Below are 57,671 nucleotides of genomic sequence, written 5' to 3' on the forward strand. Positions count from 1 at the left end.
TAGATGCGGTCGGTCAATTTTTCGTATTCGGCGCGAAACTGGGCCGCCGATTTGACGAGCACGAGATCGGCGTCCGCCGGCTCCAGTCCGACGCTCCGATACATGGCCGGATCGCCGGTAAACGTCGGGCGCTCCATCAGCAGCAGCGACACGGCGCCGATTCGCACGACGGCGCAGCGGCCCATGTTCGCTTCGAGTCCGGCGACCGTGCCGCCGCCGAACCGGAACTTGCCGTCGCCGACGCGGGCGACCGTGCCTTCGATCGCGAGCGGCTCTCCGTACGCGCGGCTGATCGAGTGGCCGACGCGCAGCTTGACGGCGCTCCCTTCGCCTGCGGCCGCTGCCGCCATCGCCGCTTCGGGGTCGACCATCGAAAGCAGGCAGCTCCATTTCCGGTCGGCGCCGAGCCGAAGCAGCTCGCGCAGCACGTAGTTGCTGTCGCCGGGCGAGCCCGCTCCCGGACTGTCCGCGGAGTCGGAGACGACGATCGGGGCGGCGGCGCGGCCCGGGCTTGCGCCGGCTTCCAGCAGGGCGGCGACTTCGTCCACGCGGCGCAGCCCGATGCGGAACCGGTCGCGCTTGCTCCACATCAGCGCGGCGAGCCGCTCCGCCTCCGCCTCGGCTTTGCCCGGATCGTCGTCCATGACGACGACGGAGCAGCCCATTTCGGCGACGTCGAGCCACGGCTGCACGAGAAAGAGCGACGCAAGGCCGGAGCGGCCGTCCCTTTCGCCGGCGAGCGCCTCGGCCCACAGCTCGGCCATCGGCCCGCGCGACGTTTCGTGACGCTCCGCCGGAACGATCATCGGCACTTTTTTCATCCGCAAATGCGGCTTCGTTTCGCCGCGGACGATCCGAAACAGCAGACGGGCGGCGCGGCGTCCCGTTTCCGCGTAATCGGTATGCGGAAACGTCCGGTAGCCGACGATGCCGTCGACGAGCCGGACGATGCCGCGGGTGACGTTGGCGTGGGAATCGAGCGTCGCGACGATCGGCACGTCCGGCCCGACCCGGCTGCGGATCAGCCGCACTATTTCTTCGTCGGCGTCGTCGTTGTCTTCGGCGACCCATGCGCCGTGCAGCGAAAACAAAACGCCGTCGCACCCGCCGATCGCATCGAGCCGTTCGCTCAGCAGCCGCTTCAGGTCGTCCAGCGTCCGGCGCGGAACCGGCCCCGACGACACGGCCTGCGTGAACAGCGTCGGCGCCAGCTCGACGTCCGGCCCTTCCGCGGCGGCCGCCTGCAGGAAGCCGGCCAGCTCGTTGTCCGCCTGCTGCGGCTCCAGCAGCTCGCCGCCGAGCTTAAAATAGTAGTTCCGGAAATCGCTCAGCTCGCTGCGCGATTCGCTGAACGTATTGCTTTCTTGAATGAGTCCGCCGATCGCGATTTTCATTCCGCGTTTCCCCTTTCGCGCCGATCCGCCGAAACGTCCGGCCGGTTTGTCGTTCTCGCGCTTACGGCTGCGCGGAGGCGCCTTCGAGCGCCGGCCGGGCGAGCCGCGTATATTGGCCGAGCGCGCCTTTATGCTTCTTGACGGGGCGCTTCCATTCCGATCTACGTTTCTCCAGCAGGGCGGCGATTTCCTGCCCGTCCGCCGCATCTTCGCCGTGCAAACCGACGATATCGAGCCGACGGTTCGGAATGTCGATGCGGATCGTGTCGCCGCTTTGAAGCAGCGCGATCGGTCCGCCGTCGAGCGCCTCCGGTCCCAAATAGCCGATGCACGGCCCGCGGGTCGCGCCGGAAAACCGGCCGTCGGTGACGAGCGCCGTCGTTTTCGATAAAACCGGGTCGGAGGCGATCAGCTCCGACATGAAAAACATTTCCGGCATGCCGGTCGCCCGCGGCCCCTGATACCGGATGACGATGACGTCCCCCGGCTGCAGCTCGCGGTTCATATACGCCTGCACGGCATCGCTTTCGCTGTCGAACACTTTCGCCGGCCCTTCGTGCTCCATCATTTCCGGCACGACGGCGTTTTGCTTGACCGTCGCCCCGCCCGGGGCCAGATTGCCCTTCAGCAGCGCCATCGAGCCTTCCGTTTTCAACGGCTTCGAGAGCGGATAAATGACGTCCCGCCGGTTCAGCTTGTAGTTGGCCAAAAACATTTCCGCGTAGTTCGGCATCTCGCTTCGCCCGAATTGCTCCACGTTTTCGCCGACCGTGCGGCCCGTAACCGTCAAGCAGTCCAAATGCAGGTGCGCTTTCAGCTCCTTCATGACCGCCGGCACGCCGCCCGCATACCAGAACAGCTCCGTCGGGTATTTGCCCGCCGTCTTCGTATCGACGAGCACCGGAATGCGGCGGTGAATGTCGTCGAACCGTTCCGCCGTCAGCTCGATGCCCGTTTCGCGGGCGATCGCGATCAAATGCATGACCGCGTTCAGCGAGCCGCCGATCGCCGAATGGATCATGATGGCGTTTTCAAACGCTTCCTTCGTCAATATGCGCGACGGCGTGATCCCCTTCTTGTGCAGCTCCATGACTTGCTGGCCCGCCGCGCGCGCCATTCGGCGGATTTCGGCGTTCGTCGCCGGAATGAGCGCCGACCAGGGCAGCGCGAGGCCGAGCGCCTCGGCCATCGCCTGCATCGTCGCCGCGGTGCCCATATATTGGCAGGCGCCGCATGTCGGACAGCAAGCCCGCTGGAACGCCAAAAACTGCTCCTTCGTCATTTTATTTTGCTTCACGTCGACGCTCATGTGCCACAGCTCTTCGTTCGATTTCATGCACGGCCCGGCCCCCATCGCTCCGCCGGGTACGTGAATCGCCGGAATGTCCAGACGGGCGATCGCCATCAGATGGGCGGGCACCGCCTTGTCGCCGGCCGAGCTGAGCACCATCGCGTCGAACGGCGTCGCCATCGCGTGAATTTCGACCATCGAGGCGATAAAGTCGCGGGATGCCAGCGAAAAGTTCATCCCTTCGTGCGCCTGCGCGATGCCGTCGCAAATGTCGGTCGTCGTATAAACGGCCGACTTGCCTCCGGCCTGCAGCACTCCTTTTTCCGCTTCCGCGACGAGCTCGTGCAAATGGTAGGAGCTCGGATGGCTCGAACCGGCCGTGCTTTCGACCAGCACCTGCACTTTATCCAAATCGGCGACGGTCCAATCCATCGACATGCGGAGCGCGTCGCCCTCGAAACTTATTTTGCGTACCGCCTGACTGCGTACTTCCCCTTGTGCGCTCACTGCGTATTCCCCTCTCGATTCATCTCCAAACGATGCTGTCACATCCAGTATAAAGGATGGTGTATGATTGTCAACAATATTACCGAAAAAGATGAGCCTGGCTGGCGGCGGCAGTGCGGCCGCTCGGCCGCGGCTCCGCCGGCGCAGCGGGCGTAGTGCTCCTTCGCGCTCTATCCGCGCCCTTTCGACACGTTCGCCAGGCGGTTAATGCTCTTCCGCACACTAGCTCGTCCTCGCGGTTCGGCCGCGGCTTCGCCGACGCGGGCTTAGTGCTCCTTCGCGCTCTATCCGCGCCCTTTCGTCCCGCTCGCCGGGCGAATAGCGCTCTTTTGCGCACTAGCTCGCCCTCGCCGCTCGGCTGCCGCTCCGCCAACGCGGGCTTAGTGCTCCTTCGCGCTCTATCCGCGCCCTTTCGTCCCGCTCGCCGGGCGAATAGCGCTCTTTTGCGCACTAGCTCGCCCTCGCCGCTCGGCTGCCGCTCCGCCGACGCGGGCTTAGTGCTCCTTCGCGCTCTATCCGCGCCCTTTCGACACGTTCGCCGGGCGAATAGCGCTCTTTTGCGCACGATCCCCACTCCCCGCCCCGGCCAGGCTGCCGCATAACTCCCGCATAACTGTCCGAATGTTTACAATCGCCGCATTTTCCAGTAAACTGAAGGAATGTGAACCTATCGAAACAAAGGAAGTGCGCAACCTTATGTCCCCATTTCGTTTCGACGAACAAAAAGCGACGTCGCTCAGGCATAAAATAACGGATGACATCCGCAAAGCGATTTTTCAAGGCAAATTGAATCCCGGCGATCGTCTGCGCGAGGTCGAAATATCCAAGCAGATGGGCGTCAGCCGCGGTCCGGTCCGCGAAGCGATCCGCATGCTCGAGCAGGAAGGGCTGCTCGTCTCGCTGCCGTATAAAGAGACGACGGTCGCGGAAATATCCGGCGAAGAAGTGCGCGACGTGCTGAATCCGATCCGGCTCATCATCGAAACGTACGCGATCCGCAAAGCGCTGCCGAATATCGGGGAGCGCGAGCTCGAGAAGCTGGCGTCGTTCGTCGCGGATATGAAGGAAGGAGCGGCGCAGCGCAACTTGGACAAAATCGTCGATAGCGACCTGGCCTTCCACGAATACGTCATTTCGCTCGCCGGCATGCCGGGGCTGCTCGGCACATGGACGTCGATCTATAACCGGATTCACCTGCACTTTACGATTCAAGGACAAGCTTACGAAGACTTGAACGACTTATGGAAAGAGCATGACAAGCTGCTGCAGGCGATTCGAAAAGGCGACCCGGAGCACATATCGGCCGCCTGGGCCGAGCATGTCGGCACGTATCGCTCGACGGACGCCTAATAGCGGCCGCGTCAGCAAACCCGCACAACAATCCGGATGGAGGGATTCACCGTGTCTTTCGATTTCGACCGCCGCATCGACCGGCGCAACACGCGTTCCTATAAATGGGACCAGAACGAGAAGCTGTACGGCGACAAAGACCTGCTGCCGCTTTGGGTGGCGGATATGGACTTTCTCAGCCCGCCCGCCGTCCGCGAAGCGATCGCGAAAAGGGCCGCCTTGGGCATTTACGGCTATTCGTTCCGCGAGGACGGCTACCTCGACTCGATCGTGCAATGGTTCGCCCGCCGGCACGGCTGGACGATCGAGCCCGAATGGATTACCGACGTTCCGAGCGTCGTCACGTCGCTCAGCTTGTCCGTCGAGCAGTTCAGCGATCCGGGAAGCGACGTCGTGCTGCAGTCGCCGGTGTATTACCCGTTCTACGACGTGATCCGCAGCAACGGCCGCAATGTCGTCAAAAATCCGCTCATCGTCCGCGACGGAAAGCTCGAGATGGACTACGAGCAGCTCGAAACGCTGTTCCGCGGAGGAGCCAAGCTGCTGCTGCTGTGCAGCCCGCACAATCCGGGCGGGCGGGTATGGAGCCGCGACGAGCTGCTTCGGCTCGGCGAGCTGTGCCTGGCGTACGGCGTAACGGTCGTTTCCGATGAAATTCATTGCGACCTGACGCTGCCGGGCCACAAGCACGTTCCGTTCGCCTCGTTGTCCCCGGAGCTGGCGGACATTACGATAACCTGTCTGGCCGCGACCAAAACGTTCAACTTGCCGGGGCTCCATACGTCCTATACGGTCATCTCCAATCCGGCTCTGAAACGGAAGTTCGAGAACCGGATCAAAACGCTCAGCCTGCATATGGCAAGCCATTTCGCCCAGGACGCGGTCGAAGCGGCCTACCGGGAAGGCGACGAATGGCTCGACGCCATGCTCGCCTACGTGGCCGGCAACGTCGATTTCGCGATCGATTACTTGGCCGAGCATTTGCCGAAAGTGAAGCCGCTGCGGCCGGAAGGCACGTACCTGCTCTGGGTCGACTGCCGTGCGCTCGGCCTGGACGCCGCAGGTCTGAAGGAGCTGATGTACCGCAAGGCGAAAGTCGTCTTCAACGAAGGCTCGACGTTCGGCAGCGAAGGCGAAGGCTGGCTGCGCATCAACCTCGCATGTCCGCGCTCCATCGTGCGCGATGCGCTGGAGTCGTTTTGCCGGGCGGCCAACGATCTGTAAAAGAACCGGCGGCTCTGCGAGCGTAACCGGTATGCCGCGAAAACAAAGACGCGTTCGGCGCTCTTCGGAGCCGTGACGCGTCTTTTTTCATCGTTAATGAATATTTACTGGCGCGGGCGTATCGGACAACTCATTGGCGCGAACGTCAGCTTACGAACCCCTATATCGTTATGAGTGCCGTATGCGCAGATTTGAAAGTACTAACGAACTCCGGTATCGTTATTTCCTGCAAATCGAATCGTTTCCTTCCGCTTTCGGCTCGATAACGATATTCGGATTCGTTAGCCCGAAAAAACGTTCGTTTTTCCGCCCATAAGAACCACACGATTCGTAAGCGGCAGCAGACCCGGAATGGGCGAAAATCCGCCCGAATCGCATCGGGCGGACTTTAACGAGCCGCAGCGGCGGCCGCGCCGGCTCCTTTCATATACTCCTCCGGCGACTTGCCGACGATCGCCTTGAAATCTTTGATGAAATGCGCCTGATCGTAATAGCCCATATCTTGGGACAGCTTGGCCCAGTCGGGATCGTCGCCGCGCTCGACCTGCTCCGCGGCCTCGTGCAGCCGGTACCGCTGGATGACCCATTTCGGGCTGACGCCGACGTAGCGGCTGAACAGCCGCTGAATCGTCCGCTTGCCGATGCCGAACCGCCCGACAAGCTGATCGACTTTGGTGATATCCCGTTCGCGCGAAATCGTGCTCACGATTTCATCGACGAGGGCGACCTGCTCGTCCTTCGCCGGGGCGACGGAGCGAAAAAACCGGTCGGCGAGCTCGATCATCGCCGGTTCGTTCCGCTGCGCGAGCAGACGACTTTCCAGCGGGCCCGCTTCGATGCCGAACACGTCCCGGAACGCGACCGAACCTCCGGCCAGTCCGGATACCGGCTTTTGCCAGAACGGATAAAACCCGCCCGGCTTGAATTTGACGCCGAAGACGAAGCCGGCGCCTTCGATGATGCGCGTTTCGCTCGTTTTCGTAATGCCGTATATGCGCGTGCTGCCCTTTTCGAAGACGAGGTTGACGTTCGGGTGGGACAAGACGACCTGCGGATAAGCAGGCTGCCCGCGCAAATCCCACGCAACGATCCAATAATGCTTGATGAACCAAGCTAAATCCTCGGCCGGAGGGTAACGGACGAGCGAGTATTTCTCGGCGCTTTCCCGTTTTTGCAAAATGCCTCTTATTTCGAAGCCGGTTATCGGTTGCAAGGTCGCAGCTCCTTTCTGGCGCCGCCGGTCGACGGTTCGAGCGTTCCGCTCCCGGCTGTCGCGTTTTTACAATACGGCGCGGAAACGTTGTCCTATGATTATAGGGTAGCAGTCGGCAATCCCGATTGCAAACGAAACCGATCGGCAGGAGGCATAATCATGGACGATTTGACTTACGTATTTTACATCGGCGCGGAGCCCGAAAAGGTGTGGCAGGTTCTCGTATCGCCCGAAGGGACGAAGGCGACCATGTTCGGCTGCATTCTCCGTTCGACGTTCGAAATCGGCTCCTCCTACGAATACGTGGGACCGGGCAACGACGGCGACGAAACGGTTCACGTATACGGCACCGTGCTGCAATTCGAGCCGAACCGCCTGTTGAGCATGACCGAGCACCCCGGCCCGTCGTACCGGGAAAACCACGCCGAGCTGGAAACGAGATTGACGTTCACGCTCGAGCCTGCGGGCGCCTGCACGAAGCTTACGCTCGTTCAGGACCGTTGGCCGGAAAACCATCCGTCCCGCGCAAGCTCGGAGCAAAGCTGGCCGATGATGCTCAGCAACATCAAAACGTTCGCGGAAACCGGCAAAACGCTGGACTTCGGCTGGTAACGCCGGCGAGGAGCGCGATTCGTGAACTAACATTTTACAGAAGGACCGTCTCGCCGGTGAACCCCCCCCCCCCTTCAATTTCAATTTGAAGGGGTTTTCTCATTCAGACAAGGAGCGGCCGACTCGCCTTGTTTCAATAATGCGGCCCCTTGGCAGACGTGTTTCAAGAACTTGGCCGGATGACCCGCGACAATCGTATTGGCCGGTACGTACATCTTTCGTCACTGCCGAACCGGCCGCCACAATCGAATTGTCACCGAACGACACTCTCCCGGCAAAAAAAGAGCCACTTTTCAGCAAGTGACTCGGCAAAAGACTCTTTACCAATTAATTAGAACGCTCGCAATATGTTTTGAAATTGTCTAAAATCGCCTGCCAGCCTGCTTTTTGCATTTCGATCGCATTGGTTGCCTCGGCTTCCGATTTGCATGCCGAAACGGCGGCGGAGCGGGAAACGAGCTGGAAATGCTCCCGCTATTTTCGATCGTTTCCCGTTTCCGGGCAATAAAACGGGAAATCGTCCCGCTAAATTCCCGCATTCCGTGCTTTTCGCCGATTCCGCGCCATTTTAGCCGGAGCTTCTCCCGGTATTTTGAAACGACGCCACCAGGAGAGTGAATGAAATGGAGGTTTTCCCGTTCGTTCGACTCCAGCGGCCCGGCAGCATCAGGATACGCCGGACGTAGAAACGAAAGGCGCCACTCGCTTCATGCTCGGCGTTCTTTTCGTTTCAAAACTGCACGGTGACGCGATCGGTCTCTTTGTGCAACCACGAGATTATCAAATAGAAGCCCTTTAATTCCGAAAACGCCCGTTCGGCCGTACGGTTGTCTGCGCTGCGCCGGCGCCGGCGCCGGCCTTTTGCATGGCGCAGCGACCAGTGGCTTGTCCGTTCGCTCAAGGCCCGAAACCCCGCAAAACGGTAGCCCGTGGAAGCTCGTTCCAATCGTTTTGCGGGGTCCCGAAGCTCGCGCTCTCTTTAATGCCGAATTTGGCCGCGAATTTCCCCGTCCGGATGCCGAACGGTATGGACGTTGGCGTAAGCGTTGCCTCTCTCGATTTCGCGGATCAGGTCGCGCAGCGTCTTGCCCGCCAGCGGGCCGGTCAAGTCCCGGTTCCGCAGCGTGCCCGTTACGACGCCTCGTCTTACCGTAATGCCGAATTTGGACGGTCCGAACAAAAAGACGACGACCGGTCCGTTTTGTCCTCTGCGCCCAAGATGAATATGGGCTTGGGTAACTCGGGCGATATTGCGCACGACCAGTCGAAAATGAAGCCGGCTGCCGTCCCGGCTAAGCCGAAAAAGGGCGCTGCCGGTAGCGGCCGTTCGAACCGGGGGCACTTCCTGCCGCCCGTTTAATGTCGCTCTGAATGTACGGATAAGTCTTCACCCCTTCCTTTTGCATTGCTATACGGTATGACACTCCTGTCCGCAGGAACTGTTCGAGCACCTAAGCATTTCCGAAAAGGCGGATGCTGGAATCGACATTGCGGGCACGCCGAATAACCCCGTTTCGACCAAACGGGGCTTTCGATACGGCAATCTTTTCATACGAACCGCAGCTTGCCGGCTACGCCTCGGTCTTCGCCACCTTCGCCGTCTCCTTCTCCTCCTCGTCGTCCTCGTCGTCCTCGTCGACGTGATCGACCATCCGGCTCAACCGGGCCGTCTGGTGGCCATAATCGTAAATGGCCGAAGCGACGATCAGCAGCCGCAGAGAGCCGCCCTTCCGCTCGTTGAAGCTTTCCGCCGCCCGCTTCATGAACAGGTCGTTCGCTTCCTCGGCCGGCGCCGAATCCCAGCTTCCCGGCTTCAGCTTATCCTCGAATTTCAGCAGCACGTGCTCGTGAAACTTGATCATTTTCTCCAAATGCCTATCGTAGCTTTTATTCATCTCCGGCGTCCGTTCCGCCTGGAAAAAATGCTCCTGCACCGCCTCCAGCACTTCGTATCCTTTCTGCAGCGTAACGAGCATCTGCTTGTCCACGACAAGCTGCCGTTTTTCCCGGTATTTGACGCGCCGGATCTTTTTCTGCTCTTCCTCGAGCAGCTTGTATTTGGCCGCGAGCGACGTCAGCCGGTCGTACAGCGCCTGCTTCTGCTCGCGAAATATTTTTTCCTTCATCTCGTCGGAAACGGCCGTCCGCAGCAGCAGCGAAAGCTGGGTGAACACCGCGCGCGCCTGCTCGTGAAATTGCGCCTTCGGCTTCGGAGGCAAAAAGGCGATATTGATAACGAACGCGGAGGCGATCCCGATCAGGCTGAGCAGAAACCGGTTCAAGGCGAAATCCCATTGTCCCGACGCTTCCATGACGGCGACGACCGTGACGAGCGTGAGGCCGATCGATTCGTCCATTTTCAGCTTGATGCAAATCATAATGACAAGAACGCAGACGACGCCGACCGCGATCGGCTCGTTCGTAAAAAACGTGCCGGCGAGCATCGCGATCGCGGCTCCGAGCGTATTCGTCTGCACTTGTTCGAGAACGTAGCGCCAGGAACGGTAAATCGAAGGCTGCATCGCAAAAAGAGCCGCCACCGCGGCAATGACCGGAGAAGAAAAGTGGAGCCAAACGCTTATGTACAATGCCAAGGTGACCGCGATTCCGGTTTTGAGCATCCGGGGTCCGAATGTCATGGGGGCTCCTCCTTCTCGTTGTTCATAACAAGGAGAATTATACCGTTCGTTCGCCGTTCCAACAAGTCGGGCAGGTTGCGGCCGTTCGGCGCGCCGCCGGCGGCGCGGATCAGTCGTTCGATCGGTATAGAGGAGCGATCCGGTCGATCCGGTTCGTCCATATTCCCCCTGTGTAGCCGTTCGGGAGGCGCCGTACGTCATCCGCCGTATCGAATCCGCTTGAAAAATCGCTGCCGTCTCCGCCGACCGCGATGACGAGCGTATCCGCGCGGTCCATCCGATTCAAAAACCGGTTCGGCCATCCCCATAGCAAGGGCGCGATTTTCTCGGGAATATGCAGTTCCGTATGCTTGCAAGCCTGCGGCACATATCCCGTCCAGCCTATGGCCATGTACGGATATAAGCAGCTTTTCATCGTCGATTTGGACATCGCCCGGACGTCGGGCAAGCTCGCTTTCAAAGCCGCGATCGGCCGGTCTCCGCCATAAACGGCCAGCTGCCGTAAACGCTCTTTCGGCAAGGAGCCGAGATAATCGGCGAGCTGTTCGCCTTCTTTCGGATCGTTGCTTTTCATATGAAGTAAAAACGACCGTTCCGGAAAATAGGCAAACACCTCTTCGAGCGACGGCATGAGCCCGATCCCTTTGCCGCGAAACGGGAACGTTCGCCCTCCGTCGGCGGTGTACCCGTACCCGATATCGAGCTGCTTTAATTCCGACAACGTATAATCGCTCGTAACGCCCTGCCCGTTCGTCCGGCAGTCCAGCGTCCAGTCGTGAAAGACAGCGAACTTGCCGTCCTTGGTCGGTTTGACGTCGAGCTCGACGATATCGGCGCCTGCTTGAAACGCCGCTTCCATCGAAGGAATCGTATTTTCGAGAAACGGGTGTTCGGGTTCGTATATACGCTCGGCCGTGCACGTATCGTTCGCAATCCCTTCCATCGGAAACGTTTGCGCGAGTCCCCGGTGAGCGAGCAAGAGTGGGTCCCCGCCGCGATGCTTCGTCAGCGCGGAGCTGTTATTCAAATAGACGAAAACGACGAAGGCGGCAAAGAACAGAAAAAGCTTGCTTTGGACGATTCGCTTCAGTCTATTCATCCGCTATTCCTTCCCACGCCGCATCCAGCTGCCGCCGCAACGCTTCTGACATTTCCGCCGCATCGACGTTCGAAGCATAGGCGATGAGCGTATGGAGAAATAAACCGGTCAGGATCGATGCGCTGACGTTCGAGTCCCAGCGGCTTCGAATCGCGCCGCTTTGTTTGGCTTCCTCGATGACGGTCCGGATCGTTTCCTGCAGCACCCGGATGTTCGTCGAAGCATCGTCCGAACGGATCGCCGATTTGATCGTTTCGACGAGAGTGAGCCCGAGCAAATCGGAGTGTCGCGAATAGATCGCGATCAACTCTTGAAGCATGCGAAGCAGCCGTTCTTTCACATGGCCCTCCCGATGGGTTTCAACGATTCGATCCATGAGCGGCACGTAAGAATCGGCCATATGCAGCAGAAGGTGCTCTTTTTTCGGAAAATAGTTGAAAAAGGTTCCTTTGGCGATGCCGCATTTGGACGTTATTTCTTCTACCGTCACGTTTTCGTACCCTTTTTGCTTGAACAATTCGACGGCATGGCGAATAATCGTTTCTTTTATGCTTTTTTTGCGCGCTTCTCTTAGCATATCCAGCACCTCTCCACAAAAAATGACCACGGTCATAAATGACTGTGGTCATTATAGAACAATGATGCTAAAAGACGCAAGCGGAGTCGATACGCGAACGCAAAAAAACGCCCGGTCACAGGACCGGACGGATGCCGCGAACGCGTCACGCTTCGATATTGCCGAACCATTCGGCGCCTTTCGCCTTCAACAGCCGGTACAGCAGCAAATCCGCCAGCGCGAGCGCGCCGAACAGCAGCGCGGTGGCGCTCCACATCGTCAATCCGAGACTGTTCGCCGCCCAAAAAAGCAGGACCGCGGTCGCGATGCCGACAAGCAGGTTGAACAAGCCGTTCATGTTTTGCTTGACCGCCTTCTGCTCGTTTTCCCAGACGAGCTTCGGCATCCGCAGGTCGATCGCGATGCCGGTCATGCACGCGTACAGCGAAGCCGCGCAGGCGACCGGCACCATGGCGAGCGCGAACGGCAGCGGAAGCCCGAGCGCGAAGAAGGCGACCGCGAGCAGCAGCAGCGCTCCCGCCATCGTGATGATGAAGCCGGCGGCCACCTTGGCGGCGATCATGCTGCCGTACGGCACGGGCACATATTTCGAGACGAAGAAGCCGGCCCCTTCGCGCGATATCGAGGTGGACGTAATCGCGTTCGCCGCGGAGACGAACAAGATCAAAGCGGCGCCGATCGACGGGACGAGCGCCGAGCCGCCCGACGTCTCGAACAGCGTTCTCGCCGAGCCGAGTCTGTCCGCGAAGTCCGGCTGGGTCGCGAGCGGAATGAGCAGGAGCACCGGCCACAAAAACGTCATCAGCACGCAGTTGAGAAAATAAGCGGGCGTGCGCATGAGCAGGCGAAGCTCCTTCCGGGTGAGCGCCGCGACGGCGGACTGCTGCGACGTCCGCTTGTCGAGCTCGCTGCCGGTCAGACGAACGCGGCGCGCCGACGTTTCCGAAATGCCCGCGACGCCTTTGAAATAAAACCGGCCGGCGAGCCAGGCGAAAACGGCGTAAAACAATAGCGACAGCGCCGCGTACAAAACGAGCCACGCAAGACCGGCGAACCGGGCCTCGTTCAGCAGCGCGTTCGCGGCCAGCCTCACGCTCGGAACCGATCCGGTCGCCAGCCGGAGGAGCGAATTGTCGCCCCCGGCGAGCCACTCCTGCAGCCGCTCCGGATCCATCGCCCTGTTCATCGTTCGCTGGATGAACGTGTTCAAGCCGAACGACAGCAGCACCGCGGCGATTCCCCCGAACATCCGAAACCGGTCTTTGTTTTTGGCGACGCCGGCGAAGCTCATGATCGCCATCGCGATGATCGACGCGAGCACGAGCGGAACGATCGGCAGCGCCAAATAAACGACGACCGCGTACGCGTAATACAATACCCCGCTTCCGCTTTTCGCGCCGTATACGACAAACAGCGGAGCGAGCAGAACGAATTGCGTCAAATATTCGTACAGCAGCACCGTGATGAATTTCGCCGTCACGATTTGCTCCGGCCTCAGCGGCAGCGGAAGCAAATGCTCGACGTCCTGAGTGAAATAAAACACGGTGATGATGTAGAAAATGCCGAACATGAACACGACGACGCTGGCCAGCACGAGGCCGAGGCCGAGAACGACGCCCTCCTGTCCGACCGGCCGCAAGCCGTCGTACAGCGCGGATACGAGCCCCCCGACGGCGAACATGAGCGGCAGCAGCGCGACCAGCAGCAGCAGCGGGAGCAGCATGCGCATGAGGCCGCTGCGGGCTTTGCCCGATTTGGACAGGCCCCCCGTGCCGTTTTTCAGCAAAATGCGCGTCAGCGCCCACGTTTTATTCATCGCCGGTCAGCTCCAAAAACAGCTTCTCGAGCGACAAATCCGACTGGAACCGCTCCTGCATCTCTTTGAACGTCCCGCAAAACAAAATTTCCCCTTTGTTAATAATCGCCACGCGGTCGCACAGCTTTTCCGCCACCTCGAGCACGTGCGTGGAAAAAAACACCGTTTTCCCGCCGTCCGCATGCTCCCGCATCATTTCCTTCAGCGTATACGACGACTTCGGATCGAGTCCGGTCAGCGGCTCGTCCAAAATCCAAACCGCCGGATCGTGAATGAGCACGCCCATGATGACGATTTTTTGCCGCATCCCGTGCGAATAGCTTTGAATCGGGTCGGACAGCGCGTGCGACATGTCGAAGCGGGACGCCAGCGTCTCGATCCGCTCCTTGCGAAGCTGCCTCGGCACGTCGTACATGTCCGCCATAAAGTTCAAATATTCGAGCCCCTTCAGCCGCAAAAACAAGTCCGGGCTGTCCGGAACGTAGCCGAACCGCTTCTTGGCCTCGATCGGATCGTCCGCCATATTCGCGCCCGCGATGCGGATCGCGCCGCGGTCCGGCTTCGTAATGCCGGTCATCATTTTGATGGTCGTCGTCTTGCCCGCGCCGTTCGGCCCGAGGAAGCCGAATATTTCGCCTCCGTTTACGGTCAGCGACAAGTTGTCGACCGCCTTTGTTTTATTGTTGTAGCTTTTCGTGACGTTCGCTAGTTCGATCATGATTGTGCCCCACTCTCCTCCGACGACGTTTCGGCAACGCACTTTTTCCAGTAGTATACCATATTTTCCGTATGCAAAACGAACGGGCGGCTCCCGTCGCGCGATGGGGCGCCGCCGGACGCAAAAAAAAGAGCCGTTCGCGTCGCCCGCGAAGGCCCGTTGTCGCTTCGGGTGCTACGGCTGCGTCGCGGCCCCCTCGATATTTTTGAACTGATTGCTGAACATCCGGTAATACGTCCCGCGCCGGGCGATCAGCGCCTCGTGGCTGCCCTTCTCGACGATCGCCCCTCCGTCCACGACCATGATCGTGTCGGCGTCGCGAATCGTATTGAGCCGATGCGCGATGATGAAGCTCGTGCGCCCCTTCATCAGCTGAAGCAGCGCGTCCTGAATGTGCAGCTCGGTCCGCGTGTCGATGCTGCTCGTCGCCTCGTCGAGGATCAGGATCGACGGATTGGCGAGAATGACCCGCGCGATCGCCAGCAGCTGCCGTTGACCCTGGCTCAAATTGCCGCCGTTTTCCGTCAGCATCGTGTCGTACCGGTTCGGCAGCCGGCGAATGAACGCGTCCGCGTTCGCCATGGCGGCCGCCCGCCGCACCTCTTCGTCGGTCGCGTCCGGCTTGCCGTACATGATGTTTTCCTTGATCGTGCCCGAAAACAAGTACGTGTCCTGCAGCACGATGCCGAACGCCCGCCGCAGGCTGTCCCGCGTATAGTCGCGGATATCGCGGCCGTCCAAATAAATGGTCCCGTCGGTCACGTCGTAAAACCGGGTGACGAGATTGACGACGGTCGTCTTCCCCGCTCCCGTCGGCCCGACGAGCGCCGTGCTGCTGCCTTCCGGCGCCTCGAAGCCGATCCGCTTCAAAATCGGGACGTCCGGCCGGTAGCCGAAGCTGACGTTGTCGAACACGACATGTCCTTTCGGTTTTTCCAACACGACGGAGCCCGGCGGATCCTCCGGCTCCTCCTGCTCATCCAGCACCTCGAACGCCCGCTCGGCGCCGGCCACGCCGGATTGCAGCACGTTGTAAATGTTCGCGAGATCGTTGAGCGGCCGGACGAACTGCCGCGAATAGCTGATGAAGCTGGCGATGACGCCGACCGTAATGTTTCCTTTGACGGCCAATATGCCGCCGACGATCGCCACCGCGGCGAAGCCGATGTTGCTGATGACGCTGAGCAGCGGCATCATGAAGCCGGACCATATTTGCGCCTTCAGCCCGACTTCGTACAGGCGCCCGTTCACCTCGTCGAACTCTTCGACCGACTTTTGCTCGCGGTTGAACGCCTTGACGACCTGAATGCCGGATATCGTTTCTTCGATATGGCCGTTCAGCTGGCCGAGCCGGGCTTGCTGGTCCTTGAACAGAACGCTCGTCTTGCGCGTAATCGTCCGGGCGAGCAAATAGACGAGCGGCACCGTAATGAGGCTGGCGAGCGTCAGCAGCGGGCTGAGCACGATCATCATGACGAGCGAGCCGACGATGGCGATGACGCCGGACATGAGCTGCACCGTCGACTGCGAGATCGTCGTGCTGACGTTGTCGATGTCGTTCGACATCCGGCTCATCAGCTCGCCGTGCGGGCGCGCGTCGAAAAACGAAAGCGGCAGCTTCTGCAGCTTCGCGAACATCGTGCGGCGCAAGTTCATGACGACCCGCTGCGACACGCCGGCCATCAGCCAGCCCTGCAGCAGCGTGAGCGCGCCGTCGGCGACATAGGCCGCGGTCAAGGCGAACAGCGCCGCCTCGAGCAGCCGGAAATCGACTTTGCTGCCGGCCGCGGTCATCGCGTCGATCGCCACGCCGATCAAATACGGCCCGGCCAGCATAATGACCGCGTCGATCAGCAGGAAGGCGAAAATAAGCGACAGCAGCTTCCGCTCCTTGCCCAAGTAGCGCCACAGCTTCGCCATCGTCCCGCGGAAATTTTTCGGCTTGGCGTCGGGCCCTCTGCCGCGTGCGCCGAACCCTCCGGGTCCCGGTCTTCCGGGGCCGCCGGGACCGATCATCGGCGGCATGTCCGCCCCGCCCGGCTGCGCGCGGCCGTCCCGCTCATTCGGCTTTGGCATTCGCCTGCATCTCCTTTCCGACCTGCGACTGGTAAATTTCCCGGTATACCGTACAGCTGTGCAGCAGCGTCTCGTGCGTGCCGACGCCGACGATTTCGCCCTGATCGAGGACGACGATCCGTTCGGCGTCCATGACCGACGTAATGCGCTGGGCGATGAGCAGGCAGGTCAAGTTCCGCGCGTACGCCTTGAGCGACTGCTTGATTTTCGCTTCCGTCGCGACGTCGACCGCGCTCGTGCAGTCGTCGAGTATTAAAATGTCCGGCTTGCGGATAAGCGCCCGCGCGATCGACAGCCGCTGCTTTTGCCCGCCGGACAAGTTGACGCCGCGCTGGCCGAGCCGCGTTTCGTACCCTTCCGGAAAGGCGGCGACGAACTCGTGCGCCTGGGCGAGCCGCGCCGCCTCCTCGATTTCCTCGTCCGTGGCGTCGTCCTTGCCCCAGCGAATATTGGCCGCAATCGTGCCGGTGAACAAAACCGTCTTTTGCGGGACGATCGCGATGCGCTCCCGCAGCGTTTTCGGATCGAGGCGGCGCACGTCCTCGCCGTTCACCTTCACCGTGCCGGAATCGGCGTCGTAAAAGCGCGGAATCAAGCCGACGAGACTGCTTTTGCCCGAGCCGGTCGAGCCGATAATGCCGACCGTTTCGCCGGGCAGGCAGCTGAACGTAATATGCTTGATCGCAGGCTCGCCGGCCGGGCCTTCGTACGAGAACGTCACGTCCTCGAAGTCGATCCGCCCTATCGCGGAGGCTGTCCGGCCGGCCGCTTCGCCGCCGGTCCTGTCGTCGACCCGATCCGCTTCTTCGCCGGCCCGCCCGGCCGGCCGCCGTATCGGCCGATCCGCCGCCGGAACTCCCGGCACGACGCTCGGGACCGCCGCGTCGCGCTCCTCGAACACTTCTCCGATCCGCACCGCGGACGCTTTCGCGCGCACGAACATGTTGAACACCATCGAAATGGTCATGAGCGAAAACAAAATTTGCGTCATGTAGTTGATAAACGCGACGATATGGCCGACCTGCATCGAGCCGGCGTTCACGCGAATGCCGCCGAGCAGGATGACGGCGACGATGCCGAAGTTCACGGTCAGCATGATCGCCGGGTTGAACACCGACATCGTGCGCATCACGTTGACCGAACGCGCCTGGTATTCCGCGTTCGCCTTGGCGAATTTGTCCGTTTCGTAATCGAACCGGTTGAACGCCTTGACGACGCGGACGCCGGACAAATATTCGCGGACGACTCCGTTGACGCGGTCGAGCGCTTTCTGCACGAACATGAACCGCTTGAAGCCGATTTTCATATTGAGCGCGACGAGCAGGGCGACGACCGGCACGACGACCGCCAGCACGACGGCGAGCTGCGGGTTGAGCCGCGCCGCCATAATCAGGCTGCCGATGCACAGCAGCGGCGCTTTGACGAAAATGCGCATCAAGCCGTTCACGAAGTTTTGCACTTGGGACACGTCGTTCGTCAGCCGGGTCACCAAGGAAGCCCTTTCAAATTTATCCAGACTCGCGAACGACAACGACTGAATGCCGCGAAACAGATCGCCTCGCAGCTCCGTGCCGAATTTTTGCGAGACGCGGCTCGAAATGATGTTGCGCGAGCTGGCGCCGATCGCGCCGACCGCCGTGATGAGCAGCATCAGCCCGCCCATGCGCAGCACGTAGCCCATGTCCCGCTCCGCGATGCCGACGTCGATGATTTGGGCCATTATGGTCGGCTGCAGCAGGTCGCAGACCGCTTCGACCGTCAGAAACGAAACGGCGACGCAAAACAGCTTCCAATGGCGCCGAATGTAAGGAATCAAAAAGCGCATCCCGTTCTCTCCTTCGTATTGCGGCATACCGCTATTATACATCCGGGGGGCGGAAAACTGAACGGCCGCGGCGCACAATTCACACGATCTTCGCGCCGCCTCCGGCCGAATGGCAAAAACCGCGCCCGTTGCGGACGCGGCCTTTCGCCGACCTTATTCGATCGTTCATTTGACGCTTTTCTCGACTTCCTTCACCATCTCGGAGACGGAAATGAGACCGCCGCCCGACAAATACCAATAGTTCGGATCGAGGTAGACGATATGGCCTTCCTGGAACGCCTTCGTCTTTTTCACCAGCTCGTTCTCGATCGTCTTTTTCGCCGCCGGCTCCCCGCCTACGGCGGCACCGCGGTCGACGACGAACAAGTAGTCCGGGTTTTTCTCGGCGATATATTCGAACGAAACCGGCTTGCCGTGCGTCGACACTTCGATATTGGGGTCGACCGGCGCGAAGCCGAGCACGTCGTGGATGATGCCGAAGCGGGAGCCCGCCCCGTACGCGCTGATCGCGCCTTCGTTGGCGAGAACGACGAGCGCGTTTTTGCCGCTCGCCTTCACTTTCTCGTTTACCGATTTGACCGTCTCGTTCACTTTGCCGAGCTCGGTTTCGACCTGGGACTCCTTGCCGAAAATTTGGCCGAGCGTCTTCGCATTTTCTTTATACGAATCCATATATTTCGCGTTGTCGACGGCGAGGAAAATCGTCGGACCGATTTTGCTCAGCTCCTCGTACGCCGTTTGCAGCCGTCCGGAAATAATGATCAAATCCGGCTTGATCGCCGCCACTTTCTCGAAATCGGCCTCGACGAGGCTGCCGACGTTTTTGTACTTCGCGTCCTTGTACTTGGCGAGATACGGCGGAATGTTCGCCTGCGGCACGCCGGTCACTTCCACGCCGAGCTTATCCAGCGAGTCGAGCACCCCGTAGTCGAAAACGACGACCTTCTGCGGATTTGCTTTCACCTTCGTCTCGCCCAGCTTATGCTTGATCGTCAGCTCCGCAGGCTGCGTCTGGGCCGGCGCTTCGCCGCCCGAATTGCCGGACGCCGGCGCGGCGCTCCCGTTCGTGTTTGCGTCCGCTCCGCTTCCGCACGCCGAAGCGATCAGAACGAACAGAAGCAGCATGGCCGCCGTAAGCGAATGTTTTTTCATCGAAACCCTCTCCTTGTCATGTATGGTTAAGTAACGCTTGCCTACGTGAAATAAACGGCGATCTTGTTTCCGCCGATCGGCTCGATCGGAATATGCATGTCGTACACGTGCCGGAGCACCGGCGTTTGGATCATCTCGTCGGTCGGCCCTTCCTTCACCACTTTGCCGTCCTTCAGCGCGACGATGTAGTCGGAGTAGCACGACGCGAAGTTGATGTCGTGGAGCACGAGCACGATCGTTTTGCCCAGATCGGCGACCATCCGGCGCAGCACCTTCATAATTTGCACCGAATGCTTCATGTCCAAATTGTTCAGCGGCTCGTCGAGCAGCACGTATTCCGTATCCTGGGCGATGACCATCGAAATGAACGCGCGCTGCCGCTGCCCGCCGCTCAGCTCGTCCAAATACCGATGCTGCATGTCGCCGAGCTCCATATAATCGATCGCCTCGTCGACGATGCGGCGGTCCTCCTTCGTCAGCTTGCCCTGCGAATACGGAAAGCGGCCGAAGCCGACCAAATCTTTGACCGTCAGCCGGACGCCGACATGGTTCGATTGCTTCAAAATCGATATCGTTTTGGCCAATTCCTTATGGTTCCAGCTGCCGAGCTCCCGGCCTTCGATCCATATGTCCCCGCCGTCCTTGGAGGCGAGACGGCTGATCATCGACAGCAGCGTGCTTTTGCCGGCGCCGTTCGGGCCGATGAACGACGTGATTTGCCGCTTGGCGATCCGCAGGGAGACGTTATCGACGACGGGCTTGCCGCCGTACAGTTTGGAGACGTTTTTGACCTCTACCACGATTTACTCTCCTTTAACAGCAAATACAAGAAATAGACGCCGCCGAACAAATTGATGATGACGCTGATCGTCGTCGAGAACGTAAAGACGCGTTCCACGACGAGCTGGCCGCCGACGAGCGCGACGATGCCGATCAAAATCGAGCTCCAGATCAAGTAGCCGTGCCGGTGCGTTTTCATAAACTGGTACGCGATGTTCGCGACGAGCAGGCCGAGAAACGTAATCGGGCCGACGAGCGCGGTCGATATCGAGGTCAGGACGGCGACGACGACGAGCAGCCGTTTCACGACGGCGTTATAGCCGATCCCGAGATTGATCGCATGGTCCCTGCCGAGCGCCAGCACATCCAAATATTTCACGTAACGGATGCTGTAGGCGGCGGCTCCCGCCATCAAAACGACCGCCACGGCGAACACCTTCGTGTTCATCCGGTTGAAGCTGGCGAACATTTTGCCCTGCACGACCAAAAACTCGTCCGGATCGATCAGCACCTCCATAAACGTCGTCAGACTCCCGAACAGCGAACCGAGCACGATGCCGACGAGCAGCAGGAAGTAGATGTTGCGCCCTTCCCTCTTGAACATGAACCGGTACAGCGCCAGCGCGAAGCCGACCATCAGGCCGACGGACAGGACGAAGTTCAGGTTCGGATCGACGAGCGCGATATGGAGCGAGCCGAAAACGAATATGATGAACGTCTGCGTCAGCATGTACAGCGAATCGAGACCGATGATGCTGGGCGTCAAAATCCGGTTGTTCGTCACGGTTTGAAACACGACCGTCGAGAAGGCGATCGCCGCGGCGGTCAGGACGATGGCCGCGACCTTCAGCCCTCTTCGCTCGAGCACGTAGCCCCAATTTCCGCCGGCTTGGACCGTCAGAAACAGCGCGATGAGAACGGCCGACGCCAGCGCGAGAAGAGCGATCTTCGTTTTAGGATTCATATGCCTTTCTCCTCAGTAGCAAGTAAAGAAAAATGCCGCTCCCTATCACGCCGACGGTAAGGCCGATCGGAATTTCGTAAGGATAGATGATCACGCGGCCCAGGATGTCGCAGACGAGCACGAACACCGCCCCGAGCAGCGCCGTATGGGGCAAATTGTCCCTCATGTTGTCGCCCCTGTACATCGTCACGATATTCGGAACGACGAGGCCGAGAAACGGGATGACCCCGACGGTCAAAATGTTCGCGCTGGATGCCAGCGCCACGATGACGAGCCCGATGCGCACGACCTGCTTGTGCTTCAGCCCGAGATTGTGCGAAAACTCCTCCCCCATCCCGGCGATCGTAAACCGGTTCGCGTACACGTAGGCGACCGCGACAAGCGGAACGCTTATGTACAGCAGCTCGTAGCGGCCTTTCATGACGAGCGAGAAGTTGCCCTGCAGCCACGACGAGATGTTTTGGATCAAATCGTGCTTGTAGGCGAAAAACGTCGTCAGCGATCCGATGATGTTGCCGAACATGAGCCCGACGAGCGGGATGAAAATGGCGTCCTTGTACTTCACCCGGTCCAAAATGCTCATGAACAGCATCGTCCCCGCCAGGGCGAACGCGAAGGCGACCGCCATCTTGAGCAGCGGCGCGGCCGCGCCGAACGCGATCATCGCCACGAGCACGCCCAGCCTCGCCGAATCCATCGTGCCCGCGGTCGTCGGCGATACGAATTTGTTGCGGGTCAGCTGCTGCATGATCAGGCCGGCGATGCTCATGCTGACGCCGGCGATGACGATCGCGAGCAGACGCGGAATGCGGCTGATCCACATGACGTCCGCCTGGTCGGCGTTCAACCGGAACAGGTCGAGCGGCGAAATGGTTTTCACCCCGATAAAGAGCGACGCCAGCGACAACGCGATCAGGAGCAGCGTTAAGTGCCGTATGTTCATGACGAGCGTTCTTCCTTCATAATAAAGATAATCATTCTCAATTGATGGCAAAAAAAAGAAAGCGCCTGCCACTGATAATCGTTATCAACCCTACCTTATTTTACATAAATCGGCGCGTGCGTTAATGGAAAATCGTTTCTCCGCGCATGGATTTTTGTTTCCCGGCTTCATTTGGCGGTCAGCAGGCGAACCGTTTGGTCGATCAAACTATCGTACGTCTCGGCGTTGTACATGAGCGGCTCCTCGTACCGGACGATCAGGCAGCGGGCTTGCGCGGAGCCGCTTTTCAGCTTGCGCCACCGCCGCTCGCAGGCGGCGATCTCGTCCGGCGTCCGCGACAGCGGCAGCAGGAGCAGCGCGTTGTCGCACGGAATCGCCGCGGCGTCGTCCAGCGCTTCGACCTCCAGCAGCCCGAAGCCGTGCGCTTCCGCCGGCGGCGTCACGCCGAGGTCGTCATAAAACAAATCTTTGATTTTATTCATCCGCATGCCGTATACGCGATAGCCGCTGCCGAACGCGCTCACGAGCAAAAAGGGCGTCTCGCCCAAATGCCGGCGAACGAGCCGGCGCGCATTGTCGACCTTCCGGTCGTAAAAGGCGAGCCATCGTTCGGCGACGGCGGCGACGCCGAGCATGTCGCTCATGTGCCGCAGCCGTTTTTTCCACGGGTAGCCTTTCCATTCGAGGCTGACGATCGGGGCCAGACGCGCGACTTCGCGAAGCAGGTTTCCGGGGATCGGCGACGTCAGCACGAGCTCGGGTCGGGTATCGGCGATTTTGCGGATATGCGGCTCCGGATCGTTCCACCATCCGCGCTCCAGGATCCAATCGGCTGGAATGCCGAGGACGGACAAGTCGCCTTTGAAAATCGGCTGCATGACGATTTTTTTGCGGGCGCGGGCGGCGAACTCCGTCGGCGACATCCCCATCTGTTTGCGGAACAGCTTGCTGAAATACAGCTCGTCGGCATAGCCGACCGAATGGGCGACCTCGGCGACCGAAGCGCCGGGCTGCGCGAGCTGCTTCAGCGCCGCGTTCAGCCGAATCGCCGTCACATATTGGAGCGGGCTAAGTCCCGTCTGCGTGCGGAACGCGTCGTAAAACCGCCCGGGACTCGCGCCCGACTGCCGGGCCAGCTCGTTTACGTCGGCCTGCGCGCCGTAATGATCGATCAAATGCCGCTTCGCGCGCTCGACATAGTCGAGCAGACGGTCGTCGGCCGTTTGCCGGTTGCCGCGGTCGTTCAGGAAGGCGGATGCGATCGCGTACAGATGCGATTGCAGCTTGTACAGCAGCGCGGGCCCCGGCTTCCCGCCGCAGGCCGGGAACGCTTCGAACCAGCTTCGCGCCTGCGGAAGCCTGGCGACGAGCAGGCCGGAACCGGTTTTAGGCAGCGATTCGCCGGCGATCGCCGACAGCGCCGCCTCGCCGCAGGCGAAACGAAGCCATATCGCGTGAAACGCGGCGCCTTCCGCGATTTCGACCGTGCAGCGGGCAGCCGGCGGCACGTACCATACGTCGCCGGAGCGGACTTCGCCCTCCGTCGGCGCCGTCGCGCCGCTTTCGAGCAGCGCCGCTTTGGCGCCGCCCTTCGCGACGAAGACGAAGGCCGGATCGCCGCATTCCGGCATTTCCGCGATGCCCCGGCTCCCGACGCGCCATTCGTCGGCGCCCGCGAAAGTAAGCGATAAATCCGGCAACGCGCCTTGATGTGGCAACTGTCGTTCACGTCCTTATTCGATGATGAGCATGAGTGCAAGTCAAGTATAATGCAAATTAATGATATATGATAATGATTCTCATTGTCAAATGGAGAAGTGTGCATGTTCGGGCCGCTTCTCGCGCCCGGGCGCTGTTTTCGCACGCATAGTGCGCTTTGGAGCGCTATGCGTGCTGGCGTCGGCGGCGCGGGGCGCGGATAGTGTGCTTTTGCACGCTATCGGGGCCGTTTAACGCGCCCAGGTGCAGTTTTCGCACGCATAGTGCGCTTTGGAGCGCTATGCGTGCTGGCGGCGGCGGCGCGGGGCGGCGATAGTGTGCTTTTGCACGCTATCGGGGCCGCTTCCCGCGCCGCGGCGGGCCCTTCGCCGCCAAAGCAACCTTTTGACTCGACCGACGTCTACTTCTAATGAATAGAAAATAATGGGAGAGTTGTCATGAACCTTGCGAAACGCGCCGGCAAGCGGGTCGTGCTGCCGATCGTATGCATCCTTATGCTTCTGGCCGGCTGCCGGGAAAAAGAGGCCGCGCAGCCGGTCGAACCGATAGCAGCGATCGAGCCCGCTGCGGCGGCGCCCGCCCCGAAATCGGATGCGCCGTCCCCGGTCTTTCCCGCCGATATCGAAGGGCCGGGGGAACCCCGCGGGTTCCAGGCACGCATGCCGGCCCCGATGACGCTTAAGCCGGCGCTTTCGCGGGAACCGCGGACGTCCGAAAGCGAGGCCCCCGGCTTGACCGAAGCCGAAGCGTCGAACGACGCCGGCAACGTGCTGTTTTACGCGAATCCCGGCGACTTGTTCCGTTTTATCGATTCGGACGGCGAATGGGTGTCGGTGGAAAGCGAGATGGGCGAGGTATGGTCGCCGGCATGGTACGGTTCCCGATTCGCAGCCGAGGCCATGCCGATCGCGCCCGAACGGATAGCGATATCGGGAAACGCCGAGCTTTCTTTGGTTCCCGGAAGTTCGGTTCGCTATCGTCCGGACGATGTCGCATCGTCCGGCGACGGTGCGGCGGCCGCCGTAGCCGTATGGAAATGGAACGACTGGCTCGGAGCGGCGTTCCCGCTCGATCGATGGCAGGACGGCAAACCAATACGAAGGCCGCTGCTGCTGTGGGTCAAACAAACGGCGGTTGCTTCCGCCGAACGGCTCGAAAACGGCTTGCTGGCGCCGGAGGACGGCATCCCGCCGGAGGCGGCGCGGCATATTGCCGAAGTCGCGCTATACAAAGGCATGGACGGGGAAGCCGTTCGCCGGCTGCTCGGCGCGCCCCATTTTACCGAAAGCTCCCGACCGCTTTCCAATCCGGGCGAGCCGCTGCGAATCGCGGCCGACTGGCGCTACGAATTCCCGAGCGCGCATCTCGCGGTGACTCTGGACGAACAAAACAAGCTGGCCGGATGGCGCTGGCGGCTTCCACTCGATCGGCCGGAGCTTCTCGATTTGTACGCCGCCCGATACCCGCACCATATCGAGTATGAATTCCGTTCGCTCGGCATCGTTCCTTCGTCGGAACCGGATTGGGAATGGCGGCACAAAGGGGAGCTTGCCTTTACGTATTTGCTCGATGCGACCGAAGACGCCCTGCTGCTGCAGGGGGACGACGGCGGGTACAGCGGCATGCACTACAACAGCAACATGTTTGCCGTCGACCGGAAAAGCGGCGAGAAGCTGTGGCAAATCGACGCCGGCTTCGGCTGGGCGACGGCGTTGGTCGCGCCGGGAAGCGGAGCAGCGACCGTGCTGACCCATTACGATCCGGTCCTGAAACGTTACGAAGAGCGGCTGCGAACGGTTCGGCTTCGCGACGGAACGATCGTCTGGGAACGGACGCTGCCGGAAGAGCGGGGCAGCCTGTATGCCGCGGGCGGCGCAATCGTCCATTCCGTGCAGCCCGATGCCGGCCGGCCGAAAGGAATGCTGAGCGCGTTCGACGCCGCTACCGGCAAACCGCGTTGGCGGCGCGAGTACGAGCAGCCTTACGAGGTGCTGAATGTCGGCGTCCGCGATCCTTACATTTTGGTTAAGCGACAGGAGACGATCGAAGCGCTCCATCCCGTTTCGGGCAGCGTCGTGTGGCGTGTCCAAACCGACGTTCCGCTCGACGGGAAATTGATGCGGTACGTCATGTCCTTCCGGCATGCCGAAACGGACCCTTTCAAGCCGGTCGGCCGCAACCGGTGGGTGCTGCTCGGAGGCGAGCGTTTGCTTGTCGATACGGCCAAAGGCGATGTGATCGCACGGTATGCCCTCAAAGCCGACGAATGGATTAATGCGGTCGACGAAAGCCATTGGCTCATTCAAAGGCCGCTCGACGGCGCAAACGCTTCGGACGGCAAACAGTTCGAAACGGTGCTGTACGATCCGATCGCGGCAAGCCAAGCATGGAAGCTCGCCGGAAAGGCGACCGGCGCCGCGATCGCCGGGGATCGGATCTATTTGACGCTGGACGGAAAACCGACGGCCGTCGATTTGAAAACGGGAACGATCGTCTGGCAATCGGGCGCGTCTGCCGTCGTCAACCCGAACGTCGCGAATGCCGGCCCGGCTCCGCTTGCTTATGGCGACGTCGTCTTATGGCCTTACGGCTCCGATCTGCTGGTCGTCCGCGCAAAGGACGGAAAAGCGATTTACCGCGTCCGCGATATGCAGGTCGGCATTCCGGCCGGCCGCAGCCCGGGTTCGCTGGGCGCCGTGCTGGGCCAAGATCGGGACGGGGCCGTTTACGTCGGCTCGTCCAACGGATTTTTGGCGAAGCTGCGATTGCCGTAACGACAAAAACAAACGCCATGATAAAGCGAAGTCGCGCAAACGAATGCGGACTTCGCCTTCTGGCGTCAGCTTATCGACCTTCCGTTCCCGCTTGCCAGCACAATACGATGCCGAGACAATCGGCCTTCTTGTCGCGGATCAGCTTCCACGCGTCCGCCGCCCGCTCGGCCGGGAAACGGTGGGTGATGAGCCGGGACGTCTGCAGCCAGCCGTCCGCGATCGCCCGGATCGTTTCCTCCATCCGCTTGCCCGTCCAGCCGGAAGGCGTATGGAGCGTAATTTCTTGGCCGCGCAGCGTCTGAATGTCGACGATGCCTTTCTCGCCGAGAAAGCCGGCCGAGACGAAATGGCTGTCGCGCTTCATCGCCGGCTGGATCGCCCGAAACGCGTCCATATCGCCGACCGAATCGACGACGACGGCGACCGGTCCGCCTTCCAGCGCCGCGGCCAGCTCCGTTCGCCGCATATTCGCGCTGCGGATCGGCTTCGGCAGCATGCTCAACCGGCCGTCGTGCCGGCCGAGCACGGTAACGTCGGCGCCCCGATGCAGCAGCGTTTGCGCCGCCCATTGCCCGACCAGTCCGTCGCCGATGACGACCGCCCGGTCCCCCCGCCCGACGGCCGGACGCATGCCGCAATTGTAGCCGACCTGGGCCAGGACGAGCCCGCAATAATCGAGCGGCGCGGCGCCCTCCGGCAGCTTCCAGAGCTGGCCGGCCGGCGTAACCGCCGGACTGACGTGGCCGCCCGTCGCATCGAACATCCCCGATACTTTGCTCAGCGCCGCGAAAACCCGCTCGCCCGGAGCGACGCCTTGCACCGCCGACCCGACCTGCCGGACGATGCCGACTTTTTGGTAGCCGGCCACGATCGGAAACGGCCGCGGGTCGCCGGGCCGGTAAGGCGTTTCGCCGCGGATCCGTTCTCCCCGGAAATACGAAGATTCGGTGCCGGTGCTGATCCACGAATATTCCACGTCGACGACGACGTCGTGATCGCCCGGCTTCGGTACGCGAACTTCGGCGTATTCGGCTCGTTCCTTGTCCGTAAATACGACGGCGTGCGCTTTCATGACGATCCCTCCGGCCGCTCGGGCTCGATCGACGGGCCGGAGAACATGCCCGGAACGAAGCATATTTTGATCGCCTCCTGCTTTTTCAGCAGCTCGACGCCTTCCGCATACCGTTCCAGCGGCAGCTCGCGGCTGATCAGCGGCGCGAAATCGAGCTCGCCCCGCACGATCAGGTCGAGCGCATATTCCGCCGCTTCCCGGTAGTGGCCGGGGTAGCCGATGACGCTAAGCCCCTGATGCCGCAGCGCGTAATCGTCGCGCTGCACCGCGAACAGCGCGACCGCGACGTTCGTGCGGTCCATAATGTTCCGCACCGCCTGCGGGTAGCCGACGCAATCGATCGCCAGCTCGAGCGCCCCGGCCGTGCCGCGCCTTCCGACCAGCTCCGATTCCGGCTCGCAGCATAGCGTTGCGCCGAGCCGCAGCGCCGTTTCGCGCCTTTGCGGGTTCGGGTCCAGGCCGACGACTTCGCGGGCGCCTTCGGCAAGCAGCATTTGCACCGCGATCAAGCCGGCCGGACCGAGCCCGTTCACGCCGCAGCGGCGGCCGCGTATTCCTTCGTACCGTTTCATTTTCAAAACGCTGGCGGCCACGCACATCGCAAGCTCGAGCGAAACCGCCTTGCGAAACGGCAGTTCGTCGCGCAGCGCGAGCACATGCTCCTCCTTCATCAGCACGTATTCGGCGTAGCAGCCCGGCACATGGTGGCCCGCATCCCGCCATGCCGCCACCTTTTGGCCCGGAGCGAGCGAGCAGCCCGGACCGGCCGCTTCCACGACCCCCGCCATCTCGTGGCCGGGTTGACCGGGCGAATACGGAAACTTCACTTCCTTTTCGCCGGCAAACATCGGCTTCCCGTAATAAATGTGCAAGTCCCATTGGGGGCACGTCGCCACCTCCGCGACTTTGACGAGCAGCTGGCCTTGGCCCGGCTCGGGAATCGGCACTTCGACGATCGCGGCCTGTTCGGGATTCGTAATTTGCAGCGTCTTCATCTTCGTCGGATTCGTCTTCATCGTGTTCACCGCCGTTATAGGTTGTCGCGTTCGATCTAATCATACGGAAAGCGCGCGGCGCGGTCTTTAGCGGATCTGTTCCAAATGACGGTTTCGGCCGAAGCCGAGCGCGCCGCCGTTAAGCAACGGTTCCCCGCCGCCGTTTGCACATTATTGACTTCGCGACGCGAGACCCGGCACGTACGACGGAACTCCGATTCGTTTCGCACGGCAGAAGGGCGCGACTTCCCTTCGCAAACGTTCTCCGGACCATCGTGCCGTCCGCGCAATACCGCTTTCGCCTTCCGAAAAATGCTTACGCCATATCGCATTTGCGGCCGGTTGAACGAAAAAAAGCCCCCGAACCGCGGTGCGCAAGGTCGGAAGCGTCCTTCGTCCATCGTATGTGTAAGAAAAGCTTAACGTTCGAAACGCGGCGAATTCGCGCCTGCGCTTCGCGTTGTCCCGCCATTCCCGGGGACTGGCCCCGAATTTTTGCTTGAACATCCGGGAAAAGTAATGCCTGCTGTTGAATGGGTTCAAATGGACCCGTTTCGCCAGCGCGGCCAAATCGAGAGCGTCGTCGTAATTCGTTTCCACATACCGGATCAACCGGCGGATCGTTTGTCTCGTCGACGGGTCCCGCTCCCCGGCCGGATCGATTCGCCCTTGAAAATAGCGGCGGATCAGCGGCAGCGTTTTCGCCATATCGGACAAGGCGATTTCTGCGTCGAACGAATCGTTGCGGCCGAGCAAGGTCGCATTCAACGCCTCGATCGATCGCCCGACAAGCCGCAGCTCTGCGGACCCGTTATCCGCCGCGCTTTCTGCAAACGGTTCCATTCGACGGCTTGCTGGACCGCAACGAACGGATCGGATACGCCGGCGTCGAGTTCGACATACCAAAACGGAGCGGGGTCGGAAAACGCAACAAATGCGGCGTGTTCGGCGTAAGCAGAAACAGGCTCGGGGAACGAACCTTATATTCGACGCCCATCCATTCGAGCACCGTTTCGCCTTGCGTAACGTACTGCATTTCGCCATAAGGGGGGATGCCCCCGCTTCGGCCCGATCGATCGAAAACTTGGCCATAGCAGCGGAACGATCTGATTCGCATGTCGATTCCCCCGTTCATCGGCCTTACACGAATTATTCGACCGCGCGTTTTTGCCGGTCAAGCCGGGCCCGGATGGCGAGGGCCGACGGCGGCCGACGGAAGATGGTCAACGAAGTGTAACGACTTTTTCGGCGCGATGCGCTATCATAATGTTGTTGCGTCAACAGGATACAGAGAAACGGAGAGGAACGACATGTACGACTTTAAACGATTTCGCGACCGGCTGCAGGAAAAAGCGGACAATCCCGCCGCGCGTCCGGCCATTTATGTGGCGATGGGAGACAGCGTCACCCACGGCATTATGGAGGACGGCGTCGTCGAGCATGAGCGAATTTATCATCAGCTGCTTCGGAAACGGGTCGCGAAGCGGTTTCCGAACAGCATTTTGAACGTCATCAATTCCGGCGTATCCGGCGACACCGCCGTCCGTTCGCGGGAACGGTGGGCGCACGACGTCATTTGCTACAAGCCCGACCTCGTGACGATCAAATTCGGCTTGAACGACGCCCACGGAGGCCCGGCCGGCGTCGAGCCGTATATCGGAGCGATTCGCGACCTCGTTCGCCTCGTGCGGAGCGAGACGGAAGCCGACCTATTGCTGCTGACGCCGAGCATGATGATGAAGCGCGACAATCCGTTCATCTCGGAAGGACACCGACGCCACATCCCGGCGTTTACGAAGCTGTACGAAGACGGACACCTGCTCCGCTACGTCGAAGCGCTGAGGGCTTACGCGGCGGAGGACGGCTTGCCGCTTCTCGACGTGTACGCGATGTGGGAGAAGATGGAGGCGGAAGGCGTCGACATCCACACCCGGCTGTCGAACGGCATCAACCATCCCGACCGGCCGTTTCACGAGGAGCTGGCGGAGGCGCTGGAAGCGGTCCTGTTCGCGGATGTTCCCGCCTCGAGCCGATAAAGAAAAGAAGCGTATGCTCGAACATGCGGTATGCGGCCCGAATAGTTGCGGGAATTCCTCCCGTTATTTCTCCCCCTTTGGGGCGCCGGTTGGAAATAACGGGAAAAGCTACCGCTAACTCGGTCCTGCAAGGGCGAAATACGCGGTTCGGTCAGCATTTACAGGAGGTTTTCCTTTTATATGTCCCCACGGCATCGTTTGCGATCCAATGAACGTGATGTTTTCCCGGTATTGCAGCCCTCTCTCTTGCTGCCCCAGTCCCCGCATGGCGCCGGAACCGAGCCCCGGCGGCTTAAAAGGGACGGTGAACGCAATGTAGCCCAGTCGTCTCCGGCATCCGCATACGGATTGGAATGCGTCCCTGCGTGAAAACGCCGCAGTTCCTTCCCAATATCCCGGACGACGCGCTAACGAGTTTGCCCCATACGCTCCAGCAGCGTTCGGGCGCGGCTCACTTCCATATCCAGCACATCCGTGTCCGGCTGCAAGGCATCGAACCGGTCCAAGGCAAGGCGAAGCCAGCTTTCGGCCGCCCCGAACCGCTCCGCTTCCCACAGCAGATCGCCGTAACAGACGGCCGCCCGAATATAAGTGACGCCGTCCCCCTCGGATTCCGCATATTCGATCACCCGCTTCAGGCAAAGCTCTCCTTGCTCCGGCCTGCCGAAATCCAAATATTGCAGCGCTTTGCGCAGTTCGATTCGGGCTTTGTCCATACCCGCCCTCCCTACTTGCTTCCTTATGTCGAGTCGCTTTACAAGCGTTCGCGAATCTATTATAAGTTGTTCCGGGCAAAAAATCGGCCCTTTTTGTCGTATGATTGGGCGAAGACGCAAAGTCCCAAGACGCGGCCGCGCCGTCAGGACTGACGGACTGACGGACTTTTCTGCGCAACCCGATCCTTTTTACCGCCGCAACGGCAGAAGTGCGGGAAACGAGCCGGAAACGTATTGTTCCCGCTACTTCGGCTACCAAAAAAACCGGCAAACGCCGGGCAATCCGCCCTATCCCCTTACAACGCTTCCGCGAGCCCGCCCCGCGAAGAGCGGGCGGCGGGCATGACGAGCGTCATTTTCGTGCCGCGCTGCTCCTCGCTTTCGATCCGCAGCCCGTATTCGTCTCCGAACACCATCTGAATGCGCCGATGCACGTTCATGATCCCGATGCCGCTTCCGGGCCCGGTTCCGTCTGTCGCGCCGTCGGCCAGCCGGTTCGCGTTCAGCTTCTCCCGCAGCTCGAGCAGCCGCCGCGGCGGGATGCCGCATCCGTTGTCCTCGACCGTCACCCAGAACAGCCCGTTCTCCTCCCCGCAGTCGATGCGGATGAAATGATAATCTTCGACGCCGTCGGGGAAAGCGTGCTGGAACGCGTTTTCGACGAGCGGCTGAAGGGAGAGCCGGACCATCGCGTGCAGCAAATAATCCGGCTTGATGGCGACGTCGATCTCGAACTCGCGGCCGATCCGGTGCTGCATGACGATCAAATAGTGCATGACGTGCTTCAGCTCGTTCGCGACCGTTATTTCCTCCACGTTCGTCTGTACCGAATAACGCAGCATGTAGGCAAGCGCCTTGACGATTTCGGTAATTTCCTCGGAATCCTGCACGGCGGCGTAGCAGACGATCGTTTCGAGCGTATTGTACATGAAGTGCGGGTTGATTTGCAGCTGCAGCGACTGGTACTCGGCCTTCTGGCGCTCCATCCGGATCTCCTGGTTGTTCAGCTCGACCCGAACCACATGGTCGACCGCGTCCGACAGCCGCTTCACCATCGTATTGTACCGCTGCATCAGCTCGACGATCTCGTCGCGGTGCCGGGGCAGCGGGATCGGGACCCAATTGCCCTTCTCCGTTTCCCGCATGCCCGATTTCAGCAGCTGGATCGGCTTCGTGATCGATTTGCCGAACCGGTAGGCGAGCAGGACGGCCAGCAGCAGCGAAAGCAGGCCGACGACGAGCGTGGTGGCGCGGATGTTCGCGACAGGCTTGCGCAGCTCCTCGAGCGGCATCGAGACGACGAGCCTCCACCCGGAATAGTCCGAGGCGCGCGCCATATACATGCGCTCGACCCCCTCCTCGTCGCTGCCGAAAAACGCGTTCGTGCCCGCCTCCTCCAGCTTGCGGCTGAACGAACCGGTCACGAGGCTGCCGACCTTCGCCCGGTCGGGATGATAGACGTAATGTCCTTTGGCGTCGATGATGAACATGCTGCCGTATTTGCCCAGGTCGACCCCTTTCCAAAGAGCCGACAAATCGCTGGCACGCATCTCGATCGCCAAAAAGCTGTTCAGCTCGGGCGACGTATACCCCCGGATGCGGCGTACGAGCGTCAGCATCTGGTTGTCCCGATCGTCCAAAATGCTGTGCCCCAAAATGCTGAGCCGCCCGTCCGGGGTCGTATTTTCGAGAAAATAGTCGCGCTGCTCCCGAATGTCTTCCTTGCCGAACGACTGCTCGTTCACCTCGTTAAAATAATAAACGGCGTTGCCCTTGTCGCTGATCAAATAGATTGCGGCCAGCTTCGGATTGCGGATGAACAGCGGATCGGCGCCGATCTCGCGGATTTGCTTCCGGTACGAATAGTAGTCGTACGCTTCCCGGTCGCCCGGCAAATCGATGAACTCCATCACCTGCCGGATCGTCAGCAGCGACAGGATCGACCTCTCGTAGTCTTTCAAGTACAGCTCGGTATGGTGCGCGGCGTTGCCGATCAGCTGCGCCATCTGGTTTTCCGCCTGCACGTCGAGCTCGCGGGACGACGTTCGGTAGGAGAAAAACCCGACGCTGCCTACCGGCAAAATGATGACGACCAGAAAGTAGACGAAGAGCTTCTGGTACAAGCTTTTGATTCTCATTTGATGCCGAGCCCCGTCCGGTAATCGGAAGGCGAGACGCCGACGATCTTTTTGAACGTTTTCGTAAAATGCGGGTAGTCGTCATACCCGACTTCGGCCGCGACGTCGACGATCCGGATGTGGGGCACGGAAAGCAGCTCCTTCGCCTTCTCCATCCGTTTGTTGATCCGGTATTTGACGAACGTTTCGTTCGTCATCTTCTTGAACAATGCACTGAAATAGGTCGGCGTCAGCCCGACCATCGCCGCCACCTGCTCGAGCGATATTTCCTGCGACAGCCGGCCGTCGATGTACGCCTTCGCTTCCTCCATCGGATCGCGGAAATTGCCGGAGCGGACGGCGAACAGCGCGTCGGCCATCTGCATCAGGCATTGCTCGAACGCCTCCAGCGCTTCCTTCACCCCGGTCGCCCGCATATACGTTTTGTCCGAAACCGGGGCATATTTGCGCGCCTCGAACCGTTTCAGCAGCAGCGTATGGCAGTCGTCCAGCAGCTCCTTGAGCTGCGCCAGCGGCATTCCGGCCGACACGCAATGGTCCCGCCACCGCTGCGCGACCTCGCCGAGCTCGTCTTTTTGCAGCGCCCATATATGCTTCTCCATCCGATCGATCCATTCGACGTATCGGGAAGGCGGCATGTAGCCTCTCGCGGGCCGGCGGACGAGCCGGTCCAGCACCTCGTGAATGTCCGGCTTCGTCACCGGCTTGAGCAAGTAATGCTTCACGCCGAACCGCATGCACGTCTGGGCGTACTCGAAATCGTTATAGCCGGAAATGACGACGATCGCGATATGCGGATACTCCTCCTGCAGCACCCGGCTCAGCTCGAGCCCGTCCATCTTCGGCATGCGAATGTCCGTGAGCACGATATCCGGCTCCGACTCGCGAATGCGCTCCAGCGCGGCGATTCCGTTTTCCGCGGTCGTTATTCGGGAGAAAGACGGCGTGTACCGCTCCGTCATTTTGACCAAACCGCTGCGAATGACAGGTTCATCGTCTACGACAAGTACATGCATCGATCTTCCTCCTTGTTCGGTCAAAATCGCCGGCCGCCTCTATTCCGCCTCGGCCGGAAGCTTCGTCCGGGCGAACGTCCAGCCGGCTTCGCGGTACGAAAAAGCGGCCCCGTCCGGTCCGGTCAGCTCGCCGGCGTAGCCGCCGTCCGGCTTCCGGGTCACCCGCGCCGTCCACCAGCCGCACCGGCCGGCCTCGTAATCGAACGTCTCGCCGTCGTCGTCGTACAGCCGGCATTCGCCGTCCGCCTCGCCGAAGTGCACGAACGTCAGCGGCGTCGTTTCGCCGGCCGCCGGCACGCTCGGCAGGGCGGGGATCGTCGGAATGACCGCGCCGTCGCGGACGAACACCGGAATATGCTCGAGGCCGGTCCGGACGCGGACGACGCGCCCGCCCTCGTAACGGCTTCCGGTCTCGAACCCGTACCAGACGCCGGGCGGCAGCAGCACGTCGCGCTCCGTCTCCCCTTCGAACAGCGGCGCCACGAGCAGCGCCTCCCCGACCATATATTGGTCGTCCCATTGCTTGCCCGTCCGTTTCCCGTAAGCGGCGTCGGTCGTATTCAATATTTCGCTTTCGTCCCCGGCGAGCTTCGCTTCCGCTTGCGCCGTTTGCTCCGGACCGACGACGAACGGCATCGCCCGAAACGGCGGAACGCCGTCCTCCCGATACGCGGCGAAAGCGGTATACAAATACGGCAGCAGCCTCATGCGCAGCTTGATGTAATGCCGGACGATCGGCTCCGCCTCCGGATACGACCACGGCTTCGTCCCGTCGCCCCAGGCGTTCAGCATCGCGAGCGGAGAAAAGCAAACCGTCTGCATCCGTCTCACCCAGTCTTCGGCGTTCCGCGCCTTCCGCACCTCGGGGGTCCACAGCAAGCCGCTGAACGAAGCGTTGCACAGCGCGCGAATAAACTGCCGATGGTCGTACAGGTCGGAATACAGCACGTACGGCATCGGCGACGCTCCGGCGTTCGAAGCGCGGACGAGCCCGTACGTTCGCCGGTTACGGCTGCGGAACAAGTCGCCGGTCATTTTCTGAAAGAGAAGCCCGTACAGCTGCCGCATCCGTTCCCCGTCCAAACCGGACGGGAATTCGGCGTGCGCCGGAAACATCCAGGCGTTGTTCGTCAGCTCGCTGCCGTCGCATTCGTCCAGCTTGTAGCCGCTTACGCCGATGGCGGCATGGCGCCGGTCGTGCTGCTCCTTGTACGCCTCCGCCGCTTCCGGCAGCGTGTAATCCGGCGCGATGCCGCCCCATACCGTATGGCTGCCGGACAACGGCTCGAGCGCGGCGTACAGCTCGCTGTCCGGCGAGACGTACGGATGCTCCCACAGGTTGACGCGGAAGCCGTTTTCGCTCATCCGCTCCACAAACCGCCGCGGATCGGGAAACCGCTTACCGTCCCACTCGTACGTGACCGGGTAGCTTTTGCTGTGCCAGCCCGGCTCCAGTCCGATCACGTCGCACGGGAAGTCCCGCTTCCGGAACTCGAGCGCTTCCTCGAACGCTTCGTCCGCGTCGAACAGCTTCGGCACGCGGTGCCAGAAGCCGAGCCCCCATTTCGGCGGGAGCGCACCGCCGCCGCAAAACAAGTTGTACCTGCGTACGACCGCTTCCAGCGTCGGACCGGCGAACACGTAAATGTCCGCGCCTTCCGGCGGCAGCTGGATTTCGGCGCGCGGCGAAACGAGCGTCGCTTTCCAGCCGGAATCCGCATTGCGGTCGCGCACCCGGTCCCTGGCCGCGTCGCCGCGCCGCATCGTGGAGCCGAGATGCATCGTGACGATGGCCGAGCTGTCGACGAGCACGCCGTAGCCGCGATCGCTGACGTAAAAAGGGACGGGCGCGTGGCTTTCGCCGGTATCCTGCTTCGGATCGCTGTTTACCCGCAAATAGCGCGTTCGCCCGCGCTGGTTCATCCGCATGAACTGCAAGCCCGTCCCGTACAGCTTCTCCGTTTCGCCGAGCGGGAAGCTGACGATGCATCCGCGTCCGCGGCTTCCGGCATCGAACAGCCGCATCTCGCCGAGCTCGAACGGCGGCTCGCCTTGCGGCAATCGTTCCATCGCTTCCAGTCGCGGGGACGCTCCGATCCACGAAAGCGGCGTCGGCTTCCCCGGGTTTCCGACGGTCGTGCGCCATACTCCCGGCGCCGCCGCTATCCATATTTGTTCCTTCATCGTCAAGGACCTCCCTCGGTTCACCTGCACATGATGGCGCGCCTACAAGCGGGGCAGCGTGACTCGCGTCCGCCCGCCGGATTCGGCCGACAGCTTGGCGAAATGGACGAGCGCCTGCGTCTTCAAGTAGTCGCGTCCGCTCGTCTCCGCTTCCCGCTTCTCCCGCAGCGACGCCACGAATTCGCTCAGCGCGTCCGACGCGTCCACGCCGGCGAAATCGTCGACCGGCTCGGTGCGGCCGCCCGCGGTCAGCCGGATCGATTGGCCGATCAGCTCGATCGCGCCTTCCGTCCCTTCGATGCGCCAGTCGCCGCTCCAAGGCGTCTCCGGCCCTCTCGCCGCGATCGACGCGGAGTAGCCGGCCGCGATGCCGCCCTCCATCTCGACGATCGCCTGGGCGCTCAGCACCGCCCCTTCCTCCCGCCAGCCGCCGGGCGGGTTGAACAGCCTCGCCTGAACGGCTTCGCCTTCCCGGCCGGTCAAATACCGCAGCAGATCGAAATGATGTACGCCGATATCGTCGAGCATTTGCACCGTATAATTCCGCTCGACCCGATGATACCGGTAAAACCGGATGTCGATAAACGACACGTCCCCGATCGCGCCCTGCTCCAGCAGCTGCTTCATTTTGCGCATATGCGGGAAGCGGCGGTAATTTTCCGCGATCATGAACGGGATGTTCTCCTTCGCCGCCCGCGCCACGATGTCGACCGATTCGCCATAGTCGAACGAAATCGGCTTCTCGCACAGCACCGGCAGCTTGCGGTCGAACGCCGCGTGATTGACGGCCGAATGCGCGCCCGGCGGCGTCACGTTGACGACGAAATCGGCGCTTTCTTGTTCCAGCGCCTCCGCAAGCGACGTATAGAACGGGAACGGATCGTTCCCCATCTTCGCCTTCATGGCGATATTCGGCTCCGCGACGGCCGCCAGCAGCCCCCGATCGCGCAGCCGCTTGTACCAGCCGAAGCCTGCGGCTCCCAAGCCGACCAAAATCGCTTTCATCCGCGAATCCCTCCGTCCGTCGTTAGGTAATCGTTTGTAATCGTTTGCAATCGATCCGATCGGTTCCATTATCGGTCGCGGAGACGGCCCTGCGGAATAGAAGCGTTTACGGTGCCATGTGTTTTTTTACGATTGTAACACAAAACGATTCCCTTCGGACAAAGGGAATCGCTGCCTGGCGCCTTCATTTGGTTTTCGCGTCCTCCAGCCGCTTGTTGGCGTCTTCCTCGGCTTTCCGCAGCGCGGTATTGATATCGCCCGAGATCGCGTCGCCGGGAATTTTCACGTAAGGCGACTCCAAACCCGTGTCGTATATCGTTTTGTACGGAATCGGCGCGAATTTGTTGAAAAAGACCGCCTTCAAGTTTTTGTCCTTCCATTTGCTTTCCGAGCCGTACAGCTTTTGGACCGCTTCGTTTTTGAGCGAAGTCATGACGCCTTTCCTCGACAAGTGCGCCTACGCTTCCTCCGACACCAAATAGTTGATCACTTCCATCGCTTCGTTCTTATGCCTGCTGTTGCTCGTGACGCTGAAATAAGTCGGGTACCCTTGCGAGCCGACGCCCGGCAGCTCCTTGAACGTCGGCAGCGCGACCAAATCCCAGTTCAACGTTTCGAAGCCTTTGTCGATCAGCATGCTCGACGACAGCAGCGCGAACGTCGCCGACTGCTGCGTTTGGAAAAATTCGGGCGTATACGGCCCTTTGTTGTATTTCGCGAAAAACTCCTTGTACCCTCCGGCGACCATCGGGGCGATGAAGGCGGTTTCGTTGAACGTTTTCCAGCCTTCGCCGTTGATCGCCGATTTCCCCGTCTTCTCGTCGACGTACGGCAGCGACATCTGGTTCATGCGCAGCATGTGGGTGCCCGAGAAATTGTAGCCGACGTACTGCTTGTCGCCGTCGCTGCGGTTGAACGTTTTGACCGATTCGGTAAATTCGTCCCACGTCATGCCGTCCTTCGGATACGACGCGCCGAACTTGTTGTAAATATCTTTGTTGTAATACAGGACGACGTTGTTGTTGAATACCGGTACGCCGTACATTTTGCCGCCGGCCAGCTGCTTCATGGCGTGGACGAGGCTCGGCTCGAAGCGGGCCAGGTCGATTTGCGCCAGCTTGATCAGATCGGTCATGTCCGTCTGCAGATTGCTCCCGATCAGTCCGTTCATCATGAATGCGATGGAGTCGAAATAAAGATCCATCGGAGCGTTCGCCGCGATCATTTCTTTCACGCCGTACTCTTTCGTCGATTTCACGTATTTGACGGTCCATTTCGGAAACTGCTTCTGAATGATCGCGCCGAACCGCTCGTTCCAGCTTTCCTCGGAATCGCCGCTCGTCGAGACGACGTAAAGCTCCACCGGCTGATTCGGATCGGCCAGCGGCTTGGCCGTTTCCGGCTTTTTCGTCCCGCCGGCGCCTCCGGACGCTCCTTCTCCCGCCGACGGTCCCGCCGCGTTATTGCCGCCGCATCCGGCCACTGCGGCCGTCAGAAGCGCCGCAAGCAGCGCGCCGCCGAAACGTTTGCCCACATCAACCATTCGTATCCCCCCGCCACATCGTATCGAGCGCGTTCGAACCGGGCTCGTATTGAAGTGTAGCGGGCGCCGGTCTTTCCGGCTATTGGATATTTTTGATCGGGGACGATCGGAACGTTTGGATATTTTTGCCTCGATGGAATTTTCTTGATTCGGCGTCCGGCTTCTATTTCCGGTCGATCATGATCGCGCCCTGCTTGTTGTTCCACCGCTCGGTCGCTTCCCTGATGATCTCGTTGCCGCCTTTCGCCTTATACTCCTCGATCACTTTCGGCCAGTCGGAAATCGGCTCTTTGCCGTAAATCATTTTGACCATATGATCGATGATCAGCTTCGGCCCGACGTCCGGCTGCGGCGCCGCGAGGTCCGGATATTTCGAGAAGCTGTTCAACTCCGGGTAGAAGCCGATTCCGGGCAGCCCCTCCTTCGACAAGACGTCGTCGAACGCCTTCAGCGTCGCTTTGCCGTCGTCGTTCAGCTCGAGCCGCGGCTTGTTGTAGGTCGAATCGTGAACGGCCCAAAGCGTTCCGCTGCGGAACCCTTCTTCTTCCGTCTCCTCCTTCGTCTTCGGGAACTTGTAGTTGATTTTGCCGCCTTCCTTCGTGTACGTGTCGCCTTCGATTCCGAACGTGAAGAACGTTTCCGCTTCCGGCGTCAGCATCCAGTCGAAAAATTTGACGATGGCGACGGCGGTGTCCGGCTTCACGTTTTTGTTGATATAAAAGGAGCGGACGAACGGAGTATAGAAGAAATAGCCGCCCTTCCCTTCCGGCCCTTTCGGCGAGGCGATAATGTCCACCTTCGCTCCCGGCGCGGCCTGGCCGATGTTGAGGCGATAATTCGGCAGCCCCGCGGCGTTCGCCGACCAGATGCCCGGTTTTCCGGCGTCGATGCTTTTCGTATAGTCGGTCGACGAAATCGTGGCGAATTCTTTCGGAATGAGCCCTTCGTCGTACATCGTCTTGTACACCTGCAGCGCCTTCATCATATTTTCCGCGTCGAAAAACTTCGGCACGACTTGTCCGTTCACCAGCTCGAACTGGTCTTTGTACGGCAGGACGTCGAACGCGCCCAATACGATATCCGCGTACTTGAAATTTTCGCGCATCTGGTACGGCGTTTCGACGCCCAGCTTCTTAAATGCCCGCAGCACGTTCAAAAATTCGTCGATCGTCTTCGGCGGCGTAAGGCCCGTTTTTTCGAGCAGATCGGTGCGGATGTACGTCGCCCGGCGGGACGGGTTGCTTAAAAATTCCGGTATGCCGTAAATTTTGCCGTTGTACGATACGGTATCCCACGCCGCCTTCGGGACCGTTTTCATCAAATTCGGCGCATGCTTTTTCAGCAGGTCGTCGAGCGGCATAAAGACGCCGCTTTCCACCGAGCCGGCCATCGATTTGCTGCCCGGTCCGCCGATGCTGCCGACGACGTCGGGTATGTCGTTCCCCGCGAACATGACGCCGTACTTCGAATCTTCCATCACCCTCATGTCGATGTCGGTATTCGTCAGCTCCTCCAGCTTCAGCACCCATTTGTCCTTGTTCAAGTCGACCCGGGTATGATAGCCCGTGCTGACGGTCGTCGGGTATACAATCGAAAATTTCGCTTTTTGGGCCGCGCCTTCCTGACCGCTCGTCTGCGGCTCCGCCGGTTTGCCGGAGCAGCCGGCGACGACCGTTGTGCCGAGCACGACCGTCAATCCGATATGTATCGTCTTCTTCATGAGCTCCCCTTCTTTCCGAGATGTTCGTGAAACCGTTTACCCAAGATTCATTATAGGGAGTGCGACGGAAGTCCTGAATGTGATTATTTAAGCCTGCCTGTAATTTTATACGATTCGGTTCGTGCGCCGGCGCCGTCTCTTACGATTTGATCGACCCTACCATCATGCCTTGAATGAAATGCTTTTGCAAGAACGGGTAGACGAGCATGATCGGCACGGTCGCCACGACGATGACCGCCATTTTGATTCCTTCCGGGGAAAGGAACATAAGCAGCTCGGAGCCGACGTCCGATTGGCCGAATTGGTCCGTAAACACGATTTCCCTCAGCCGCACCTGAAGCGGAATCCATTGCCGATGGTTGATGTAAAATACCGCTTCCGAGTACCGGTTCCAATGCGCGACCGCGTACATGATGCCCATCGTCGCCATCGCCGGCTTCGATAACGGAAGCACGATTTTCCACAGCATGCGAAACTCCCCGCAGCCGTCGATTTTCGCCGAGTCGAGCAGCTCGTTCGGCACATGGATGAAAAACGAGCGCATGACGAACAAGTTGAACGCGCTGATCGCCATCGGCAGCATGAGCGCCCAAAGCGTATCGAGCAGGCCGAGCTGTTTGACCAGCAAGTAGTTCGGAATGAGCGGCGCGCTGAAGATGAGCGTAAACAGCACCATAAGCAGCACCGCTTTCCGGTATACATATTCCGGACGCGACAGCGGATAAGCGAGCGTAGCGGTCATCGCCAAATTGATGAACGTCCCGAACACGGTGACGATGACGCTGTTGCGGAAGCCGACCCAGATCGTCGAATCCTGCAAAATGAGCTTGTAGCTGCCGACCGTAAAACCGACCGGCCAAAACAGCACTTTGCCCGAATTGATCGCCACGTTGTTGCTGAACGACTGCGCGATAATGTGCAGCAGCGGAAGCACCATGCTGAGCCCGAGGGCGCCGAGCAGGACGATGTTGAACGCGTTGAACAGTTTTTGGCCTCTGGTCATTATCATAGCGGTTCGCCTCCCGTTTCCGCCGCGGATCAGTACAAGCTTTCCCCGGTCATTTTCTTGCTGAACGTGTTGCCGGCGACGATGAGCGCGAGGCCGACGACCGATTTGAACAGACCGATCGCGGTCGTGTAGCTGTACTGGCGGTCGACGAGGCCGGCGCGGTATACGTACGTGTCGATGATTTCCCCGTTTTCGCTATTGAGCGGATTGAGGAAGACGAACACGCGCTCGAAGCCGAAATCGAGGAAGTTGCCGATTTGCAGCAGCAGCAAAATGACGATGGTCGGCATGATGCTCGGGATCGTAATCGAAATCGTCTGCCGCCAGCGGCTCGCCCCGTCGATTTGCCCGGCCTCGTACAATTCCGGGTTGATGCCGGCGATCGCCGCCAAATAAATGATCGTCCCCCAGCCGCTGTCTTTCCAGATGCCCGATCCGATCAGAATGGAGCGGATGTACGAGTTTTCCCCCATGAAATAGATCGGCTCGAAACCGAACATCGCGATGACTTTGTTGACGATGCCGGTCGACGGCGACAGCACCCCGACGACGACGCCTCCGACGATGACCCACGATAAAAAGTGCGGCATGTAGACGACCGTTTGCACGATCCGTTTGTACGCCATGACGCGCAGCTCGTTCAGCAGCAGCGCCAGCACGATCGGAAACGGAAACGCGAAGACGAGGTCGTACAGGCCGATCAATATCGTATTTTTCAAGATCGTCAAGAATTCGGCATATTGAAACATGCGCCGGAAGTTGTCCAACCCGACCCAGGGGCTTCCCGTGATTCCTTTGAAAATGTTGTAATTTTGAAAGGCGATGACGGAGCCGAACAGCGGGATATATTTGAAGATGAGAAAATAAACGATGCCCGGCACCGATATGGCGTACAGCGCCCAATATTTGCGGATGAACGCCCGCTTTTGGCGGCTTGTCGCAAACTGGTACGTCATTTGATCGGACGGCTTGATTTTGGCGGCCATGAGCTCCTCCCCTTCTGCCTTTGTGTCTCGTTCGTTCCGGATACGAAGTCCGAATTCGGTCGGGAATTGCCCCTGCATCGCTCTCTTGAAATCAAGCTGCCCTTCCAAAAGCCTGCAGATGCAACTCGTTTCAAATGCGGGCGTAACCGTTCCGAGGCAGTTTCTTTTTCTCCATCGTTTAACCGAATCATTTCGTGATTGCCCGGTCGGACTTCGTATCCCATTCTCATCTTATCCGGCCCGGCTTGGAGCAGCCATGGCGTAACTTAGAAGCGGGCTGTGTTTTTTTACGATGCCCCGTAGCGCGCGGACGCGCTCCGGTACAGCCAATCTTCGGCCACCTGCAGGGCGGCTTCCCGATCGATCCAGCCCTCTTCCGTCTGCTTCCACAGAAAATCGGCCAGCAGCCGCTTCACGAGCCATATTTTGCCGTAGCTCCATTCGATGCAGCGCGCGTCGGAGACGATCAGCGAGCTTTTCAGCGCCGGCAGCGCCTCGAACCGGTACTGCATCGCGTCCCGGTACGTGCTCGCCCGGAAATTGAACCACCACAAGCCGCCGACGCTGACGTTCGGGAAGTTCCAGGCCGCCTGGACGACGTCCAAATTGTTCAGCTCGGAGGCGACGACCAGCTCGAACGGGCACTTGTACGTCTCGAACAGCGCGCTCAGCTTCAGGATGCGCGCCGTGTCGTTGGCCGGCACGGCGGTTCCGCACCACGAGCGCTCCACGCCGAGGAACAGCTGGACGAGCATGCCGCGGCGCTCCGCTTCGCCGGCGATTTCGTGCAGCAGCAGCATCAAGATGTCGTCCCGGCCGATGCCGGGGCCAACATGCTTTTTCTCGTGCGCGCTGGAGTCGTATCGCGGCAGCGTCGTCATTATGCCCGGGCAGCCATCGTCGCGGTATTGCGCGATCAGCGCCTTGATCGTCTCCCGCGTTCGCGCGAAGGCGGCCGCGGGATCGCCGGCCTCCGCGATGTCCCGCACCCAGCCGCCGAGCTTGCCGTCGATTCGCGGGATGAGCACGGCATTGTCGCGCATGCCGCGGAAGTCGGCGTGCTCCGCGACGTTGACGACGAACCGCCGCACGTTCAGCCGATCGGCCACGTCCTGGGCCCGGTTCGGCGATCGGGAGGAACGTTTGACCGCCGCATCCGCCTCGCGGACCGATGCTTCGTCCGTAATGTCGATGCCGTACAATTGGTTGAAAATTTGGGTGAACACCCGGTTCATCAGCGTATTTCGCGTCGCCCGGTACGCGTCCAAAAACGCCCGGATGCGCTCTTCTTCGGGCAGCTCGGCCGCATGGGGCGGATAGCCGCCCGCCTCCAGCTCCCGCTTCAGCCAAAAATAGTCGGCGATTTCCCAAAAATCCCGCGCGCAAAGCCGATCGCCGACGAGATGGGTATGCGTGTCCAGCACCGGAAGCCGCATAATTCGCTCCGTAAATTCGCTCTTTCTTGCGCTCGTTTCGCGCGTTCCTGGTATTTCGCTCGTTTCGCTCGTTTCGGGCGTTTCGCGGGTATCGCGCGTTTCGTTCGTCTGTTCGTTCATCGTCAGTCCGCCTCCTTGCGTATCGGTTGTACGGCTTGATCGTACCGCGATGTCGGGCGGCGGGCCATGGCGTATTTTCCGAGGGGCTGTCATTTTTTAAGATCGGCTCGTTCCTTGGATAAAATGGCCTGCTCCCGCCCATGGGAGCCTGCCTCTTTTTTCAACGGATCCGATGCGACCGTTGTCCGACGAAGTGGAACGCGGACCTTCGGTATTGCGTTTTCGGTTGATCGAAGGTTGGGGCGAACCGTTGTTAGGGGTGCATCGTATGGAGGCAGCGGGCCGGGAACGTAACGGACACCACGGACGCTATTTCGCCAAAAACGGCCGATTTCGAATTGTAACGGACATCACAGCGCTTATTTGCTCCGAAACGCGTCCAAAAAGGGGCATTTTCGCCAAATAAGTGCTATCGTGTCCGTTAAAAATCGAAAAGGCCGAAATCGGCCTATATAGAGGCCGCCATGTCCGTTAGCATTGCGGAACAGCTGCTTCCGCCTCAAAAGTTCCGGCAAAAAAGCGCCGCAGGACATGTGCGAATGTCCTGACGGCGCCTTTATGGCCGCATATGTGCAGTTCGTTTTACCGGCCCGGCGGCCAGGCCGATCCGGATCGCGTGTACGCCTTCCCGAAGCTTCTCGGCCTTCAGCTTCACAGGAAACACGCCGCTTTCAACGGCAGAACGCGAACGTATGCGTTTCGGTCAAAACGCCGTTCACCCCGGCTCGCTTCCTTCCCGCAGCTGGTTTTTGTGCCGGATGTTACCGGCATGGCACCAGAGCGTGACGATCGGGTCGTCCTCGCTCGAGCACAGATGGTGATCCTCGCCAGGCTCCACGACAACAATGTCGCCGACCGCCACCGGATGGCGCACGCCGTCGATTTCCATCGTCCCGCTTCCCTGCAAAATGACGAACGCTTCGCGATCGCGGTGCACGTGATAGTCCCGGCCTTCGGGGCCGTCGTTCGTATGGCTGCGCTCGCCAGGCTTCGCGAACGCGAGCCCGCCCGAGCTCAAATAAGCGCCGGGGAGCAAATCCCCGAGAAAATGTCCGCCGCGGCTATCGGCCAGCTCGCTTAACCTTAATCTGATCATCGTTACGCCCCTCCGTCTTCTCCGCTCAAAATGCGTTCGATCCGCTCCAGCTCGTCTTGCGTGAAATTCGGCTTCCTGAGCGAGCCGATCACGTCGTCGAGCTGCTCCGTCTTGCTTGCGCCGACGAGCGCGGACGTGACGCGGCCTTCCCGGAGCACCCAGGCGATCGCCATCTGGGCGAGACTTTGCCCGCGCTCCTCCGCCATTCGGTTCAGCTTGCGCGATTTATCGAGCTTTTCCTCGGTAATGTCGGACGCGTTCAAAAATACGCTGCCGCCCGCGGCCCGCGAATCGGCCGGAATCGACCGCAAATACCGGTCGGTCAGCAGCCCCCGCGCCAGCGGACTGTACGCGATCGAGCCGACGCCTTCCTCGGCGAGCGTTTGCTGAAGCCCTTGCTCGGGCCGCCGCTCGTACATCGAATAGTGCATCTGATGAATGAGGCACGGCGTACCGAGGCTTTTCAAAATGTCGACCGCCCGCTTCGTTTGCTCCGCGCCGTAATTCGATATGCCGACATACAGCGCCTTTCCTTGACGAACCGCATGGTCGAGCGCCTGCATCGTTTCTTCGAGCGGCGTTTCCGCGTCGAACCGGTGCGAGTAAAAGATATCGACATACTCCAGCCCGAGACGCTTCAAGCTTTGGTCCAGGCTGGCGAGCATGCTTTTGCGCGAGCCCCGTTCGCCGTACGGCCCCGGCCACATCCGGTACCCCGCTTTCGTGGAAACGATCAGCTCGTCCCGGTACGGCGCCAGGTCGGATTTCAAAATGCGGCCGAACGTTTCTTCCGCCGATCCCGGCGGCGGCCCGTAATTGTTGGCGAGGTCAAAATGCGTAATGCCGGCATCGAACGCCTTGCGCACGAGAAGCCGTCCGTTCTCGAAGCTGTCGACGCCTCCGAAATTGTGCCACAGACCGAGCGACAGCGCCGGCAGCTTCAGGCCGCTGTTGCCGCACCGATTGTAAACCATCTCCGAATACCGCTCTTCCGGCGGTGTGTAGACCATTGGACGTTCCACCCTTCCAAAAATACGTTTTCGTATGGCGCGGCATCGTCCGGAACAGCTCCTCCGCCCGGCACGCTCCCCTCCAGTATAAGGAAGAAAACGGCGGACCGGTATGGCAAAAATTGAGCCGGCGCTGTCTTTTTTTAAGCGGCGGCGCAAAACGACCGCACGAGGCTGCAAGCCCCGCGCGGTCGATCGGCGTTTATTCCAATTTGAAAACCCGCACCAATTCGCTCAATTCCTTCATCAGCTTGTCCACCGATTGCGCGGAAGAGGCGATATCTTCCGTAATCGCCGTCTGCTCCTCGGCGGAGGCGGCCACCGATTGCGAATTGTCGGCCGACTGCTTCGAGATGCCGACCATGTCCAGGATCGAGGCGGTGATTTGCTCGGTGCCGGCCGACATTTGCTCGGTCGTGGCGGACACCTCCTGAATCTGCGCGGATACTTCGCGGACGGAGGCGCGGATGTTCGCGAACGCCTCGCCGATCTGCTCCATTTTGACGATGCCGCCGCTGATTTCCGAGACGTTGCTGCGCATCGATTCGACGGCTTTGTTCGCCGACGCCTGAATCAACCGCACGATGTCGGCGATGCCGGAAACGGAGTGCGCCGTCTGCTCGGCCAGCTTCTTGACCTCGTTCGCGACGACCGCGAAGCCGCGTCCCTGCTCCCCCGCCCGCGCCGCTTCGATGGAAGCGTTGAGCGACAGCAGCGACGTCTGGTTCGCGATGTCCGTAATGACGTCGACGATTTGCCCGATTTGCTCGGACTGGGCGGACAGCTCGCCGATGACCGCCGACGAGTCGTGCGCTTTTTCCGCGATCACGTTCATTTGCGCGATAGCCGCCTGGATGTCGACATAACCCGCTTCGACCTCGGACGCCACGTTCGCCGTCTGATCGGATACGACGCCCGACGATTCGGCGATCCGCTGCACGCCGGCGGCCGACTCCTCCATCGCCCGCGCCGACTGCTCGGCGCCCATCAGCTGGCTTTCCGCCCCGTTCGCCACTTCCTCGATCGCCGCTGCGATCTGTGCGGCCGCTTGCGCGGATTGCCCGGCCGCCTGCAGCAAATCGTTCGAAGCGGCGGACACCTGGCTTACGGCATGATGGATTTTGCGGACGATATCGCCGGTCGAATCGACCATCCGGTTAATGTTTTGGCTCATCCTGCCGATTTCGTCGCCGGAGCGGACGTCCAGCCGCCGGCTCAAATCGCCCTCCGCCACGCGGCCCATAAAGGCCGAGATGTTCTCGATCGGCTTGCTGATCGAACGCGTTATCGCGATGGAAACGGCGGCGGCGAGCGCGATAATGACGATCATGAACATAACGGCGATCCGCTGCACTTCCGACACTTTGGCGAACACTTCGCCCGTCGGCACCGTCACGATCAGCTTCCATGCCGTATTCGGAATCGTATCGTAGTATGTAATCACTTCTTTGCCGTCGCTGCCGACGTAGGTGACGCTGCCGCTCGGCGAGGCGACGATCGTTTCGAACGCTTTCTTCGCGCCTTCGGCCGTTTCGAACTCGGCAAGCGATTTGCCGATCCTGGCCGGATCGGGATGCGTATAATATTCGCCGGCGCCCGAGATGATGTACCCGTAGCCCGTATCGGCCACGCGAATGCTGGCGGTCAACGTCGTCAAAATGTCGGGCGATACCGAGGCCGACAGCATCCCGGCGAAGTCGCCCGACTCGGTGACGATCGGCACGTCGATCGGCAGCACGTACTTGTTCGTCTTTTTGCTGATCAGCATATCGGCGATAACGGGCTGCTTCGTTTCTTTCGCTTTCTTGAAATGATCGCGGTCGGCGATATTGAGCGCGACGAAGCCCGTATCGACGCCGTCGCCGTTTGCGCCGATCACGTTGAACGTCGTCACCTGTTCGTCGCTTTCGTCCAGCACTTTCAGCACCGGAATGATTTTCGCCGGATCGGCCGTTTGAAACTCTTTGCGCTGCTTGATGAGCGACTGCATGAAGCCGATTTTGCTCTGCATCCATTCGTCCAGCCGCGCGACGTTGGAATCGAGCACTTGGTTTACGACCTTCGCATTTTCCTCCCGCGTCACGTTGCCGAAATAGTTCAAAAAAAACAGCGTGGAAACGAGCAGCGGAACGATAGCCAGCAGCAGCATGACGACCGCGTATTTTTTGCGGATCGATACGTTGCGAAAGCCGGCGGTGAACGTTTGGTTTGACGACATCGACTTTCCTCCGATTTCCAATATGGGCGTGCAAGCATGATGATATCACATTTTGTCGATTTATGAATGATTTTATCGAAATTTGATGGAGAATTGAAATGGGATGCGCCTGCAAGCACTTGATCACCGCATAAATGCCCATTTCGATTTGCGTTTCGGCGAACTTTGACAGCCGATTGTCCCGGCCTATAGTCCGGCCGCCGTCCTTCGCTCCTTGGAAGGCCGACCTACCGGTCCGGTCGTGGGCAGACCGCTTCCGCCGCCGAGAACGGGCGTAAAGCGGTACTGGCAAAAAAATCTCGTAGCAGTACGTTTGCCAAGGTAAACGGCCCGAACGGGCCTCGTTTGCCGAAAATAAAGTCTCAGCCGTCCGCCGGATTGCAGCCGGCGCGGCTTCGGTTGAAGGAGCGGTCTCGAACGTCCGCTTGTTTCCGGGTTAACCGGTTGGACATAAGAAAACCGCTGGAGAATAATGCTCCAGCGGTCATTCACGAGCAAGCCCATCCATCGGCAGCGGGATAGGATTGGGGATTGGGCTCAGCCCCTGCCTCGGTCGTGTTGTCTTTATGAGAAGATGGCGGCGCCATCGCGACTTCATAAGCAGACCGTGATCGTTCCGCCTAATCCCCATTCCTTCGGGTTCCTGCGAGCAGCGTTCGACTTCTCCCCGTTTCCCGGTACGGACATACGGCTAACGAACCTACCAATCGTTATCGAAGTCAATTGCGGAGGTTTCAATTTGTAACGAATCGTTGTATCGTTATATCCGGCAAATCGGCTCGTTTTCCTCCACTTTCGGCTCGATAACGATACTTCGATTCGTAAGCCTTGAAAAACGCTCGTTTTCCCGTCCATAAGCATCATACGATTCGTTACGGTCGACCCGGGTCCGCCCGGTTGTCGAGAAGCATGAAATCTTCCCTGAATACTTCCCTAGCTTCGGCTCCGGCCTCGACTTCGGGTTCGGCTATGGTTCGAAAAGCCTTCCTCGCTATAACACTTCCCGGCGATTACAAAAAGCCGCATCGTTGTTGCAACCCGGCTTCCGGTCGGTACGGCGATTATGCCCTGCCATAGCGGACGCAGCCGTTTCGCTGCGCTGCCGGAACCGATTCGATTATGAGACCTATGGCTTTGCTCCCAAACGGAACGCTTGCACCGGAGTCGTTCCGAGCTGCCCGGTCGTTGTTTTCTCGTGACGATACAGCCATATCCGGCTCAACATAAAGCGGATGTCCACTTTCGCCGCTTCCGCCGATCTCGCGACTCGCCGCGCCGTCCGTTCGTCGATCCCCGTTGTAAGACTGACATGCGGAACGTACTCCTCCTCCAAGAGCCGGATGTCCGTCGGCCCGATCAGCGATGCGAGCCGCGAGGCCAATCCGGCCCGATACTGCACGAACCGGTCGAAGTCGTCGGTTCGCCCGTCGCACTCCAGCATCACGATCATGCGCGATGACTCATACCGGTGCCGCCGAACGGCCGTCTTGTTCAAACGGATCGCGAAAGGTTCGGTTGCGCCGCACGATTCCTCGATCGCTCCCATCAGCGCCGGCAGCGCATCCGCATCCTCCATGAGCGGAAATCGACCGATGACGGTCATATGGCTTCCCCACGGCGACAAGCTCGCGCCTGACGTGCCGGCGACCCAGCCGGCCAAAGCTTGTTCGGCCGCTTCCGGCACCATCGCATGCAGGCTGTACGTTATTGCATCGATACCGCCGTCCATTTCGGCGCCGCCTCCTCGCGCAATGTTAGTTCCGGCAACGTAAAAAGACAGATATCCCGCAAAGGTACATCTGTCTCCTTTTACCAACAAAAGTTACGAACCGAACAGCTTGACGAGCAGCGCGGCGCAAACGACGTTCAAGATGAGCAAAGCCGGAATGCCGAGCTTGAACGAAACGTGCTTCGTCTTATGGCGGAACGAGCGCATGCCGAGCCAAGCGCCGGCCGCGCCGCCGGCCGCCGCGATCCAAAACAGCCGCTTCTCCGGGATGCGCCGCTCGTTGCGCTTCGCCATCAGCTTGTCGTACCCGAAGACGAAAAACCCGGCCGCGTTGATCGCCAACACGTATAAAATGATAACGGCGATTTTCATCCTTTGAGCGACACGACCATTTCCACTTCGGTCGAGGAGCCCAAAGGCAGCGTATGGATGCCGAGGGCGGCGCGCGCATGCTTGCCGGCGTCGCCGAACAGTTCGACGAGCACCTCGCTCGCCGCGTTCATAATGTCCGGATGCTCGGTTACGTCCTCGGTGCAGCTCAAATAGCCGGTCACCTTCAGCACCCGCTCCACGTTTTCGAGCCCGACTTCCCGGTCGAGCGCCGTCAGGCAGTTCAAAATCGAAAACGCGGCGGAACGTTTGCCGTCCTCGATCGACACGTTCGCGCCGATGCGGCCTTTAAACAGCAGCTCTCCCGCCGAAAACGGGACGTTGCCGGACACGTAAGCGATCCGCCCGTCCACCCGTACCGGCAAAACGAGCTTCGGGTCTTTGACCGCCGGCGATTCCTGAAAGCCGAGCTTTTCCTTCACTTGATTAAACCGTTCTCTTACGGACATATGTAAATCCTCCTTCATTTGTTCCATTATTGGACGATGCGGCCGAAATCGCCGGGTACGATGCCGCCGTTCTTCATGACGAAGCGGCCGTTCACGATGACATGCCGAACCCCTTCCGGGGCGAGCCGCGGCTCGGCATAAGTCGCCCGGTCCTTGATCCGCAGCGGATCGAAGACGGCGATATCGGCATAATGGCCGCCCGCCAGCTTGCCTCGCCGCCCGATGCCGAACCGTTCCGCGGGAAACGCCGTCATTTTGCGGACGGCTTGCTCAATCGTCAGCCAGCCGCGTTCGCCCACGATTTCGCGGAATATTTTCGGGTACGTGCCGAAGCCGCGCGGGTGCGGGCTAACCCCGGCATAAATGCCGTCCGTACTGACCATATGCAGCGGATGCTTGAACGTCGTCTCGAGATACGGATGCCGTTCCTCCGGCCAATGGAAAATCATGAGCGACGGGTACTCGGTATGCACGATCAAATCGCAGACAAGATCGGTCAACTCGACGCCGACCGCCTCGCGCACTTCGCCGATCGTCCTGCCCTCCCATCCGCGTATGTCGCCGATCCAGCCGGGCGCGGCACCGAAACCGCCCTTGCCGTCCTCCTCGCGGGGCTTGCCGACCGAGGCGAACCGGACCCGGTCCGGCGGAAACGACCGCTCGATATGATCGGCAATGCGTTCGCGGAAGCATTTGTCCGCCAGCCGCTCGCGCACTTGGCGCGGATCGCCGGCCTGGGCTTCGGGCGGCAGGTTGAGCAGCAGATGCGTGCTTCCCGCCGTGTACGGGTACATGTCGAACGTGACGTCCGCCCCCAGGGCGGCCCCTCGTTCCAGCTCGGCCGCGGCAGGCGGATCGATCGTCAGGTGGGAGATGTGAACCGGGATGCCGGCTTTAACGCCGATCGCGAACGTCTCCTCGCAGCCGGTCCGGATGTTGTCGGCGTAGCCGCGCTGATGGGCGACGTAAATGCCGCCGTATTCGGCGGTCACCCGCGACAGCGCGACCAGCTCGCGCAGATCGGCGCGGCGCATCGGCTCGTATTCGAGCCCGGTCGCGAACGCCTTCGCCCCCCTCTCCATCCATTCCCGCGTCAAGCGCGCCATCGCGGCGATTTCGCCGTCGCTCGCCGGCCGCGTCTCCCAGTTCAGCACCGCCTGGCGAATCGAGCCGTGCGGGACCTGCAGCGCGATGTTCGACGGAATCCGGCCCTTAAACAAGCCGAGCAAGTCGTCGATCGACATCGCGCCGGACCGGTTCAAGCGGTCGTCCTCGTAAAACGTTCGCAAATACTGCCTCATTTCAGTCAGCTGCCCGGCGGAAAGCGGCGCCCACGAGAAGCCGTCCGGCGAAGCGAGCTGCGTCGTGACGCCCATCCGGATCGGCGCGTACCGGTCCGGCCCGCCGAGCAGGGCGAGCTCCGAATGGACGTGAACGTCGATAAAGCCGGGGCATACGATCATGCCTTCGGCGTCGACGGTTTCGCACGCCTCCGCATCGCCGAGGCTGCCGATCGCGGCGATTTCGTCGCCGCGAACCGCGACGTCGCCCTTGAACCGCGGAGCTCCCGTACCGTCGACGATCCAGCCGTTTTGGATCAGAAGGTCAAATGCCATGGACGATCGTCCTCCCTGCGCTCATCTCGCTCATCGGTTTTTTCCGCGGCCGAGGACGGGGATGACCGTCTCCAGCTCGCCGCCGCGGAACGCGAACAGCTCGTCGGCCAAATTGACGGCCGGGCAAATATGATTCGGAATAATGCGCAGCACGTCGCCGACCCGCACGTCGGACTCGCCGGCGACCTCAATCGTGCCGTGCTCCTCCGACAACGCCCGGACGGTCAAATTCGGATGGCCGACGACATGCCCGTAGCCGCCGTGCCTGAACGGATCGGCCGCCAGCGTCTTGCTTCCGGCGTCGATGACGATCCGGTCGCGCGTCGGCCGGGCCACGACGGTCGCGTACACGGCGACCGCGCAATCTTCGACCTCGGCGCCGCCGGCCGCCATGACGAACCGGTCGTTAAACGCATACATGCCCGGACGCATCTCCGTCGCATGCGGGATGTCGGCGATAAACCGGGCGGTCGCGCTCGCTCCGACGCTGATTTCCGGAACGTCCAGCCCGCGCTTGCCGAGCAAAGTCCGCGTCTCGTTCAGCAGCTCCGCGTCTTCGACGGCGACCGCCCGGATTTCCTCGACCGTCGCCTTCGCGTAAGCGTGCCCGGTATGGCTCATCAGCCCGCGCACCTCCAAATACGGGAGCCTCGCGATCTCGAGAATCGGCTCGACGCTGGCGACCGCGTCCCGGCCCATCCGGTGCAGGCCCGTATCGACGTCGACATAAATCGGGATGCGCCGTCCGCGCGCTTCGCCCACGTCGTTGATCCCTTTCGCCACGAACAGGTCGTCCAGCCCGACGGTCAACTTCGCCCGGTCGAGCAGGTCGGCGAACCGCCGCAGCTTGTTCCGCCCCACGATCGGAAAGGCGATCAAAATGTCGTCGATGCCGTGATCGGCCATCACCTCGGCCTCGCCCAGCTTCGCCACCGTAATGCCGGAGGCGCCGTACTCGAGCTGCTTCAAGGCGATGTACGGGCTTTTGTGCGTCTTCGTATGGGGGCGAAGCTTGACGCCCGCCCTTTTTGCGAGATCGGCCATCCGCTTCAGATTGCGCTCCAGCACGTCAAGATCGACGGCGAGAAACGGCGTATCCGTGAGAAGCTCGAAATGTTCGTTGATCATAGCGCGTAACTCCCTCCTCCATTATCTTCGAAAGCTAGACGATTGACCAGCCCGAATCGACGAGCATCGCGGTGCCCGTCACAAAGCCCGATTCGTCTCCCGCCAAGTAGACCGCCGCCGAGGCGACGTCGTCCGGCGTGCCGTACCGGCCGGCCAGCGTCTTGCTCATTCGCAGCCGCCGCAGCTCCTCCGTATCGTCCGCCCGGGTCGACGGGGTGTCGACGATGCCCGGACATATCGCGTTGCAGCGAATGCCGTCGGCCGCGAAATCGACGGCGATCGATTTGCACAGCTGCACGACGCCGGCTTTGGCGGCCATGTAAGAGGCGTTGTCGCGGAACGCGACGAGCGCCCCGACCGACGCCGTATGGACGATCGAGCCGCCTCCCGCCTGCCGCATGAGCGGCACCGCGTACTTGCTGCACAGAAACGGGCCGGTCAACGTGACCGCCATGCACCGGTTCCATTCGTCGAGCGACGTGTGTTCGACGTTTTTGGCCGCCGCCCAATACGCGTTCGTGCTGAGCGCGTGAAGCCGCCCGTGCCGTTTCCCGACTTCGCGGAACAGCCTCGCGACGTCCTCCTCGCTCGATACGTCCGCCGCATGCGTCTCGCAGCGGCCTCCGGATCGCCCGATATCGTCCCCGACCGCCCGGACCGCCGTTTCGTTCACGTCCGCCAGGACGACGAACGCGCCTTCCGCGGCGAATCGCCGGGCGATGCCCGCCCCGATGCCCGAGCCGGCTCCCGTCACGACGACGATTTTGTTCGCCAGCCTGTTTGCCATCCGTTTTTCTCCCGCCTTTCGCACAATGGATGCATCCGCTTCCCGCTCAATCGCCTCTTCCCGCGCCGAACGGGAGCGTTTCCGCCCAATCGCCCCGTTCCCCTTCGCCGGAGGAGCGCGATTCCGCCGCCCTCGCCTGGATCGACTTCGCATAGTCGGACGGCGTCATGCCGGCGTACTTTTTGAACGACTTGGAAAAATGATGAATGCTGCCGTAGCCGAGCAGCCGCGATATTTCCGTAAAGTTGTGCCGCTCCTCGCGCACGAGCAGCTTCGCCTGCTCGACCTTCAGCCTTTTGAAATAGTCCATGAGCGGGTAGCCGGTTTTTCGTTTGAACAGCCGGGTCATGTGCGACTTGCCGACGCCGAACGACTCGCAAACCGCATCGAGCGACAAGTCCCGGTGAAGCCGTTCGCGCAAAAAGGCCGTCACGCTGCGGACGAGATCGCGCTCCCGCTTCTCCTTCGGCACGAACGGCGGCTTCCCGACCGGCTCCTGGCCGCCGTGCGCGCGCCGGATGAGCCGGATGAGCAATATTTCCAAAAAGTTTTGCAGCAGCTGCTCGCTGCCTTCCGGCGCATCCGCGCGGCGTTCGATCGTATGCTGATCGGGGTGATGGTACGGCGGCGCGAACGCTTGAAAGCCCTCCTTGACGATTTGCGCGAGCAAGTCCCGCTCCCGGTCGCCCAGGCGGACAGGCCGGTTCGCGAGCGCGTCCAGCGCGGACGAGCCGCATTCGAAGGCGACGCCGAACAGATTGGAAGCGGTTACCCGATTGGCGGACAAGCGATGATAGGCGTTCGGTTTGTACAGCATGGCGTCGCCCTGCTTCAGCTCGTGAGGGACTTCCTCGACATGGACGATCACTTCGCCCTTGTCGACGTAAAACAGCTCCCAAAAATCGTGCTTTTCCCCGTGGAACACGTAATCTTTCGCGAATTCGAAGTAATGGAACGCATACAGCCGGTCGACATGAATGTAGCCGCGCAGCCGAACGCCCGTGTAGCCCATCGCCTCCTCCTTTCCGGCCGGGGACGCTTCGCCGTCGCGTCCGGCCCGCTTTCCCCCATTATACAACCCGCCTCCCCCCTGCTGTCCCGCTTTTGGCGATAAACGACAAAAAAAATGCGATTTCGGACAAAGCAACGGCCCGAACGCCGCTTTATAATGCATGTAGAAGCGATCGAAACTTATGCGAAAGCCGGGGGGAATCGGAATGAACGGAAAACAGCAGCTGCGGATCGGCATCGTCGGCGCCGCGGGCAGGCCGAGAGCATTCAAACAGGCGATCGCCGATCACCCGCGGGCGACCGTCGCCGCCTTGTGCGACGTAACGGAGGAGCGGCTCCGGCAGGCGTCCGCCCATTTCGGGGCGTATCCCGCCTACCTTTCCTACGAAACGATGCTGGAGGAAGCGGAGCTGGACGCGGTCATCGTCGGAACGCCGATGCAGGTTCACGTCGAGCAGACGCTGCTTGCGCTGAAGCGCGGCCTGCACGTTATCAGCGAAGTGCCGGCCGGCGTATCGGTGGAGGAATGCCGGCGGCTCGTTCGGGCGGCGTCGCGCTCCAAGGGGCAATACGTCATGGCGGAAAATTGCAATTATATGAAGCCGCACATGACGATCGCGAATATGGTGCGGGACGGGCTGTTCGGGGAGCTGTATTACGCCGAAGGCGAATATTTGCACGAGGTGAAGGCGCTGAACGAATCGACGCCGTGGCGGCGCGTATGGCAAACCGGGGTGAACGGCATTACGTACGGGACGCACAGCCTCGGCCCGATTTTGGACTGGATGGACGGAGACCGGATCGCCAAGGTGAGCTGCGTCGGCAGCGGCCGCCATTATGCGGACAGCGCGGGACGGCCTTACGCGATCGAAGACAGCTGCGTCATGACGGCCAAGACGGAAGCGGGGCGGCTGATCCAAATTCGTCTGGACATGCTGTCCGAAAGGCCCGGAGCGCTCAACTACGAGCTGCAGGGCACGCGCGGCTGCTACGAAAGCGTCCGGTACGAGCTGCTCGGCTCGGGGAAAGTGTATGTGAAACGAGACGGCGAGCCGAAGCGCGAGTGGGCCGATCTGGCCGAAGTCGGAGAGGCGTACGTTCCCGACATTTGGCGCGGCCTCCCCGAGGCGGTCGTCGGGGAAAGCGGGCACGGCGGCAGCGATTACGTCATGGTGACCGACTTTTTGAACGCCTTGACCGAGCATAAGCCGTCGCCGATCCCGATCCACCGGGCGCTGGACATGACGCTGCCGGGACTGATCAGCCAGCGGTCGATCGAGCGCGGCGGCGAATGGCTCGATGTCCCCGACTCGCGAACGTGGGAGTGACGGTGAGTTAGCGGTAACAATTCGGCCGGCGTCGGCCTGATCTGTCTAATCGTATCGATGCCCATCTCCCCGTCGCACCGGGAAATCGACCTGCCGGTATAACCTCCCGCTATTTTGCTGAATTCCCCTTTGCCGGCCACATCATCAGGAAAACCTCCCGATAATCTCGCCCGAATTGCGCTTTTTGCCGAAGCGGCGCCGATTTACCGGGAGCTTTTCCCGTTCATACGAACCGACACCTGCTCGGGAGCAAAATAGCG

General features: G+C 60.6%; 46 protein-coding genes and 1 pseudogene (1 of these 47 cut by a window edge). 6 read left to right on the forward strand and 41 right to left on the reverse strand.

All coding sequences use genetic code 11. From position 1 onward, the window contains the following. Together PV407_RS22645 and ilvD are read right to left on the reverse strand one after the other, a co-directional pair. On the reverse strand, window positions 1-1,394 hold the 5' portion of the coding sequence (locus tag PV407_RS22645; RefSeq protein ID WP_332092273.1) for a M81 family metallopeptidase. The gene continues 121 nt to the left of window position 1, outside the view; the window shows 1,394 of its 1,515 coding nt (coding positions 1-1,394); the start codon lies at window positions 1,392-1,394; its stop codon lies beyond the left edge, outside the window. 61 nt (window positions 1,395-1,455) lie between these two features. Continuing rightward, window positions 1,456-3,192, reverse strand: a complete 1,737-nt coding sequence (gene ilvD / locus PV407_RS22650) for a dihydroxy-acid dehydratase (protein ID WP_332092274.1) — start codon at window positions 3,190-3,192, stop codon at window positions 1,456-1,458. 696 nt (window positions 3,193-3,888) lie between these two features. Between ilvD and PV407_RS22655 the strand changes: the two genes are divergently transcribed. Next, window positions 3,889-4,542 (forward strand): GntR family transcriptional regulator, encoded by a 654-nt coding sequence (locus PV407_RS22655; protein ID WP_332092275.1) that lies wholly within the window; start codon window positions 3,889-3,891, stop codon window positions 4,540-4,542. Window positions 4,543-4,593: 51 nt separating this feature from the next. Next, window positions 4,594-5,766, forward strand: coding sequence for a MalY/PatB family protein (locus PV407_RS22660; protein ID WP_332092276.1), 1,173 nt, complete (start codon window positions 4,594-4,596; stop codon window positions 5,764-5,766). Window positions 5,767-6,154: 388 nt separating this feature from the next. Here PV407_RS22660 and PV407_RS22665 read toward each other — a convergent pair whose 3' ends face one another. Continuing rightward, entirely contained in the window at window positions 6,155-6,979 is an 825-nt protein-coding gene (locus PV407_RS22665; RefSeq protein WP_332092277.1) for a helix-turn-helix domain-containing protein, read from the reverse strand. Between the two features lie 159 nt (window positions 6,980-7,138). Here PV407_RS22665 and PV407_RS22670 point away from each other — a divergent pair, with 159 nt between their 5' ends. Continuing rightward, window positions 7,139-7,591 carry an SRPBCC family protein gene (locus PV407_RS22670; RefSeq protein ID WP_332092278.1) on the forward strand — a complete coding sequence of 151 codons (453 nt, stop codon included), beginning with the start codon at window positions 7,139-7,141 and terminating at the stop codon, window positions 7,589-7,591. A gap of 327 nt (window positions 7,592-7,918) precedes the next feature. On the opposite strand, the pseudogene PV407_RS22675 reads toward PV407_RS22670, so the two are convergent. From PV407_RS22675 to PV407_RS22740, 14 genes and pseudogenes are all read right to left on the reverse strand, one after another. Next, window positions 7,919-8,011: pseudogene (locus PV407_RS22675) on the reverse strand (polyketide cyclase); the annotation flags it as partial. Window positions 8,012-8,570: 559 nt separating this feature from the next. Continuing rightward, window positions 8,571-8,972 (reverse strand): CHRD domain-containing protein, encoded by a 402-nt coding sequence (locus PV407_RS22680; RefSeq protein ID WP_332092353.1) that lies wholly within the window; start codon window positions 8,970-8,972, stop codon window positions 8,571-8,573. A gap of 190 nt (window positions 8,973-9,162) precedes the next feature. After that, entirely contained in the window at window positions 9,163-10,230 is a 1,068-nt protein-coding gene (locus tag PV407_RS22685) for an FUSC family protein (protein WP_332092279.1), read from the reverse strand. Window positions 10,231-10,339: 109 nt separating this feature from the next. After that, window positions 10,340-11,329, reverse strand: a complete 990-nt coding sequence (locus tag PV407_RS22690) for a glycerophosphodiester phosphodiesterase family protein (protein WP_332092280.1) — start codon at window positions 11,327-11,329, stop codon at window positions 10,340-10,342. After that, window positions 11,322-11,906 carry a TetR/AcrR family transcriptional regulator gene (locus tag PV407_RS22695; protein WP_332092281.1) on the reverse strand — a complete coding sequence of 195 codons (585 nt, stop codon included), beginning with the start codon at window positions 11,904-11,906 and terminating at the stop codon, window positions 11,322-11,324. Before PV407_RS22695 ends, PV407_RS22690 begins: the two co-directional genes overlap by 8 nt. Before the next feature lie 145 nt (window positions 11,907-12,051). Further along, window positions 12,052-13,722, reverse strand: a complete 1,671-nt coding sequence (locus PV407_RS22700) for a putative ABC transporter permease subunit (protein WP_332092282.1) — start codon at window positions 13,720-13,722, stop codon at window positions 12,052-12,054. Further along, the gene (locus PV407_RS22705) at window positions 13,715-14,440 is read right to left on the reverse strand and encodes an ABC transporter ATP-binding protein (protein WP_332092283.1); all 726 of its coding nucleotides are present in this window, start codon (window positions 14,438-14,440) and stop codon (window positions 13,715-13,717) included. Before PV407_RS22705 ends, PV407_RS22700 begins: the two co-directional genes overlap by 8 nt. Before the next feature lie 174 nt (window positions 14,441-14,614). Next, window positions 14,615-16,465, reverse strand: a complete 1,851-nt coding sequence (locus tag PV407_RS22710; RefSeq protein ID WP_442951697.1) for an ABC transporter ATP-binding protein — start codon at window positions 16,463-16,465, stop codon at window positions 14,615-14,617. 34 nt (window positions 16,466-16,499) lie between these two features. After that, complete coding sequence (locus PV407_RS22715; protein ID WP_332092284.1) at window positions 16,500-18,341, reverse strand: ABC transporter ATP-binding protein; 1,842 nt, start codon at window positions 18,339-18,341, stop codon at window positions 16,500-16,502. 165 nt (window positions 18,342-18,506) lie between these two features. Continuing rightward, entirely contained in the window at window positions 18,507-19,493 is a 987-nt protein-coding gene (locus tag PV407_RS22720) for a siderophore ABC transporter substrate-binding protein (protein WP_332092285.1), read from the reverse strand. A gap of 41 nt (window positions 19,494-19,534) precedes the next feature. Beyond that, window positions 19,535-20,293, reverse strand: a complete 759-nt coding sequence (locus PV407_RS22725) for an iron ABC transporter ATP-binding protein (protein ID WP_332092286.1) — start codon at window positions 20,291-20,293, stop codon at window positions 19,535-19,537. After that, on the reverse strand, window positions 20,287-21,237 hold the full coding sequence (locus PV407_RS22730; RefSeq protein ID WP_332092287.1) for an iron chelate uptake ABC transporter family permease subunit: 951 nt from the start codon (window positions 21,235-21,237) through the stop codon (window positions 20,287-20,289). Before PV407_RS22730 ends, PV407_RS22725 begins: the two co-directional genes overlap by 7 nt. Further along, window positions 21,227-22,180 carry an ABC transporter permease gene (locus PV407_RS22735; RefSeq protein WP_332092288.1) on the reverse strand — a complete coding sequence of 318 codons (954 nt, stop codon included), beginning with the start codon at window positions 22,178-22,180 and terminating at the stop codon, window positions 21,227-21,229. The genes PV407_RS22730 and PV407_RS22735 overlap by 11 nt, the downstream gene beginning before the upstream one ends. A gap of 167 nt (window positions 22,181-22,347) precedes the next feature. Beyond that, window positions 22,348-23,898: an AraC family transcriptional regulator gene (locus PV407_RS22740; protein ID WP_332092289.1), complete on the reverse strand. Its 1,551-nt coding sequence runs from the start codon at window positions 23,896-23,898 to the stop codon at window positions 22,348-22,350. 438 nt (window positions 23,899-24,336) lie between these two features. Here PV407_RS22740 and PV407_RS22745 point away from each other — a divergent pair, with 438 nt between their 5' ends. Continuing rightward, window positions 24,337-26,673, forward strand: a complete 2,337-nt coding sequence (locus PV407_RS22745) for an outer membrane protein assembly factor BamB family protein (protein ID WP_332092290.1) — start codon at window positions 24,337-24,339, stop codon at window positions 26,671-26,673. A gap of 70 nt (window positions 26,674-26,743) precedes the next feature. On the opposite strand, the gene PV407_RS22750 is transcribed toward PV407_RS22745, so the two are convergent. The 3 genes from PV407_RS22750 to PV407_RS22760 form a co-directional block, all read right to left on the reverse strand. Further along, window positions 26,744-27,745, reverse strand: a complete 1,002-nt coding sequence (locus PV407_RS22750) for an alcohol dehydrogenase catalytic domain-containing protein (protein ID WP_332092291.1) — start codon at window positions 27,743-27,745, stop codon at window positions 26,744-26,746. Then, window positions 27,742-28,761, reverse strand: a complete 1,020-nt coding sequence (locus tag PV407_RS22755) for a zinc-dependent alcohol dehydrogenase (protein WP_332092292.1) — start codon at window positions 28,759-28,761, stop codon at window positions 27,742-27,744. Before PV407_RS22755 ends, PV407_RS22750 begins: the two co-directional genes overlap by 4 nt. A gap of 150 nt (window positions 28,762-28,911) precedes the next feature. Next, window positions 28,912-29,583, reverse strand: coding sequence for a helix-turn-helix transcriptional regulator (locus PV407_RS22760; protein WP_332092293.1), 672 nt, complete (start codon window positions 29,581-29,583; stop codon window positions 28,912-28,914). 467 nt (window positions 29,584-30,050) lie between these two features. Here PV407_RS22760 and PV407_RS22765 point away from each other — a divergent pair, with 467 nt between their 5' ends. Further along, the gene (locus PV407_RS22765; RefSeq protein ID WP_332092294.1) at window positions 30,051-30,776 is read left to right on the forward strand and encodes an SGNH/GDSL hydrolase family protein; all 726 of its coding nucleotides are present in this window, start codon (window positions 30,051-30,053) and stop codon (window positions 30,774-30,776) included. 407 nt (window positions 30,777-31,183) lie between these two features. On the opposite strand, the gene PV407_RS22770 is transcribed toward PV407_RS22765, so the two are convergent. The 21 genes from PV407_RS22770 to PV407_RS22870 form a co-directional block, all read right to left on the reverse strand. Then, window positions 31,184-31,492: a hypothetical protein gene (locus PV407_RS22770; protein ID WP_332092295.1), complete on the reverse strand. Its 309-nt coding sequence runs from the start codon at window positions 31,490-31,492 to the stop codon at window positions 31,184-31,186. A gap of 296 nt (window positions 31,493-31,788) precedes the next feature. Further along, on the reverse strand, window positions 31,789-33,630 hold the full coding sequence (locus PV407_RS22775; protein ID WP_332092296.1) for a sensor histidine kinase: 1,842 nt from the start codon (window positions 33,628-33,630) through the stop codon (window positions 31,789-31,791). Next, complete coding sequence (locus PV407_RS22780) at window positions 33,627-34,646, reverse strand: response regulator transcription factor (protein WP_332092297.1); 1,020 nt, start codon at window positions 34,644-34,646, stop codon at window positions 33,627-33,629. Before PV407_RS22780 ends, PV407_RS22775 begins: the two co-directional genes overlap by 4 nt. Before the next feature lie 39 nt (window positions 34,647-34,685). Continuing rightward, complete coding sequence (locus tag PV407_RS22785; RefSeq protein ID WP_332092298.1) at window positions 34,686-36,830, reverse strand: TIM-barrel domain-containing protein; 2,145 nt, start codon at window positions 36,828-36,830, stop codon at window positions 34,686-34,688. A gap of 42 nt (window positions 36,831-36,872) precedes the next feature. After that, on the reverse strand, window positions 36,873-37,835 hold the full coding sequence (locus PV407_RS22790; RefSeq protein WP_332092299.1) for a Gfo/Idh/MocA family protein: 963 nt from the start codon (window positions 37,833-37,835) through the stop codon (window positions 36,873-36,875). A 184-nt stretch (window positions 37,836-38,019) separates the two neighbouring features. After that, window positions 38,020-38,268, reverse strand: coding sequence for a hypothetical protein (locus PV407_RS22795; RefSeq protein WP_332092300.1), 249 nt, complete (start codon window positions 38,266-38,268; stop codon window positions 38,020-38,022). Window positions 38,269-38,292: 24 nt separating this feature from the next. Next, window positions 38,293-39,378 (reverse strand): ABC transporter substrate-binding protein, encoded by a 1,086-nt coding sequence (locus tag PV407_RS22800; protein WP_332092301.1) that lies wholly within the window; start codon window positions 39,376-39,378, stop codon window positions 38,293-38,295. A gap of 163 nt (window positions 39,379-39,541) precedes the next feature. Beyond that, entirely contained in the window at window positions 39,542-41,098 is a 1,557-nt protein-coding gene (locus PV407_RS22805) for an extracellular solute-binding protein (protein WP_332092302.1), read from the reverse strand. 139 nt (window positions 41,099-41,237) lie between these two features. After that, a complete protein-coding gene (locus PV407_RS22810) occupies window positions 41,238-42,107 on the reverse strand; it encodes a carbohydrate ABC transporter permease (protein ID WP_332092303.1) in 870 nt (289 codons plus the stop codon). 29 nt (window positions 42,108-42,136) lie between these two features. Further along, window positions 42,137-43,093 carry an ABC transporter permease gene (locus PV407_RS22815; protein WP_332092304.1) on the reverse strand — a complete coding sequence of 319 codons (957 nt, stop codon included), beginning with the start codon at window positions 43,091-43,093 and terminating at the stop codon, window positions 42,137-42,139. 287 nt (window positions 43,094-43,380) lie between these two features. Continuing rightward, complete coding sequence (locus PV407_RS22820; protein ID WP_332092305.1) at window positions 43,381-44,649, reverse strand: glucuronate isomerase; 1,269 nt, start codon at window positions 44,647-44,649, stop codon at window positions 43,381-43,383. A gap of 715 nt (window positions 44,650-45,364) precedes the next feature. After that, a complete protein-coding gene (locus PV407_RS22825) occupies window positions 45,365-45,745 on the reverse strand; it encodes a cupin domain-containing protein (protein WP_332092306.1) in 381 nt (126 codons plus the stop codon). 2 nt (window positions 45,746-45,747) lie between these two features. Beyond that, a complete protein-coding gene (gene mgrA / locus PV407_RS22830; RefSeq protein ID WP_332092307.1) occupies window positions 45,748-46,755 on the reverse strand; it encodes an L-glyceraldehyde 3-phosphate reductase in 1,008 nt (335 codons plus the stop codon). Between the two features lie 202 nt (window positions 46,756-46,957). Next, window positions 46,958-48,973 carry a methyl-accepting chemotaxis protein gene (locus PV407_RS22835; RefSeq protein ID WP_332092308.1) on the reverse strand — a complete coding sequence of 672 codons (2,016 nt, stop codon included), beginning with the start codon at window positions 48,971-48,973 and terminating at the stop codon, window positions 46,958-46,960. 1,126 nt (window positions 48,974-50,099) lie between these two features. Beyond that, window positions 50,100-50,702, reverse strand: a complete 603-nt coding sequence (locus tag PV407_RS22840; RefSeq protein WP_332092309.1) for a 2'-5' RNA ligase family protein — start codon at window positions 50,700-50,702, stop codon at window positions 50,100-50,102. Between the two features lie 93 nt (window positions 50,703-50,795). Beyond that, the gene (locus PV407_RS22845) at window positions 50,796-51,074 is read right to left on the reverse strand and encodes a DUF1294 domain-containing protein (protein ID WP_332092310.1); all 279 of its coding nucleotides are present in this window, start codon (window positions 51,072-51,074) and stop codon (window positions 50,796-50,798) included. Continuing rightward, window positions 51,071-51,541 carry a RidA family protein gene (locus PV407_RS22850; RefSeq protein ID WP_332092311.1) on the reverse strand — a complete coding sequence of 157 codons (471 nt, stop codon included), beginning with the start codon at window positions 51,539-51,541 and terminating at the stop codon, window positions 51,071-51,073. The genes PV407_RS22845 and PV407_RS22850 overlap by 4 nt, the downstream gene beginning before the upstream one ends. A gap of 26 nt (window positions 51,542-51,567) precedes the next feature. Next, window positions 51,568-53,157: an N-acyl-D-amino-acid deacylase family protein gene (locus tag PV407_RS22855; protein ID WP_332092312.1), complete on the reverse strand. Its 1,590-nt coding sequence runs from the start codon at window positions 53,155-53,157 to the stop codon at window positions 51,568-51,570. Window positions 53,158-53,187: 30 nt separating this feature from the next. After that, window positions 53,188-54,285 carry an alanine racemase gene (locus PV407_RS22860; RefSeq protein WP_332092313.1) on the reverse strand — a complete coding sequence of 366 codons (1,098 nt, stop codon included), beginning with the start codon at window positions 54,283-54,285 and terminating at the stop codon, window positions 53,188-53,190. 34 nt (window positions 54,286-54,319) lie between these two features. After that, window positions 54,320-55,072, reverse strand: a complete 753-nt coding sequence (locus PV407_RS22865) for an SDR family NAD(P)-dependent oxidoreductase (RefSeq protein ID WP_332092314.1) — start codon at window positions 55,070-55,072, stop codon at window positions 54,320-54,322. Window positions 55,073-55,118: 46 nt separating this feature from the next. Further along, window positions 55,119-56,150, reverse strand: coding sequence for an AraC family transcriptional regulator (locus PV407_RS22870; protein WP_332092315.1), 1,032 nt, complete (start codon window positions 56,148-56,150; stop codon window positions 55,119-55,121). A gap of 139 nt (window positions 56,151-56,289) precedes the next feature. Here PV407_RS22870 and PV407_RS22875 point away from each other — a divergent pair, with 139 nt between their 5' ends. Then, window positions 56,290-57,411: a Gfo/Idh/MocA family protein gene (locus tag PV407_RS22875; protein ID WP_332092316.1), complete on the forward strand. Its 1,122-nt coding sequence runs from the start codon at window positions 56,290-56,292 to the stop codon at window positions 57,409-57,411. Window positions 57,412-57,671 lie beyond the last annotated feature (260 nt).

Origin of the sequence: Paenibacillus sp. GYB003, assembly GCF_036577625.1 — a bacterium.
Classification (GTDB): Bacteria; Bacillota; Bacilli; order Paenibacillales; family NBRC-103111; genus Paenibacillus_AB.

What these genes read in the sequence shown, in the direction of transcription:
- PV407_RS22655 (WP_332092275.1), top strand. Translation starts at nt 3,889, where the DNA reads ATGTCCCCATTTCGTTTCGACGAACAAAAAGCGACGTCGCTCAGGCAT.
- PV407_RS22670 (WP_332092278.1), top strand. Translation starts at nt 7,139, where the DNA reads ATGGACGATTTGACTTACGTATTTTACATCGGCGCGGAGCCCGAAAAG.
- PV407_RS22685 (WP_332092279.1), bottom strand. Translation starts at nt 10,230, where the DNA reads ATGACATTCGGACCCCGGATGCTCAAAACCGGAATCGCGGTCACCTTG.
- PV407_RS22690 (WP_332092280.1), bottom strand. Translation starts at nt 11,329, where the DNA reads ATGAATAGACTGAAGCGAATCGTCCAAAGCAAGCTTTTTCTGTTCTTT.
- PV407_RS22695 (WP_332092281.1), bottom strand. Translation starts at nt 11,906, where the DNA reads ATGCTAAGAGAAGCGCGCAAAAAAAGCATAAAAGAAACGATTATTCGC.
- PV407_RS22700 (WP_332092282.1), bottom strand. Translation starts at nt 13,722, where the DNA reads ATGAATAAAACGTGGGCGCTGACGCGCATTTTGCTGAAAAACGGCACG.
- PV407_RS22705 (WP_332092283.1), bottom strand. Translation starts at nt 14,440, where the DNA reads ATGATCGAACTAGCGAACGTCACGAAAAGCTACAACAATAAAACAAAG.
- PV407_RS22710 (WP_442951697.1), bottom strand. Translation starts at nt 16,465, where the DNA reads ATGCCGCCGATGATCGGTCCCGGCGGCCCCGGAAGACCGGGACCCGGA.
- PV407_RS22715 (WP_332092284.1), bottom strand. Translation starts at nt 18,341, where the DNA reads ATGCGCTTTTTGATTCCTTACATTCGGCGCCATTGGAAGCTGTTTTGC.
- PV407_RS22720 (WP_332092285.1), bottom strand. Translation starts at nt 19,493, where the DNA reads ATGAAAAAACATTCGCTTACGGCGGCCATGCTGCTTCTGTTCGTTCTG.
- PV407_RS22730 (WP_332092287.1), bottom strand. Translation starts at nt 21,237, where the DNA reads ATGAATCCTAAAACGAAGATCGCTCTTCTCGCGCTGGCGTCGGCCGTT.
- PV407_RS22735 (WP_332092288.1), bottom strand. Translation starts at nt 22,180, where the DNA reads ATGAACATACGGCACTTAACGCTGCTCCTGATCGCGTTGTCGCTGGCG.
- PV407_RS22745 (WP_332092290.1), top strand. Translation starts at nt 24,337, where the DNA reads ATGAACCTTGCGAAACGCGCCGGCAAGCGGGTCGTGCTGCCGATCGTA.
- PV407_RS22750 (WP_332092291.1), bottom strand. Translation starts at nt 27,745, where the DNA reads ATGAAAGCGCACGCCGTCGTATTTACGGACAAGGAACGAGCCGAATAC.
- PV407_RS22755 (WP_332092292.1), bottom strand. Translation starts at nt 28,761, where the DNA reads ATGAAGACGAATCCGACGAAGATGAAGACGCTGCAAATTACGAATCCC.
- PV407_RS22760 (WP_332092293.1), bottom strand. Translation starts at nt 29,583, where the DNA reads ATGGAACCGTTTGCAGAAAGCGCGGCGGATAACGGGTCCGCAGAGCTG.
- PV407_RS22765 (WP_332092294.1), top strand. Translation starts at nt 30,051, where the DNA reads ATGTACGACTTTAAACGATTTCGCGACCGGCTGCAGGAAAAAGCGGAC.
- PV407_RS22770 (WP_332092295.1), bottom strand. Translation starts at nt 31,492, where the DNA reads ATGGACAAAGCCCGAATCGAACTGCGCAAAGCGCTGCAATATTTGGAT.
- PV407_RS22775 (WP_332092296.1), bottom strand. Translation starts at nt 33,630, where the DNA reads ATGAGAATCAAAAGCTTGTACCAGAAGCTCTTCGTCTACTTTCTGGTC.
- PV407_RS22780 (WP_332092297.1), bottom strand. Translation starts at nt 34,646, where the DNA reads ATGCATGTACTTGTCGTAGACGATGAACCTGTCATTCGCAGCGGTTTG.
- PV407_RS22785 (WP_332092298.1), bottom strand. Translation starts at nt 36,830, where the DNA reads ATGAAGGAACAAATATGGATAGCGGCGGCGCCGGGAGTATGGCGCACG.
- PV407_RS22790 (WP_332092299.1), bottom strand. Translation starts at nt 37,835, where the DNA reads ATGAAAGCGATTTTGGTCGGCTTGGGAGCCGCAGGCTTCGGCTGGTAC.
- PV407_RS22795 (WP_332092300.1), bottom strand. Translation starts at nt 38,268, where the DNA reads ATGACTTCGCTCAAAAACGAAGCGGTCCAAAAGCTGTACGGCTCGGAA.
- PV407_RS22800 (WP_332092301.1), bottom strand. Translation starts at nt 39,378, where the DNA reads ATGGTTGATGTGGGCAAACGTTTCGGCGGCGCGCTGCTTGCGGCGCTT.
- PV407_RS22805 (WP_332092302.1), bottom strand. Translation starts at nt 41,098, where the DNA reads ATGAAGAAGACGATACATATCGGATTGACGGTCGTGCTCGGCACAACG.
- PV407_RS22810 (WP_332092303.1), bottom strand. Translation starts at nt 42,107, where the DNA reads ATGATAATGACCAGAGGCCAAAAACTGTTCAACGCGTTCAACATCGTC.
- PV407_RS22815 (WP_332092304.1), bottom strand. Translation starts at nt 43,093, where the DNA reads ATGGCCGCCAAAATCAAGCCGTCCGATCAAATGACGTACCAGTTTGCG.
- PV407_RS22820 (WP_332092305.1), bottom strand. Translation starts at nt 44,649, where the DNA reads ATGAACGAACAGACGAACGAAACGCGCGATACCCGCGAAACGCCCGAA.
- PV407_RS22825 (WP_332092306.1), bottom strand. Translation starts at nt 45,745, where the DNA reads ATGATCAGATTAAGGTTAAGCGAGCTGGCCGATAGCCGCGGCGGACAT.
- mgrA (WP_332092307.1), bottom strand. Translation starts at nt 46,755, where the DNA reads ATGGTCTACACACCGCCGGAAGAGCGGTATTCGGAGATGGTTTACAAT.
- PV407_RS22835 (WP_332092308.1), bottom strand. Translation starts at nt 48,973, where the DNA reads ATGTCGTCAAACCAAACGTTCACCGCCGGCTTTCGCAACGTATCGATC.
- PV407_RS22840 (WP_332092309.1), bottom strand. Translation starts at nt 50,702, where the DNA reads ATGGACGGCGGTATCGATGCAATAACGTACAGCCTGCATGCGATGGTG.
- PV407_RS22845 (WP_332092310.1), bottom strand. Translation starts at nt 51,074, where the DNA reads ATGAAAATCGCCGTTATCATTTTATACGTGTTGGCGATCAACGCGGCC.
- PV407_RS22850 (WP_332092311.1), bottom strand. Translation starts at nt 51,541, where the DNA reads ATGTCCGTAAGAGAACGGTTTAATCAAGTGAAGGAAAAGCTCGGCTTT.
- PV407_RS22855 (WP_332092312.1), bottom strand. Translation starts at nt 53,157, where the DNA reads ATGGCATTTGACCTTCTGATCCAAAACGGCTGGATCGTCGACGGTACG.
- PV407_RS22860 (WP_332092313.1), bottom strand. Translation starts at nt 54,285, where the DNA reads ATGATCAACGAACATTTCGAGCTTCTCACGGATACGCCGTTTCTCGCC.
- PV407_RS22865 (WP_332092314.1), bottom strand. Translation starts at nt 55,072, where the DNA reads ATGGCAAACAGGCTGGCGAACAAAATCGTCGTCGTGACGGGAGCCGGC.
- PV407_RS22875 (WP_332092316.1), top strand. Translation starts at nt 56,290, where the DNA reads ATGAACGGAAAACAGCAGCTGCGGATCGGCATCGTCGGCGCCGCGGGC.